The organism is Aurantimonas sp. NFXS3 (assembly GCF_049132005.1).
GTDB classification, from domain to species: Bacteria; Pseudomonadota; Alphaproteobacteria; order Rhizobiales; family Rhizobiaceae; genus Aurantimonas; species Aurantimonas coralicida.
Genome location: NZ_JAGDDZ010000004.1, coordinates 1 through 57671, shown reverse-complemented (window position 1 = coordinate 57671; position 57671 = coordinate 1). Strand labels below are relative to the sequence as shown.

The following is a 57671-nucleotide window of genomic DNA, read 5'->3' as shown; positions in this document are numbered from 1 at the left end:
GCGCACCGGCGCGGGGCAGGCCGAGCGTCGCGGCGAGGCCGGTGGCGGCGGCGCCGGTCAAGATGGTCCGGCGGTCGAACAAGTGCGGCATGGGATCCTCCGGTCTGGGCATGTCGAGGTGCAACCCGAGGAGAGCACGGAGGTTGCGACGACGCGACCCAGTGCCGCTCACGATTGTCTCAGATGACCGTCAACGGCCCGGCCAGACGGTCAGAAAGCACTCGCGGCGAATTTTTGAGGTGCGTACTTCAAAACGCGGCGAGCCTGCGCGATACTGGGCGGGAAGACGCGGCGTGGGGCTCGCTCAACTACTCCGCGCCGATCCGGGAGGATGCCATGATGACGGAAGAAGCCGCGCGCGCGGCGCGCGATGCGCTCGGCGAAAGCCGGGCGTTCGGGCGGTTGTCGCCGCGTTCTCCCGGGCCGTCGCCATCCCTTCGCACCTGACACCACCGCCATTTCCGTGGGCGCAAAGCCCGACCTTCAGGAAGCTGTCCCATGTCCAACACCTCCTTCTTCGATCTCTCGACGCCGGTCGCCTTTGCCGGCGAACAATCGACCGACCCGCTCGCCTTCCGCTTCTACGACAAGGACCGGCAGGTGATGGGCAAGCGGATGGAAGACCATCTGCGCTTTGCCGCCTGCTACTGGCATTCCTTCACCTGGCCGGGCGGCGATCCCTTCGGTGGTGAGACCTTCCTGCGGCCCTGGATGCATGGCGACGATCCGCTGGCGCTGGCCCGCCAGAAGGCCGATGTCGCCTTCGAGATGTTCCGGCTGCTCGACGTGCCGTTCTTCACCTTCCACGACGTGGATGTGGCGCCGGAAGGCACGTCGCTGCAGGAATCCAACGACAATCTGAAGGCGATCACCGACATCTTCGCCCAGAAGATGGAGAGCCAGAAGGTGCGCCTCCTCTGGGGCACCGCCAATCTCTTCTCCAACCGGCGCTACATGGCCGGCGCGGCCACCAATCCCGATCCCGACGTCTTCGCCTATGCGGCGGGGCAGGTGAAGGCGGCGCTCGACGCCACCCATCGCCTCGGCGGGGCGAACTATGTCTGCTGGGGCGGGCGCGAGGGCTACGAGACCCTGCTCAATACCGACATGAAGCGCGAACTCGACCAGCTCGGCCGGTTCTTCGCCATGCTCGTCGACTACAAGCACAAGATCGGTTTCGAGGGGCCGATCCTGATCGAGCCGAAGCCCAAGGAGCCGACCAAGCACCAGTATGATTTCGATGCGGCGGCGGTCTTCGCCTTCCTGCAGAAATACGATCTCCTCGGCGAGGTGAAGCTCAATATCGAGCAGAACCACGCCATCCTCGCCGGTCATTCCTTCGACCACGAGGTCCGCTACGCCTATGCCAACGACCTGTTCGGCTCGCTCGACGTCAATCGCGGCGACGACCTCCTGGGCTGGGACACCGACCAGTTCGCCATGGATGTGAAGGAACTGGCGCTGGTCTTCCACGAGATGCTGCAGCATGGCGGCTTCACCACGGGCGGGCTCAATTTCGACGCCAAGATCCGGCGCCAATCGATCGATCCAGACGACCTGCTGATCGCCCATGTCGCCTCGATGGACGCCTGCGCCCGCGGCCTTCTGGCCGCCGAGAAGATGCTGGCCGACGGCGCGCTGACCAGGCATGTCGACGACCGCTATGCTGGCTGGGACGGCGGCGAGGGCAAGGCGGTGCTTGCCGGCGAGCGCAGCCTGGAACAGGTCGCGGCACGGGCGCTCGACCTCGACCCGCAGCCCCGCTCGGGCCGGCAGGAATATCTCGAGGGCGTGGTCAACCGCTACGTCTGACGGCTTGAGGATGTCGGGCAATGATGTGTATTCATACACATGGATAGTCGCGACATCCTCGCTGCCCTGCTTTCCGATGGATGGCGCGAGGTTCGTCGGCGGGGCAGCCACATGCAGTTGAAGCATCCGACAAAGCCCGGCCTTGTCACGCTGCCTCACCCCAAGCGGGACCTGCCGAGCGGCACCCTGCGAAGCATCGAGAAGCAGGCCGGACTTGTGCTGAGGAAAACCAGATGACCGATTACATCGCGATCATCCACAAGGAGGGCGACAGCGATTTCGGCGTGTCGTTCCCCGACTTTCCCGGCTGCGTGACGGCGGGGCGGACGCTCGACGACGCCCGCACGATGGCGCAGGACGCCCTGGCGCTGCATATCGAAGGGTTGCTGGAGGACGGAGGCGCGCTGCCCGTTCCCTCGTCGCTGGAAACCGTCATGTCGGATTGCGGCTACCGCGAGGGCGTCGCGATCCTCGTGTCGGCGCCGCGTCGCGCCCCGCGTTCGGTGCGGGTCAATGTGACCATCGCTGCCGACGAACTGGCGGAAATCGATGCCTATGCCGCGCGGCACGGTCTGACCCGGTCGGGCTTCCTCGCCGCGGCGGCCCGGCGCAAGCTCGACGAATCCGCATGAACCTGCGGCCAGTGAAGGACGTGACATGAGCAATTATCTCGGCCTCGATCTCGGCACCTCCTCGCTGAAGGCGCTGCTGATCGGCGACGACCAGCGCGTCATCGCGTCCGCTTCGGTGCCGCTCAGCGTCGAGCGGCCGCAATTCGGCTGGTCGGAGCAGGACCCCGAAAGCTGGATCGCGGCCTGCGAGACCGCGCTGGGCGAGTTGTCCGATACCCATGGCGCCGATCTCGCGTCGGTGGCCGGCATCGGCCTGTCCGGACACATGCACGGCGCGACGCTGCTGGGCGCGGACGACGCGATCCTGCGGCCCTGCATCCTGTGGAACGACACCCGCAGCCACGAAGAGGCCGCCGAACTCGAAGACGAGGAATCGCGGGCGATCACCGGCAACATCGTGTTTCCGGGCTTCACCGCGCCGAAGATCGTCTGGGTCGCGCGCAACGAGCCGGAGGTCTTCGCCCGGCTGCGCCGGGTGCTGTTGCCGAAGGACTATCTGCGGCTGTGGCTGACCGGCGAGGCGGTGTCGGAAATGTCGGATGCCGCCGGCACGGCCTGGCTCGACACCGGTGCGCGCGACTGGTCGGCGCGGATGCTGGAAAAGACCGGGCTGACGCTGGACCACATGCCGCGGCTGGTCGAGGGCACGGCGGTTTCCGGCGGCCTGCGCCCCGAACTCGCGGCGCGCTTCGGCATGCAGGAGGGCACGGTGGTGGCCGGTGGCGGCGGCGACAATGCCGCCTCGGCCTGCGGCGTCGGCGTTGCCGAGCCCGGCACCGGCTTTTTGTCACTGGGCACCTCGGGCGTGCTGTTCACCGCCTCTGCCGGCTACGAGCCCGCGCCGGAGACGGCGCTGCACACCTTCTGCCACGCCATTCCCGGCCTCTGGCACCAGATGGGCGTGACGTTGTCGGCGGCCGGTTCGGTGGAGTGGCTGTCGAAGCTCCTGAAGGAGGAGCCGGCGGCGCTGACCGGCGCCTTGGGCGAGACGGTGCAGGCCCCCGGCCGGCTGACCTTCCTGCCGTATCTGTCGGGCGAGCGCACGCCGCACAATGATTCCGAAATCCGCGGCGTCTTCGCCGGGCTGGAGGCCGATACCGGCCGCGAGGCGATGACCCGCGCCGTGCTGGAGGGCGTCGCCTTTTCCATGCGCGATTGCCTGGAGGCCGGCGGCGAGGCGGCGCGTCCGCAGCGGCTGATCGCCGTGGGCGCCGGTTCGCGCTCGGCCTACTGGCTGCAATTGCTGTCGAATGTGCTGGACACGGAGATCGCACTGCCCGAGGCGGGCGATTTCGGCGCCGCCTTCGGGGCGGCCCGGCTCGGCCTCTGTGCGGCGACCGGCGACGATCCGACGACGGTGATGACCGAGCCGCCGATCGCTAGGCGGTTTCGCCCGGACAACGCCCACGGCCGGGCCTTCGACGACGCCTATCTGTTCTATCGCCGGCTCTACCCGGCGCTGCGCGCCGCCATGGCGGACTGACCCGGAAGGCATTCGGGCGCGAGAACCTCCCGCGCCCGATCAAACGATCTGCTATTCGCGCATTGCCCCTGGGCCGGGCGTTGCGCCGGGCGGGCACTTGCCGAGGATGATCATGCCGAGGACCTCGTCCTTGGTGACGTCCTCGGTCCGTGCGCCGCCGACGATCTGGCCATTCTTCATCACCACCACCCGGTCGGCGAGGTCGAAGACGTCGTGGATGTCGTGGCTGATTAGGAAGATGCCGATCCCGTCCTTCTTCAGTTCCTTGATCAGTTCGCCGACCTGCGCGGTCTCCTGCGGCCCGAGCGCCGCGGTGGGCTCGTCCATGATCAGGATCTTGGCGTTGAAGAGGATTGCCCGGGCGATGGCGACGGACTGGCGCTGGCCGCCGGAGAGCGCCTTCACCGGCTCCTTGAAGCGCTGGAAGTTCGGGTTCAGCCGGCCCATCACCTTGCGGGCCTCGGCCTCCATGGCGCCGTCGTCGAGCGTGCCCCAGGGGGTCAGCATCTCGCGCCCGAGGAAGAGGTTGGCGGCGGCGTCGACATTGTCGGCCAGCGCCAGCGTCTGGTAGATCGTCTCGATGCCATAGGCCTTGGCGTCGCGCGGATTGGCGATTGCCGCCGGCTCGCCGCGCACATGGATCTCGCCGGAATCGCGCTTGTAGGCGCCGGACAGAATCTTGATCAGCGTCGACTTGCCGGCACCGTTATGGCCGAGCACCGCGACCACTTCGCCGGGATAGAGATCGATGGTCGCGCCGTCGACGGCATGGATGCCACCGAAGGCGATCGAGATGTCGCGCATGTCGACCAGCGGCGGACCGCTGCGGTCGACGGGGTCGCTGTGACCGGCGCCGTGGTCGTGGATGGACTGCTCGGTGGCGCTCATGCGGCCCTCCTGCGATAGACGGTGTCGATCCACACGGCGATGATCAGGACCACGCCGACGACGATCGACTGCAGCGGCGAATCCACGCCCAGAAGCACCATGCCCGACTGCAGCGACTGCATGACCAGCGCGCCGAGCATGGCGCCAATGATGGTGCCGGCACCGCCGGCGAGCGACGTGCCGCCGATGACCGCGGCGGCGATGACGTAGAGCTCGTCCAGCGTGCCCAGCGCGTTGGTGGCGGCGTTGAGGCGGGCCGTGGAGATCGCGGCACCGAGGGCGGCGAGGCCGCCCATCAGCATGAACACCTTCATCACCACCCAGCGGGTGTTGATGCCGGCAAGCTCGGCGGCCTCGGGATTGCCGCCGATGGCGAAGACGTAGCGGCCGAAGCGGGTGCGCTGGGTCACGAAGGTCATGACGATGCCGACGACGATGGCGATCAGCACGGGCACGGCGACGCCGTAGCCGATATGCAGGCCACCTTCCGGCACCTCGATACCGGCGGCCTCGGCGTAGCGCCGGGCGATGGCGGACGGCCATTCATAGGCGTTGAGGACCAGAGCGGCGCCCAGGATGATGATGGTGGTGACGGCGGCGATGGTCACCTCCGCCCAGACCGGTCGCTGCGGGAAGCCGAAGCGCACCCGGCGCTTGCGTGCAAAGACCAGCGAGGCGACGACGGCGATACAGGCGAGGATGGCGAGGATCCATGTCCAGGTCTCGCCGAGCGAGCCCGTGGCGCCGCCGCCCATCAGCCGGAAGGTGTCGTCGAGCGGGGCGACGGTACGGCCCGAGGTGAGCCACCAGGCGCCGCCGCGCCAGATCAGCAGGCCGCCCAGCGTGACGATGAAGGCCGGCACGCCCATGAAGGCGATTATGTAGCCCTGCAGACCGCCGATCGCGACGCCGACGAGGATGCCGGCGGCGAGGGTGAGAAGCCAGGTGAAGGGGCTGTCGAAGCCGAGCATGCCGGGCAGGATGTTGGCCTGCAGCGCGGCCATGGCCATGCCGGTGAAGCCGAGGATCGAGCCGACCGACAGGTCGATGTTGCGGGTGACGATGACCAGCACCATGCCGGTCGCCATGACCGCGATGGACGAGGTCTGGACAGTCAGGTTCCACAGGTTGCGCGGGGTGAGAAAGATGCCGCCGGACAGGACGTGGAAGACCAGCCAGATCACCAGGAGCGCGCCGACCATGCCCAGCATGCGGGTGTCGACCTCGGTGGCCCGGACAAATCGGGACAGACCGCCTCCCGTCGACGCGCGGGCGCCGACGCTGGGTTCGGATGCCGACTGGCTCATGCTCGCCTCCCTGGCGCAATCACGCTGGTGCGGTGCCGGGCGAAAGGGCCCGGGGCAAGGCGTTCAGCGCTGTCCTGTTGGAATGTTGCACCCGATCCGGCCGTGGGGGAAGCGCCGGGCCGAGGACCGGGCGTTCGAGCAGGCCGTGAGGGTGAAAGGCCGCCCCCTGTTCGGGAGCGGCCGTCCTGTCGTCTGGCTTAGTCGCAGGCCGGAACCGAACCGGCGTCGACGCCCTGGCAGACCACGTCCTTCGACACCCAGCCGGCGTCGATGATGGTGTCCAGATTGTCCTTGGTGATCGCCACCGGCTTCAGGAAGATCGCCTGCATCTCGGTGCCGTTCGGGCCGCCGGACCAGGATTCGACGCCCTCGACCTCGTTCATGGCGGTGCCGTCGGCGAGATCGATGGCGATCTCGGCGGCGCGTTTGCCCAGCTCGCGGGAATCCTTCCAGACCGAGACGGTCTGCGTGCCGCGGGCGATGCGGTTGAGCGCGGCGAAGTCGGCATCCTGGCCGGAGACCGGTACGGAGCCGGCCAGACCCTGGGACTCCAGAGCCGCCACGGCGCCGCCGGCGGTGCCGTCATTCGAGGCGACGACCGCGTCGACCTCGTTGTTGTTGGCAGTCAGGATCTGTTCCATGTTCTGCTGGGCGTTGGCGGGCAGCCAGCCGTCCGTATAGGCCTCGCCGACATTCTTGATCTTGCCGGAATCGATGGCTTCCTGGAGCACTTCCATCTGGCCCGAGAACAGGAAGTCGGCGTTCGGATCGGCCGAGGAGCCCTTGATGAAGGCGTAATTGCCTTCCGGCTGGGCCTTCTGGACTTCGCGCGCCTGGATGCGGCCGACTTCCTTGTTGTCGAAGGTCAGGTAGAAGGCGTCCGGGTTCTCGATCAGACGGTCGTAGCCGACCACCGGGATGCCGTTGTTGACGGCGGCCTGCACGGCCGGGCCGATGGCGGCGGAATCCTGCGCCAGGATGATCAGCGCGTCGGCGCCCTGCGAGATCAGCGACTCCACGTCGGTGAGCTGCTTGGAGGCCGACGACTGGGCGTCCGCCGAAATGTAGGTGGCGCCGGCGGCCTCGAGGGCCTTCTTGATGGCCGCCTCGTCGGTCTTCCAGCGCTCTTCCTGGAAGTTGGACCAGGACACGCCGACGGTCTTGCCGTCCTGCGCGGCGGCCGATCCGGCGGCAGCCATCGAGAACACCGCGCCAGCCAGCGCGAGCTTCAGAAACTTCATGATTTTCCTCCCGGCGCCATGGCGCCCGCTTTCCGGTCCCCGGCCCACATCCCGGCCGTCGAGACTTTTTCCAAGCCTCGGAAAAAATCGTGACAGCAATTTTCAGGCGTGTCAACATGACAATAGGGCTATGGCTATCCGCCGAGGAGGGCGGCCGTCCTAGGCCGGGGGAGGAACCAGGGATCATGCTCGCCAAGACCGATGCGGATGCCGTGCGCGTACACAATCGCCGCGCGGTCATCGACCATCTCAGACGCACCGGGATCGCCACCCGCAAGGCGATCAGTGCGGCCACCGGCCTGTCGGTGTCGGCGGCGTCCGCGATCACCACCGGCATGCTGCGCGCCGACCTCATCGTTGAGGTCGACGAGGACGAACGCGCCTCGCGCCGTGGTCGGCCCGGCAAGAGCCTCGGCCTGCAGGGGACGGCCGCCACCGTCGCCACCGCGAAGATCGCCGTCGGCGAATTGTCGGTGCGGCTGTGCGACTATCGCGGTGTGACCCTCGGTGCGGCCTCCTGCGAACGCGACATCGCCGATCTTGATCAGGACGGGCTGGTGAGGCTGCTGGTGGAGCTCCTGCGCGAGGCGGAGACGGCGAGCCCCGGTGCGCCGTCACCCCGGCAGATCGTTCTGGCGGTGCAGGGCAAGACCGACAGCAATGCCCGGCGCATCCTGTGGTCGCCGACGCTGAAGGCGCGCAATCTGGAAATCGCGGGCCCGCTGTCGACGCTGACCGGCGCCGAGGTCGGCGTCTTCAACGACTGCTCGCTGATGCCCGAGGCGTTCCGCTGGAAGCCCGATTTCGTCGGGCGCGACTTTGCCACCCTGTTCATCGGCTTCGGTGTCGGCATGGGGCTGCGGCTCGGGGGCAGCACCTTTCAGGGCCAACGCTCCTCGGCGGTGGAGTTCGGCCATATCAACCACATTCCCGGCGGCGCGCTCTGCCGCTGCGGCAATCGCGGCTGCGTGGAAGCCTATGCCGGCGACTATGCGATCTGGCGCCGCGCCTACGGGCGGACCGACGAAATCCCGACACGGCGGATTTCCGACGAGGACATGCACCGGCTGGCGGCGCTCGCCCGCTCCGGCGATGCCGCTGCGCTGGCAGCCTTCGAGGAGGCGGGCACGGCGATCGGCTACAGTCTCGGGCGCATGTTCACGCTGATCGACCCGCTGCCGATCGTGGTCACCGGCGCCGGGGCCCACGCCATGGACCTTCTGGAGCCGACGATCCGTGCCGGCATCGGCGACAGCGCCATCGACGGCGTCGGTGTCGACACGCCCTTCTCGCGGGTCGAGGATGTGGACGAGCTGGTGTTCGAGGCCGCCGCGGCCAAGGCACTGGCGGCCGTGGACGGCGAGTTCGCTGGCGCCGGCGGCGCCGAGACGAGGGAGGCGGCCTGATGCGACATCGTCCTGCGATCCTCGCGATGATCCTGCTCGGCTCGCTGGGCGGACCGCTCGCACCGGCGATGGCGGAGGAGCCCGCCTGGAGCGAGCGCACGATCCGCCAGAGGATCGATCCCGCGATGCTGGCCGGGCCCCTGTCCGCCGAGGCCCTCGCGGAGCTGACCGAACAGGGCCGCGCACTGTTTGCAGCGCGCTTCACCATTCTCGACGGGGCAGGGCGGCCGAATGCGACCCAGGCGATCGTGCCGACCCGCAGCCGGCGCCCGGCCGAGCACGCCTTCCAGCGCCTCGCCGGACCCGACGCCAATGCCTGCTCGTCCTGCCACAACGAACCGGTCGCCGGCGGCGCCGGTGGCTTCGTCGCCAATGCCTTCGTGTCGGAAGGCTTCGAGAGCGCCGAGTTCGACACGCTCGATCCGCAATTTTCCAACGAGCGCGGCACCAACCATCTGTTCGGCGCCGGGCTGATCGAGCTTCTGGCGCGCGAAATGACCGTCGATCTGACGGCGGCGCGGGCCGAGGCGCTGAAGGAGGCCCGCGCGAGCGGCATGGAAGTTCGTCGGACGTTGACGTCGAAGGGCGTCGATTTCGGACGGATCACCGCGCTGCCCGACGGATCGGTGGATCTCGGCGAACTCGACGGCGTCGACGACGATCTGGTGGTACGCCCCTTCACCCAGAAGGGGGTGATGACCTCGCTGCGCCAGTTCACCGTCAATGCGCTCAACCAGCATCACGGCATGCAGCCCGACGAGCGCTGGGGCACGCGCTGGACCGGCACGGCGGATTTCGATGGGGACGGGCACGATGACGAGCTCGGCGCCGGCGAGGTTTCGGCGCTGGTCGCCTGGCAGGCGACATTGCCGGCGCCGCGCGAGATCGCGCCAGAGGATCCTGCATGGCGCAAGGCCGCCGCACGGGGGCGCGACGTCTTTTCGGAACTCGGCTGCATGAGCTGCCATCGCCCGTCGCTGCCGCTGGACAGCCTTGCCTTCGCCGATCCCGGTCCGGTCGACACCGCCGGGACCCTGCGCACCGGCGATGTCGAGACGCCGGCCGTCTACGACCTTGCCCTGACCGAGTGGGCCCGGCACCTGCCGCGCGACGCCGAAGGGCGGGTGCTGGTGCCGCTGTTCGGCGATCTGAAGCGCCACCGCATTGCCGACACCCGCACCGCTGATCTCGGCAATGAGACGCTGGCCCAGCGCTTCGTCGAGCGCGACGTCTTCATGACCGCCGAGCTCTGGGGGCTGGCCGACACGGCGCCCTACGGCCATCGCGGCGACATGACCACGCTGGACGAGGTGATCCGCGCCCATGGCGGTGCGGCCAGCGAAAGTGCAGCGGGCTATGGCGATCTGACCGAAGCCGACCGCTCGGCCCTGATCGCCTGGCTGAAGACCTTGAGGATCACGCCATGACCGGCCACCAGACCCCGGCCCGCGGCGGCGGCTTCTGCATCATGGGGGCCGCCTTCGTGCTGCTGGCCTCGGCGGGCCTTGCCCATGCCGCGGGGCCCGCGGACACGCCTTTGCCATTTGCCGGCGACACGCCGCTCTTCCAGGAGGAGGCCAAGGCGGCCGGCATCGCACACAGCTATGGCGGGCCGTGGGAGTTCTTCGTCGGCGGCGGCGGTGCGGCTTTCGACTGCAATGGCGACCGCTTTCCCGACCTGTTTCTGGCGGGCGGCAAGGGCGAGGCCGGTTTCTACGCCAACCGATCGCAGGCGGGCGGGCGGCTGGCCTTCGAGAAGCTGGCGCAGGACATCGACCCGAGGGATCTCGCCAATGTGACCGGCGCCTATCCGCTGGATATCGATCAGGACGGCCACGAGGATCTGGTGCTGTTGCGGGTCGGTGCGAACCTGCTTCTGAAAGGCGGGCCGGAATGCCGCTTCGAGAAGGCGAATTTCGACTGGAAGTTCGATGGCGGACGGGCCTGGACCACCGCCTTCTCGGCCATCGTCGAGCCGGGGGCGACCTATCCGACACTGGCCTTCGGCAATTACGTCGATCGCGCCGCGCCAGGCTCGCCCTGGGGCACCTGCGCCGACAATGTGCTGCTGCGTCCCCGCGAAGGGGGCGACGGGCAGCCGGACTATTCCGAGCCGACGGCGCTCAGTCCCGGTTTCTGCGCCCTGTCGATGCTGTTCACCGACTGGAACCGCTCCGGCCAGCCATCGCTGCGGATCACCAATGACCGGCAATATTACCGCGGCGGCGAGGAGCAGCTCTGGCGGGTCGAGCCGGGCCGGGCACCGCGTCCCTATCGCAAGGCCGATGGCTGGCAGCATCTGACCATCTGGGGCATGGGCATCGCCGAGGGCGACGTGGATGGCGACGGCTATCCCGAATATGCCCTGACCTCGATGGGCGACACCAAACTGCAATTCCTCGACCGGGAGTTCGAGGACGCGCCGACCTATCGCGACGAGGCCTTCGAGCGGCGGGCGACGGCGCACCGCCCCTACACCGGTGATCAGGGCCGGCCCTCGACAGGCTGGCATGCGGGCTTTGCCGATTTCAACAACGACACGGCGCTCGATCTCTTCATCGCCAAGGGCAATGTCGAGGCGATGCCGGATTTTGCCGCCTACGATCCGGACAATCTCCTGATGGGCGGTTTCGACGGCCGCTTCACCGAGCGCGGCGAGGCGGCGGGACTGGCCCTGCCGACCAAGGGGCGCGGCGCCTTGCTCACCGACTTCAACCTCGACGGCGCCGAGGACATTCTGGTGGTCAATCGCGGCGGGCCGGCCAGCCTGTTCCGCAATCTCGGCGGCCGGAGCGATTTCGGCACGCGGCCTTTGGGCAATTTCCTGCAAGTCGCGCTCAGCCAGAAAGGCGGCAACCGCGCGGCGCTCGGGGCCAAGCTGTCGGTGAAGATCGGCACGGTCTCGCTCAACCGGACGATCCAGGTTGGCGGGGGCCACGCCTCGGGCACCTCCGGCTTCGTCCATCTGGGGCTCGGCACGGCCGAACGGGCGGAGATCCGCGTGCAATGGCCGGATGGCGAATGGAGCCATCCCTACCGGGTCTTCGCCAACAATTTCGTTTTGATCGAGCGCGACAAGCCAGCGGCGCGATACTGGTATCCCGATGCCGACCGGCCCGCCTTCTCGCCCGCGACCACCGCGGCAGCGCAGCGTTAGCTGCCTGTAAATCGCTGCGCCTGAGGCGATCGGACGCGGTTTCGTGATGCAACGGTCATCGAACGGTCGCGTTTTCCGCCCTTCATGCGGACGCCTTTGTGCGGCGCATGGCCCGCAAGGCTCTGGCCAAGACATTCATCGTCATTCGAGGTGCGAGACGTGCTGCGCGAACCCCAAGGCGGTGGCGACATCCGCAAGATGGTCGAGACCGACCGCGTGCCGGCGCCGGAAGCCGCGCTGCCGGTTATCGAGACAGTCGGCTGGCCGATTGCCCTGCGTCGCTGGTTTGTCGCCGCGCTGAATCTGGCGACGATCGTCGGGCTCGCCGCGGGCGTGACGCTGATCCTGTCGGGCGACGGGATCGATGCCCTCGAGGCCGTTATCTTGGCTGGTTTCGCGCTGGCGACGCCGTGGACGGTGCTGGGCTTCTGGAATGCGGTGATCGGTCTCGTCCTGCTGCATGGACCCGCCGACCCTTCGGCCAGCGTCTATCCGTTCTTCGAGGCCGGACCCGCGGGGCGTCCGGCGCGGCTGACCAGCCGCACCGCCATCGTCATGACCTTGCGCAACGAGGCGCCGGAGCCGAGCTTCGAGCGGCTGGAGGCCATGCGCCGCAGCCTCGCCAAGACCGGCCTTGCCGACCATTTCCGCTTCTTCATCCTCAGCGACACCGACGACGCCGAGATCGGGCAGCGTGAAGAGGTGGCTTTCGAGGGTTTCACGGCCATCTTCGCGCCGGGAAGCGAGCCGGTCTATCGCCGCCGCCGCGACAATGCCGGCTACAAGGCGGGCAACATCGCCGCGTTCCTCGCCGACGAGGGAGCGGAGTACGATTATTTCCTGCCGCTCGATTCCGACAGCGTCATGGCCGGCGACGTCATGGTGCGCATGGTGGCGGCGATGGAGCGGCATCCGCGGCTCGGCATCCTTCAGAGCCTCGTCGTCGGCATGCCGGCGAACAGCGGTTTTGCGCGGATTTTCCAGTTCGGCATGCGTCACGGCATGCGCTCCTTCACCATGGGCGCCGCCTGGTGGAACGCCGATTGCGGGCCCTATTGGGGGCACAATGCCGTCGTCCGCACGGCGGCGTTCCGGGCCCATTGCAAGTTGCCGGACCTGCCGGGGCGCCCGCCGCTCGGCGGTCCGGTGCTCAGCCACGACCAGCTCGAGGCGGCGTTCATGCGCCGCGCCGGCTACGAGGTCCGGGTGATCCCGGTCGAGACCCGCAGCTACGAGACCAATCCGCCGACCCTGCCGGACTTCGCCAAGCGCGACCTGCGCTGGTGCCAAGGCAATATGCAGTACTGGCGGTTCCTGTTCACGCCCGGCCTTGCGCCGCTCAGCCGCTTCCAGATCCTGCAGGCGATCCTGATGTACATGGCGCCGCCGGCCTGGCTGGCGATGACCATCGCGGCCTGTGCCAAGGCCGTGACCGGGACCTTCGACGCCCGCTACGTGGAACTGGGTCTGGCCTTGTTCGCGGTGATCTTCTTCCTGAGCATCTCGCCCAAACTGGCCGGGGCGCTCGACGTGGTTCTGACCCGCGGCGCCGTGCGCTCCTATGGCGGGCCGCTGCGCTTCGCCGTCTCGACCCTTGTCGAGATCCTGATGTCCATGCTGATGGCGCCGGTCGTCGCGGTCTATGTGACGATCTTCTTGGCTGGACTGCCCTTCGGGCGCTCGGTGACCTGGAGTGGCCAGAACCGCGACGTGCTGGGCGTCGGATGGGGGTCGGCGACCCGGGCGATGTGGCCGCAGACCCTGTTCGGCGGTGTGATGGCGGTCACGCTGTTCGCCGCCGCACCGCTGGCGCTGGTCTGGTCGCTGCCCTTCGTTGCCGGCCTCCTCGTGGCGATCCCCTTCACCGTCGTCACCGCCATGCCGGTCCTCGGCCGCGTCCTGTCGCGCGCGGGCCTGTTTGCCGTGCCGGAGGAATCCGCCCTGCCGATGGTCCTGAAGGATCTGGTGCCGGCGACCGCGCGGCGCTGGCGGCGTCCCGTCGCCGGCGAAGCTGTCCGCAACGCCTATGCCGCGCCGGTGCCGATCCGGATCGATGCGGACATCGGCCGCCGCTGATGGGCGCACGGAGCGTCGGCAGCTTCCGGGGCTGGTCGGGCATCCTGCGCAGCCTCGCCATCTATCACGGCGACCGCCGGCATCTGCGCAGCCTTGCAGCCTTCTATGGCGGTCTGGTCCGGCCGGGCGATCTGGTCTTCGACATCGGTGCCCATGTCGGCGACAGGACCCGTGTCCTGCACGGTCTCAGCGCGCGGGTGGTGGCGGTCGAGCCCCAGCCCCGTCTTGCCGCGCTGCTGCGGCTGGTCTTCGGTTGGCGCCGCCGCATCGACATCGTGCAGGCGGCCGTTTCCGATGCGCCGGGCGAGATCCGGCTGCATGTGAACAGCGCCAATCCGACCGTCACCACGGGGTCTGACGCGCTGGTCGCGGCCGCCGCAAGCGGGACCGGCTGGCGCGATCAGGTGTGGGACGGGGCGGTCACCGTGCCGGCGGTGACGCTCGACGATCTGATCGCCGCCCATGGCCGGCCGGCCTTCATCAAGATCGACGTGGAGGGGCTGGAGGACCGGGTGCTTGCCGGGCTGAGCGCCCCGGTGCCGATCCTCTCCTTCGAGTTCACGACCTTGCAGCGGGACGTCGCGCTGGCCGCGCTGTCCCGGGCGCGCGCGCTGGGCTATCACCGGTTTCGTCTCTCGCTGGGCGAAAGCCATGCCTGGGAAACGTCGGCGGGCGACACCGCCGAGGCGATGGCTGAGCATCTGTCACGCCTGCCGGAGGCCGCGAATTCCGGCGACGTCTACTGCTTCCTCGATCCCGCCTGACGCGGCGCAATCGACCCTGCGGTCAGCCGCCGAACAGGCGATCGACGGCCAGGAGATGGCCGCCGCGTTCGGCCTTGGTGCGCAGATAGCGGCGGTTCTCGACCGTCACCGTCCCCGTGACCGGGGTGCGATCCACCACGTCGATGCCGCAGGCCTTCAGATAGGCCACCTTGAGCGGGTTGTTGGTCAGAAGGTCGATGCGCTTGATGTCGAGACCGTCGAGCATGGCGGCGGCGGTCTCGTAGCGGCGTTCGTCGGCCCCGAAGCCCAGCTCCGCATCGGCGTCGATCGTGTCGAGGCCTTCGGCCTGCAGGCCATAGGCGCGCATCTTGGACGCGATGCCGGTGCCGCGCCCTTCCTGGTCGAGATACAGCAGCACGCCGCCGCCGCGCGCTTCCAGCGTCTTCAGGCCGTTGCGCAGCTGGTCGCCGCAATCGCATTTCAGCGACCCGAAGAGATCGCCTGTGATGCAGGAGGAGTGGACCCGCACCGGCACAGGAAAGGCGCGGTCCGGCTGGCCGACCACGATGGCGATCTGGTCGCGCTGGGCAAAGCCGCCGCGGAACACGACGAAGCGTGCCTCCTTGATTCCCGCCAGCGGTACGGCCGTCTCGGCCACCACCTCGAAACGGCGGGACGTCGCGGCCAGCGCCACGGCGATGTCGCCGACCCCGATGGTCGCGCAGTCGGCGAAGATCGGATCGTCGGCGGCGATCGACGCGCAGACGATGGCCGGCAGCAGCAGCGCCAGACGGGCGACGCCGGCAGCCTCGCCGGCCAGGGGGCTGGCCGGTTGCCAGCCTTCGGGCGGAACAGCGCCGCGCAGATAGCCCAGGTGACAGGCGGTGTCGAAGTCCATGCCATCGATGCCGATCATGGCGCCATCCGGGGCGTCGATGGCAAGGACGCTGGCGCGCTGCGGGGTCAGATAGAGCTGCAGACGGCCGCTTAGCATGTCGGAGAGGTCGCGGAAGCCGGTGGGGGTCGCGGTGTCCAGCGTCAGCGCGACCAGTGCCGCCCCGTCTTCGCCGACGATCCGGATCGGTCGCCCGAAGCGCAATTCCGCGGCGGCGCGCTCGCAGCGGATTGCCGCATCGGGACCGAAGGACGCCAGCGACACCTGTGCCGGGTCGGCTGCTGACGCGTTGGTGTGGATGGTCATCCTACCCGCCCGTTCTGGCCCCTTCGCGGACCGTTCGCGTTGCTTCGACCGGAACCCGATCGCTGGCACCCTATGTCGGGTCGATGGGGAAAATCCCCAGCGCCCGATATGGGATAGATCGTCACCCCTTGCGAAACGGCCGAGCCGTCGCAGTCCTGTTGACCCGATCACATGGGGATTTAGTTCCTCTCTCCAGATTCACCAGTCCCGCTGACGCCGCGCGGCCTCGGCTGCGAATTCAGCCACTTGCGCGACAACCCGGCCCGTCGAGGCCGGTGTGCGCAGCGCGGGGACGCCGACATCGCTGCTGCCGGCGAGCCACGATCGATCGAAAGGCGACTGTGCCCATGACGACCATATGTCGCGCTCTCTGGCTCGAAGGGCCGGATCGACCGGATTTGCGCGTGGAAGAACTCGGCGGGCTCGCCGTGGGATCGGTGGAGATCGCCAGCCGGTTCGGGGCGATCAGCCGCGGCACCGAGGCGCTGGTGGCGGCGGGACACGTGCCGGAGAGCGAGCATGAGCGGATGCGCGCGCCGCTTCAGGCGGGGGATTTCCCGTTTCCGGTGAAATACGGCTATTCGACCGTCGGCGAGATCGTTGCCGGCCCGCCCGAACGGCTCGGCCAGACGGTCTTCTGCCTGCATCCGCATCAGGACCGCTTTCAGGCGCCCGCCGCGATGGCCGTTCCGGTTCCGGACGACGTGCCGGCGGAACGGGCGGTGCTCGCCGCCAACATGGAAACCGCGCTCAACGTGGTCTGGGACGCAGAGATCGCGCCCGGTGACCGGGTCGCCATCGTCGGCGGCGGCCTCATCGGCCTGCTGGTCGCCTGGCTGGCCGCCCGCATTCCCGGCACCGACACCTGCCTCGTCGATCTGAACCCCGAGCGGGCCGCCATCGCGCAGATGCTTGGCTGCGGCTTCGCCTCTCCGGCAGAGGCGCCGGCCGATTGCGACGTGGTCGTCCATGCCTCCGCCAGCACGGCAGGGCTTGCGACCGCCATCGAAGCGGCGGGCTTCGAGGCGCGCATCGTCGAATTGAGCTGGTATGGCGACCGCCCGGTCAGCGTGCCTCTGGGCGGAGCGTTCCACAGTCGCCGCCTGCAGATCGTCGCCTCGCAGGTCGGCCATGTACCGCCCGAGCGCCGGGCCCGGTGGAGCCTCGGCCGCCGGATGGCCACGGCCCTGGCCCTGCTCGCCGATCCGCGCCTCGACGGTCTCGTCTCCGGCGAAACCCGCTTCACTGAGCTGCCCGAGCGCTATGGCGGCATTCTCGCCGACCCGGCGACACTGTGCCACCGCATCCGCTACGACTGACCTTCCATCTAACCGCTTCCCGAAAGGACCTGCCCATGTTCGCCGTCGAAGTCCGCGACCACATGATGATCGCCCACAGCCTGCTGCGTCCGGTCTTCGGGCCGGCGCAGGGCATGCACGGCGCGACCTTCGTCGTCGACGCGGCATTCTTCACCGACAGCCTCGACGCGGATGGCCTCGCCATCGATATCGGCCTGGCGACCGAGATCCTCGCCGGCGTGGTCAAGCCGCTGAACTACCAGAACCTCGACGAACTCGAGATCTTCGCCGGCAAGGTGACGACGACGGAATTCCTGGCCAAGCATCTCTTCGACGCGATCGCTGAGAAGATCGCCGCCGGGGAACTCGGCGACGGCGGGGCCCGGGTGAAGCGCCTGAAGATCCAGCTGCACGAATCCCACGTGGCGCGCGCCTGGTACGAGGCCGATCTTTGATCGGAACGCTGTATTTCGCGATTCCGGGCAATCTGGCGACGCGCAGCGGCGGCTATGGCTATGACCGGCGGATGATCGCCGAACTCGGCGCCCTCGGCTGGCAGATCGAACATCTGCGGCTGCCGGACGGGTTTCCGCAGCCGGACGCCGCGGTCCTCGCCGGGACGGCGCGCCTCCTGGCCGGACTGCCGGACGGGGCGCTGGTGTTGGTCGACGGGCTGGCCTTCGGGGCGATGCCGGAGATCGCCGCAGCCGAGGCTGGACGCCTGCGTCTCGTGGCGCTGATCCATCATCCGCTGGCGCTGGAAACCGGGCTCGATCCCGCAACGGCCGCTAGATTGGCGGCGAGCGAGCGGCGCGCCCTCGGTTTCGCGCGGGAGGTGGTGACGACCAGCCCGACCACGGCGCGGGAGCTCGTCGCCAACTTTGCCGTCGCCGACGACCGGCTCTCCGTCGTGGTGCCCGGCACCGAGGCGGCCGCGCGGGCGCAAGGCAGCGGCGACAATCCGACGATCCTGTCGGTTGGCAGCCTGATTGCCCGCAAGGACCATGCGACCCTGGTGGATGCGCTGGCCGGCATCCGCGATCTCGACTGGCACTGCCGGATCGTCGGCGACGAGACTGCCGATCCGGCGACGGCCGAGGCCTTGATGGCACAGATCGCCGAGCTGGTGCTTGGCGACCGCATCACCCTGTGCGGCGCAAGCGACGCGATCGACCGTGAGTATGCCGCGGCCGACATCTTCGCTTTGGCCAGCCGCTACGAGGGCTATGGCATGGTGTTCGCCGAGGCGCTGGCGCACGGCTTGCCGATCGTCGGCTGTGCGGGCGGGGCGGTGCCCGAGGTCGTGCCGGAGACGGCCGGCGTGCTGGTGCCGCCGGGCGATGTCGCCGGCATCGCCGACGCGCTGCGCCTGCTCTTGAGCGGGCCGGAGCGGCGGCGCGCGATGGGCGACGCGGCCTATGCGGCGGGACAGAAGCTGCCGTCATGGCGCGAGAGCGCCGGGACACTTTCACACGTTCTGACAAAGGCCATGGCATGAGCGGCTTCGACACCAACTGGCTCGATCTTCGCGAGCCCGCCGACGGGGCGGCGCGGGACACGGGCCTGCTGCAGGGCGCCGTCGCCTGGCTGGAGGGTGCCGGCGACGCCCCGCTCGCCGTCGATCTCGGCTGTGGCACCGGATCGACCTTGCGCGCCGTGTCGCCCCACGCGCCACGCCTGCGCTGGCGGCTGGTGGACATCGATGCGGCGCTCCTGGCCGAGGCCGGGCGGCGGCTTGCGGCGACGCAGAATGTCGAGACCGTGCAGGCCGATCTGACCGATCTCGATGCCCTCGACCTGTCCGGCGTCCGGCTGGTCACGGCGTCCGCTTTGTTCGATCTTGCCTCGCGCGATTTCGTCGAGCGGCTGGCCGACCGGCTCGTTGCCGAAGGGGCCGGCCTCTATGCCGCGCTCAGCTATGACGGTAGCGTCGCCTGGAGCGAGGAACATCGCCTCGATGCGGCGGTGGTGGCGGCGTTCAACCGCCATCAGCGCGGCGACAAGGGGCTGGGCACGGCGCTCGGACCGGATGCGGGACCGGCCCTTGCCGATGCCTTCGCGGCGCGTGGATACGCCGTGCGCACGGCGTCCTCGCCATGGCGTCTCGGCGCGGATGAGGCGCCGCTGCGGCGGCTCTTCGATGCCGGCATGGCGAATGCGGTGGCGGAAACCGGCACGATCGCGACGCCCGATCTTGCCGACTGGCGGCAGATGCGGATGGAGAATGCCGGGCGCGGCACCTGCCGCGTCGGCCATCTCGACGTGCTGGCCCTGCCGCGCTAGCGCAGGCCTCGCCAGTCAGATCATCCGGTGCAAGGTCGCGTCGCGGCGCAGGATGTGGTGGTGCAGGACGCCGCCCATATGCAGCACGAACAAAGCGAGGATCGACCAGGCCAGGATTTCGTGCACCTGCATCAGGATCGGGGCGAGATCGTCTGATTTGCCGACCGGGCTCCAGACCGTGCCGAGGCCGAACCAGTCGAGCGGGAAGCCGAAGGCATTGGTGGCAAGGAAGCCGACGATCGGCTGGACGATCAGGACGACATAGAGAAGGCCGTGGACGAGATTGGCGATGCGCGCCTGCCAGACCGGCATCGGCGGATGCGGCGGCGGCGGGTAGAGCAGCCGCAGGGCCATGCGCGCCAGCATCAGCCAGAGGATCAGGAAGCCGAGCGACTCGTGGAAGAAGTAGAAGCCGGTCTTGGCGTCGTCCTTGACCACGCTGATCACCGCGCCGAGCGGCCAGACCGCCAGGACGAGAACCGCGACGGCCCAGTGCATCAGCCGCGAGGCGACCGGATAGGCGAGGGGGTGAGATGCGATCCTGTCCTGCATAGTCATTCTGGCTCGACCTCCGGCTCGGGACCCTACCCTAGGTCAGGTCGGTGACTTTCAGAAGTCCGACAGGCCGGCGCGCCGTCAGCCGCCGATTGCCCGGGCGGTGGCGAGAGAGACCGACTTGATCTGCGCGAAGACGCTGTCGCCGGGCGTCAGCGACAGGCGGCGCGCCGAGCGGCGGGTCACCTTGGCGACGAAGCTCAACTGTTCGGCCCCCTCCAGCGCCAGGAAGACCGCATAATCGGCGGCATTGGCCGGTTCGATCGCAAGGATGCGCACCTTCAGCGTATTGGAGATGGTCGACAGGGTCGGGATCTCCCGCGACAGGCTGACGTCGCGGGCCTCGATGCGCAGGCGCCGCGCCGCGCCGACATCGTGCGGGCCGCTGCCGTCGACGAAGACCGGCTGGCCGCCGAGGTCGAGTTCGGTGAGGGCGTCTTCGGCGTGGTGGGCGACGACGCGGGCCGGCAGCACTGCCGCCGCATGGGGATCGCGCACGAAGCCGAGGCCGGAATCGGTGAGCGCCGCATTGAGCGCGCCGGCGGCCCGGACCCGGCCCTTCTCGATCACGACGATCCGGTCGGCCAGCCGTTCCACCTCGGCGATGTCGTGGCTGACATAGAGGACGGGGATGGCGAGTTCGGACTGCAGCGCCTCGAAATAGGGGAGAATCTCGTCCTTGGCGAAGCGGTCGAGGGCCGAGAGTGGCTCGTCCATCAACAGCAGCTTCGGGCGGGACAGGATGGCGCGGCCAAGCGCGACCCGCTGGCGTTCGCCGCCCGACAGGCCGGCCGGCGCGCGGGCAAGCAACGGTGCCAGCCCGAGAAGCTCGACGATCTCGGCGTGGTGGGTGGCATCGACGCCGCCGGGGCTGCGGCGGGCGCCATAGACGAGGTTCTTCGCCACGGTGAGATGCGGAAACAGGCTGGCTTCCTGGAAGACATAGCCGACGGCCCGCCGGTGGGGCGGGCGAAAGCTCGCGGCGTCCTGCCAGATCTCGTCGCCGACGGTTACGCGGCCGTCGAAGGCGGCGAGCCCGGCGACGCCGCGCAGCACCGAGGTCTTGCCGGAGCCGGAGGGGCCGAACAGTGCCGTCACGCCACTCGCCGGCGCCGCGAAGGCGATGTCGAGCGCGAAGGCGCCGAGACGTCCCGCCAGGGCGACGGAGAGGCCGGCCGGCCCGGTTTCGGCCTCGGCGCTCATGGCTGGGGCTGGCCGATGCGGCGGCCGAACAGGGTCATCGCCAGGATGACGAGGAAGGAGAAGACCAGCATGCCGCCGGCGAGGATATGAGCCTCGGCCCAGCGCAGGGTCTCGACATAGTCGTAGATCGCCACCGACAGCACCTTGGTCTCGCCGGGGATGCTCCCGCCGATCATCAGGACGACGCCGAACTCGCCGACCGTGTGGGCAAAGCCCAGCACTGCGCCGGTGAGAAAGCCGGGCAGCGCCAGGGGCAGGGCGATGGTCCTGAAACGATCAAGCGGCGAGGCCCGGAGAGTGGCTGCGACCTCCAGCGGCCGGTCGCCGATCGCCTCGAAGGCGTTGCGGATCGGCTGGACGACGAAGGGCATGGAATAGATCACCGATCCGATCACCAGCCCCTCGAAGCTGAAGGCGAGGGTGCGCAGCCCGAGGAGGCCGCCGAGCCCCTCCGGCCCCAGCGCGATCAGCAGATAGAAGCCGAGGACGGTCGGCGGCAGCACAAGCGGCAGGGCGACCAGGGTGCCGACGATTTCCTTCCACCGCGCTGTCGAGCGCGCCAGCCACCAGGCCAGCGGCGTGCCGAGGAAAAGCAGGATCACAGTCGTTGCCGCGGCGAGCTGGATGGTCAGGAGGATCGGGGTCCAGATGTCGCCGCCATCGAACATCAGCCGTCAGGCTCCGGTCTCGTAGCCGTAGCGGCGGATGATGGCGCCCGCTTCCGGGCTCTTCAGGAAGTCCAGAAATGCGCTGGCCGCGGCGCTGTCGCGCCCGGTCTGAAGGAGTACGGCATCCTGGTCGATCGGGGCATGCAGGTCTGCCGGAACCTGCCAGTGCGAACCGTCTGGCTTGCCGGCGACCTGCGCCAGCGCGACAAGCCCGAGCTCGGCATTGCCGGTCGCGACGAACTGGTAGGCCTGGGCGATGCTGGTGCCCTGCACGAGCTTTGGCCGAACCGCCTCGTAAACCCCGAGCGCCTGCAGCACCGCCACGGCCGCCGCGCCATAGGGAGCGGTGGCGGGGTTGGCGATGGCCAGCCGGTCGAAGGCGCCCTTGGTCAGCGTGGTCTCGCCCGTCACGCGGGACGGCTCGGTGCTGTAGAGGACGAGGCGGCCGGTGGCGTAGGTGAAGCGGCTGCCGGCGACGGCGAGTCCCACGGCGATCGCTTTTTCCGGTCGCTCGGCATCGGCCGCCAGGAACACCTCATAGGGCGCACCCTGGGAGATCTGGGTATAGAGCGTGCCGGTCGAGCCGAAGCTGAGTTCGGCGGTATCGCCGGTCGCGGCCGTGAAGGCGGCGGCGATCTCCTGCGCGGCCTCGGTGAAATTCGCGGCCACGGCCACCCGCGTCGAGGCCGCAAAAGCTGGCGACAGCATGGCGGACATCGCGACGAGGATCGCCGAGATGCCGATGATGCGGCGCCTTGCCGTCGGGGTCTGGCGGATAGGGCCGTTTGCCGGGCAGGTCGGCGGCCGCCCGTGGCTGTGCGGTTCTATGGCTTGAGCTCCGCCAGTGCGCGCTCGACCTCCGCCGCGGTCGGCATGGCCGACTGGGCGCCGAGCTTGCGGCAGGCGAGGGAGGCGGCGATTGCGGCGCGTTCGGCGGCGTCGTCCGGCGCGCGCCCTTCGGACAGGCCCACGGCGAAGACGCCGACAAAGGTGTCGCCGGCGCCGGTGGTGTCGACGATCTCGACGCTCATTGCCGGGATGGAGCGCACCGGCCGGTTCCGGTCGGCGATGATCAGGCCACGCGACCCACGTGTGGCGATGACGGCGAGGTCCAGGCGTTCGGACAGGGTGCGCGCCCGCTCGGAGGCGTTGCCGCTCTCGACCGCGCAGATCGTGGCGGCCGCGCGCAATTCGCTCTCGTTGACGACCAGCACGTCGGCCAGTTCCATGAGCTGCAGCATGCCTGCCTCGTCGAGATCCGGCGGCACGGGGGCAAGATTGACCACCGTGCGGGCGCCGGCATCCCGCGCGGCCCTTGCCGCCGCAACGCATTCAGCCAGCGGGATCTCCATCTGCAGGACGAGGATGCTCTGCGGGCCCAGCCGGCCGGGCGCCAGCGCCCCGGCGGTCACGCAGCCATTGGCGCCGCTGGCGACGGTGATGGCGTTCTCGCCCGCCGCGTCGATCGAGATGAAGGCGCAGCCGGTGCGCTCGGGTGCGGTCTGCAGCCCGCCGACATCGATGCCCTCGCCGCGCAGATTGTCGGCCACCGCCTGGCCGAGAACGTCGTCGCCCACCGCGCCGACCATGGCGACCCTGTTGCCGCCGCCGATCATGCGCGATGCCGCGACCGCCTGGTTGGCGCCCTTGCCGCCGAACAGCTGCTCGTAACGCGGCGCCAGCACGGTCTCACCGGGCCGGGCGATGCTCGCTACCCGGCAGACGAGATCGACATTCAGCGAGCCGAAGACCAGGACGTCGGCCGGCGTCGTCTCGTCAGTGTCGGCCATCAATGGGTCTCCTCTGCGGGGGCTTGGGCTGCCGGTCTGCGGCAATGCCAGCCGTCATCTGATCGCGCTTGTCGCCGATCCGCGGCACCGGCTCAAGACGCGTTACTGTCGGCGTCGGGATGGCTGTGGATCGGATCGACCCAATAGACTTCCTCGGGACGCTCGACCGGCTCGACATCGGTGATGTTGACCACCACCGCCTCGTTGTCGGAGCGCACCAGGACGCATTCGAGCGGCGCGTCGGGATCGGCGTTGATCTCCTGATGCGGCACATAGGGCGGCACGAAGATGAAGTCGCCGGCCTCGGCCTCGGCGACATATTCCAGCCGCTCGCCCCAGCGCATCCGGGCCTTGCCGCGCAGGACGAAGATGACGCTTTCCAGCGCGCCGTGGTGATGGACGCCGGTCTTGGCGTCCGGCTCGATGGTCACCGTGCCGGCCCAGATCTTCTGTGCCCCGACGCGGGCATGGTTGATCGCCGCCTGGCGGAACATGCCGGGCGTCTGCGCCGTGTTGGAATCCAGCCGGTCGCCCTTGATGACGCGCACGCCGTCGTGCTTCCAGCGCGGCTCGTCGGTCGGTGCGTCACTCATACGGCGGTCTCCTCATCCCTGTCCGCGCGACGTTATCGCCAGTTCGGCCAGGGCTGCAATCGCCATTGCGTGAACGCGAGCGCGCGGATCAGGCGGAGACCGGCGCACCGCCGACGCGGATCTGCGGGCGGCGCCATTCGGCCGGGCCCGTTGTGTGGACCGAGGTGCCGGTCGCGTCGACCGCGACGGTGACCGGCATGTCCTCGACGGTGAATTCGCGGATCGCCTCCATGCCGAGATCCTCGAAGGCGACGAGCCGGGACGAGCGGATGGCCTTGGACACCAGATAGGCCGCGCCGCCGACGGCGATGAGATAGGCGGCGCCGTGCCGGCGGATGGCGTCGATGGCGGCGGGACCGCGCTCGGCCTTGCCGATCATCACCAGAAGCCCCGTCGCGGCGAGGATCTGGTCCGTGAACGGGTCCATACGGGTGGAAGTGGTGGGGCCGGCCGGGCCCACCACCTCGTCGCCGATCGGATCGACCGGGCCGACATAGTAGATGGCCCGACCCCTCAGATCGACCGGCAGCGGCTCGCCGCGGTCCAGCATCGCCGCCATGCGCTTGTGGGCGGCGTCGCGGCCGGTCAGGAGCCGGCCCGACAGGAGCAGCGTCTCTCCCGCCTTCCAGCCTGCCACTTCTTGCGGGGTAATCCGGTCGAGATCGACGCGGCGGGTCTCGGCGGCACCGGCCAGCGCGATCTGCGGCCACAGATCGATGGACGGCGGGACAAAGGTCGCCGGCCCGGACCCGTCGAGGACGAAGCTCATATGCCGGTCGGCGACGCATTGCGGGATCAGCCCGACCGGCTTGGAGGCGGCATGGGTCGGATGGGTGGCGATCTTGACGTCGAGCACCGTGGTCAGGCCGCCGAGGCCCTGGGCGCCGATGCCGAGGGCGTTCACCGCCTCGTAGATCTCGATCCGCAACTCCTCGAGCATCGAGGCGGGCCCGCGGGCCAGAAGATCGGTCATGTCGATCGGGGCGAGCAGCGATTCCTTGGCGAGGATCATCGCTTTTTCGGCCGTGCCGCCGACGCCGATGCCGAGTAGGCCCGGCGGGCACCAGCCGGCCCCGAGCCCTTCGACCGTTTCCAGCACCCAGTCGACGATCGAGGCGCCGGGATTGAGCGCGGCGAAGCGCGCCTTGTTCTCCGAACCGCCGCCCTTGGCCGCGACGGTGACCTTCACGCTGTCCCCGCAGACCATCTCGACATGAGTGACGGCCGGCGCATTGTTGCCGGTGTTGCGGCGCTCGAAGATCGGATCGGCGACGATCGAGGCGCGCAGCGGATTGGCGGGGTCGGTGTAGGCGCGGGCGACGGCCTCGTTGACGAGCTCGGCCAGCGGACGGCGACTGTCGATCCGCGCCTGCATGCCGATCTTGACGAAGACGTTGACGGTGCCGGTGTCCTGGCACATCGGCCGCTTGCCGAGCGCCGACATGCGGGAATTGACCAGGATCTGCGCCATGGCGTTGCGCGCGGTCGGGCTTTCTTCGCGCTCATGGGCCCGGGCGAGATGGGCGACGAAGTCCGGCGGATGATAGACCGAGATGTATTGCAGCGCGTCGGCGACGGAGCGGATGAAGTCGGCTTCGGCAATCGGCGCTGCGTGCATGTCGGTTCTCTCCCGGCCGGTCCCCGCCCATACCCGGCGCTTATGGCCGCGTCGCGTCGCATCGATGACGGAGCGGCCGGTTATTGCATTTCCTGCCTTACGATGTCACCGCCGTGGGAACGGTCGCTCAGGGCGGTCACGGTCCTTGTGCGAGCGCATCCTGTCTGTCGCTCGAAACCTGCGGAGAGCCCCATGAACGATGATCTTGCCGGCATCCTGGTCGTCTCCGTCGAACAGGCGGTTGCCGCCCCCTACGTCTCGGGGCGGCTGGCCGATGCCGGGGCGCGGGTCCTGAAGATCGAGCGGCCGGAGGGCGATTTCGCCCGCGGCTACGACAGTCTCGTCCATGGCGAGAGCGCCTATTTCGTCTGGCTGAACCGCGGCAAGGAATCGGTCCGGCTGGACCTGAAGGATCCGGCCGACCGGGAGCGCCTGGCGGTGCTGATCGGCGAGGCCGACGTGTTCATCCAGAACCTCGCCCCCGGCGTCATTTCGCGGCTGGGCTTCGACATGGCGGAACTGCGTGAACGCTTCCCCCGGCTGATCACCTGCGCGATCTCCGGCTATGGCGACGACGGCCCCTTCGCGCATCTGAAGGCCTACGACCTCCTGGTGCAGGCCGAGACCGGCCTGTCCTCGGTGACCGGCAATGCGGAAGGTCCGGCCCGCGTCGGCGTCTCGGTCTGCGACATCGCCGCCGGCATGACGGCGCTGTCGTCGATCATGCAGGCGCTGTTCGTGCGCGAGCGCACCGGCAAGGGCCGGCACATCTCGCTGTCGCTGTTCCACGCTTTGTCGGACTGGATGAACGTGCCGTATCTGCAATATGTCTATGGCGGCAAGACACCGCCGCGCAACGGCCTCTCGCATCCGACCATCGCGCCATACGGCGTCTTCGAATGCGCCGACGGACGGGCGATCCTGTTCTCGATCCAGAACGAGCGGGAATGGGCCAATCTCTGCGCCAGGGCGCTCGAGCTGCCGGATCTGGCCACCGACGAACGTTTCGCCTCGAACAATGCGCGGGTCGCCAACCGTCCGGCGCTGGAGGCGATCATCCAGGAGGTGTTCTCGCGCTTCGACCGCGACGCCATGGCCGAGAAGCTGGAAGCGGCGAAGATCGCCTATGGGCGCCTGTCGACCATGGAGGACGTCAAGCACCACGCCCAGAACCGCACGGTGACGGTGGAGACGCCGACCGGGCCGGTGACGATGCTGGCGCCGGGCTTTCTCGTCGACGGAAAGCTGCCGGAGTTCGGCCGCGTGCCGGCACTCGGCGAGGACACCGACGCGGTCTTCGCCGAATTCGGCCTGACCGGTTCGGACGGCAAGGCCGGCTGATACCGATCGCCGCCGCCGCCGGGACTATTCGGCGGCGGGCTGCATCTTGGGCGCCGGCAGTTCGTCCTTGGCGCGCTGGGGGAATTCCGTCACCCGGCGCCAGGACGGCGCGTCCGGCTCATCTTGCGTCGCGTCCGCCGCGGCGGCACGGGCGGGGGCGGCCGGGACTTCGCCGGTCGCGTCACCGTCGTCGCTGGCATTCGGCCGCACCAGCCAGCGGAACAGCCGGCCGACCGTGTGGCTGAGATCGTCCATCAGCGTATAGAGCGACGGGATGAAGATCAGCGACAGGACGGTGGAGACCAGCAGGCCGCCGATCACCGCGATCGCCATGGGCGCGCGGAACTCGCCACCTTCGCCGGTCGCCATGGCCGCCGGCACCATGCCCGCCGCCATGGCCAGCGTGGTCATGATGATCGGACGGGCCCGCTTGCGGCCGGCGTCGATGATCGCCTCGGTCTGGGGCATGCCGTGCTTTTCCTGCTCGACGGCGAAATCCACCAGCATGATCGAGTTCTTGGTGACGATGCCCATCAGCATCAGGATGCCGATGACCACCGGCATGGAGATCGCCGTGTGGGTGAGGAGCAGGGCGCCGACGACGCCGCCGACCGACAACGGCAGCGAGGCGAGGATGGTCAGCGGCAGGAAGACGCTGCCGAACAGCAGGATCAGCACGACCAGCACCATCATGATGCCGGCGCTCATGGCCGAGGCGAAGCCGGCGAAGACCTCGCCCTGGATCTCGGCGTCGCCGACTTCCTGGATGCGCACGCCGGGCGGCAGGTTCTTCACCGCCGGCAGCGACATGATCCGCTCGCTGCCCTGGCCGATCTCGTAGCCGGGCGCCATCGAGGTGCCGACCTTCACCAGCCGCTCGCGGTCGTAGCGGTCGATGGTCGAGGGGCCCTGGCCGAAGCCGATATCGGCGACGCTGTCGAGCGGCACCGAGGCGCCGGTGCCGGTCGTCACCCGCAAATTGCGGATGGTCGACAGGTCCTGGCGGGCGCTTTCGCGCAGTTCCACCCGGATCGGCACCTGCCGCGTGCCGACATTGAACTTGGCGAGATTTGCCCCGACGTCGCCGATGGTGGCGACGCGCACCGTCTCGGAGATCGCGTCGGGTGCGATGGCGAGATCGGCGGCCTTGTCGAGCCGCGGCACGATGCGGATCTCGGGCCGGGCGAAGGACGCCATGGCCGACGGGTTGGCGAAGATCGGATCGCGCCGCATCTGGGCTTCGAGGTCGGCCGCGGCGGCGGACACCTTCGCGCCGTCGTCGCCCAGGATGCCGACGGAGAGTTCGCGCTCGCCGCGATCGTTGACGTAATAGGAGCGGATGTCGGGGATCGCCGCCAGCTTGGCGTCGATGATCGGCTCGAGCTGGGCCTGGCTGCGGGTGCGCTCGAACTTGCGCGTCAGGTTGATGGTCAGCGCGGCGCGGCGCACCTCCAGCGTGCCGGTCGGACTGGAGCCGCCGATCACCAGGACGCTGCGCACCTCCGGCAGTTCGCGGATCGAGGCGACGGCGTCGTCGGTGACGGCGCGGGTGGTTTCCAGCGTCGAGCCGGGCGGCAGTTCCAGTGACACGACGATGCGCGAGGCGTCTTCCTTGGGAATGAAGCCGGTGGGCAGATATTTCACCGCATCGATCGACAGGGCGAAGAGGCCGATGCCGACCGCCAGCGTGATCCAGCGCCAGCGCACGGTCACGCGCAGGAAGCGCGTATAGGCCCGCATCAACAGGCCGTCGCTCTGCTCGGTCGGGTGCGGCATGCCCAGATAGGCGAGGAGGATCGCCAGCCCCACGGCCCCGGCCATGACGAAGAGCGACAGTTCCGTCGCCTGATCGAAGCTCAGCGCCGGCACCATGGCGGCATAGGGGCCGAGTGCTCCGGTCACCGGATTGTCCGGTCCGGCCGAGGGCAGGAAGGCGATGGCGAAGAGCACGCCGATGGCAAGACCTGCCAGCGGTGCCAGCAGCATCAGCCGGCGGCGCAGCAGCCGCCCGAAGCTCGGCCCGCCGACAGCATGGGCGTGGAAGAAATAGGCCGCCAGCATCGGGGTGATAAGCCGGGCGACAAGCAGCGAGAAGAACACCGCCACCGCGACCGTCAGGCCGAACTGCTTGAAGTACTGGCCGGCAATGCCGCCCATGAAGCTCACCGGCGAGAACACGGCGATGATCGTCATGGTGATGGCGATGACGGCCAGGCCGATCTCGTCGGCCGCTTCCATGGCCGCGCGGTAGGGCTTCTTGCCCATGCCGATATGGCGCTCGATATTCTCGATCTCGACGATGGCGTCGTCGACGAGAATGCCGGTGACCAGCGTGATGGCGAGCAGGCTGACCAGATTGAGCGAGAAGCCCATCAGGTCCATCGCCCAGAAGGTGGGGATGGCGGCGAGCGGCAGGGTGATCGCCGCGACGGCCGTGGCGCGCCAGTCGCGCAGGAAGAGCAGCACCACGATGACCGCCAGGAGCGCGCCCTCGGCGAGGGTCTCCATGGCGGATTCGAAATTGCCGTAGGTGTAGGTGACGCTGTCGTCGATCTTGGAGAAGGTGACGTCCGGATTGGCCGCGGCGAGCTTGGCCACGACCTCGGCGGCGCGGTCGGCGACGGTCGTGTCGCTGGCGCCCTTGGAGCGGTAGATCGAGAAGGCGACGACCGGCCGGCCGTCGAGCCGGGCGAAGGAGCGCGGCTTTTCCCAATTGTCGACGACCTCGCCGAGTTCGGCGAGGCGCACCTGCCGGCCGCCGCGCAGATAGATGCGCGTCTCGGCGAGCCCCTGCACCGTGTCGGCAGAAGAGAGGGTGCGGATCGCCTGTTCCTGGCCGCCGAATTCGCCGCGACCGCCCGACAGGTCGACATTGGTCGAGCGCAGCTGCCGGTTGACCTCGCCGGCGGTCACGCCGAGGGCGGCCAGCCGGTCGGGATCGAGCCGCACCTGGATCTCGCGCTCCACGCCGCCCATGCGCTCGACCCGGCCGACGCCGTTGAGGCCCTGCAAGGCGCGGATGACCACGTCGTCGACGAACCAGGACAATTGCTCCGGCGTCTTGCCGGGCGAGGCCGCCGCATAGGTGACGATCGACTGGTTCTCGACCTCGATGCGCTGGATGACCGGTTCGTCGATCGTCAGCGGCAGATCGGAGCGGATCTTCGCGACCGCGTCCTTGACGTCGTTGGTGGCGCGGTCGGTGTCGATCTCCAGCCGGAATTCGGCGGCCGTCACCGAGGAGCCGTCGGTAATGGTGGAGGTGACGTGCTTGACGCCGGAAATGCCGGCGATGGCATCCTCGACCTTCTTGGTGACCTGCGTCTCCAGTTCCGATGGCGCGGCGCCGGATTCGGTGATGGTGACGGCGACGACGGGCACGTCGATATTCGGAAAGCGCGTGATCGGCAGGCTGATGAAGCTGGAGATGCCCAGCGCCACCAGCACGAAGAACAGGAGGATCGGCGGGACCGGGTTGCGGATCGCCCAGGCGGAGAAGTTCCAGTTCATCCTTCGCCCTCCGCACTCTTCAGGGCGACGGCCGTCACCGCGTCGCCGTCGCGCACGAAGGTGCCGGCCAGCGCCACGACCTGGTCGCCGGCCTCGAGCCCTTCGAGGATCTCGGCGTCGCTGCCGGTGGTGATGCCCAGCGTGACCTCGCGGGTCTCGATGGTGCCGTCGCGCACCACCTGCACCACGGCCGTGTCGGCATCGGCGATGATCGCGGTGCGCGGAACGACGACGCCGGTGGAGCGGTCCGTCTCGACCACGCCGCGGGCAAAGCTGCCGGTGCGAAGCTCGGACGAGGCGGGCAAAGCGACCCGGATGCGGCCGAGCCGCGTCGTCGCGTCCACCATGGGCGAGACGAGGCGGATCTTGCCGGTGACCGGTTCGCCGCCGCCGGCCAGGGTGACCGTCACGGCCTGCCCTTCAGCCAGCCGGCGCAGCACGGTCTCGCCGACCTCGGCATCCAGCTCGATCTGACCGTCACGGGCGATCTCGAACAGGCTGCCGCTGGCCCCCGAGACGACGCTGCCGAGGCGGGCGGCCCGCGACAGGATCAGCCCGTCCGTGGGTGCCTTGATCTCGGCCTTCGCCTTGCGCAGTTCCAGTTCGCGCCGCTCGGCAAGGGTCAGCGCCCGGTCGGCCTCGGCGACGGCGACGCCCTGGCGGGCGCTGGCGAGCGCGGCGTCGGCGGATGCGGCGGCCGAGACGCGCTGGTCGAGGACGTCCTGGCCGACAATGCCCTTCTCTGCGAGCGGCCTCGTGCGGGCGAGGGCGGACTGGGCCTCGGTCGCGACGGACTCGGCTTCGGCGATGCGGCTCTTGGCCTGGGCGATCGCGGCATCGGCGCGGGCGGTCTGGGACTGGCTGCGGGCGAGGCCGATCTCGATCATGTCGGTGTCGAGCCGGGCGAGGACATCGCCGGCTGAAACGATATCGCCCTCGTCGGCCAGCAGCGCCTCGATCCGCAGGCCTTCGACGTCGCTGCCGACGACGACGGTCTCGCGCGGCCGCAACGTGCCGGTGACGGTGACGGTGGAGACGATCTCGCGGCGCTTCGCCTCGACGACGGAGACGCTGGGCGCCTGCAGCGCGGCGGTCGCGGCCGGCGCATCCTGGGCCATGGCGCTGGCCGGCATGGCTGCGACGGCGGCTGCCAGAAGAAGGGCGAGGGGACGCAGGGACATGGCAGGCCTCGATCTCTTGCGGGCCGGGCCCGCCTGATGGAACGTCCGTCGCCGACCATGTCGGGTCAGGTGACCGCCGCAGGGCGGCGCGGAATTCAAGCGGTGGCGGGTGGCCGGGGGGCCAGAAGGCCCTCCACGATGCGCCGCAGATACGGCTCGATGGTTTCGATGTCGAAGTCCTGTTCGATCTGCAGCCGCATCACCAGACCGTCGCCGACCGACAGGAGCACGGTGAGGACGACGCCCAGATCGATGTCGGCGGCGATCTCCCCGCGATCATGGGCCTGCTGCAGGGCTTCGCGAAAGGCCCGGCGCACCTCCAGCTCGATCTCGTGGAAACGCTTGCCGATGGTGGTGTTGCGGATGCTTTCCGAGCAGATCTCGACCATCAGCCCGCCGGTGTCGGGATCCAGCGTCTGGCGCAGATATTCCATCGCCACGGCGACGATGCGGTCGAAGATGCTGCCGGGGCCGCCGAGCAGCGCCATGCAATTGGCGGCGTTGCCCCGCTCTTCCTCGGCGATCGCCTCGATGATCGCGTCCTTGGACGGAAAATACCGGTAGAGCGCCCCGGGGCTCATCTTCGCCTCGGCGCAGATCTGCTGCATCGACGCGCCATGAAAGCCGGCCCGGGCGAAACAGGCCCGCGCGGCGGCCAGCACCTGAACGCGGCGCTGGTCCTGGGCCGTCATTGCGGAGCCGTCGGGCAGGGGGGTGGTCGCGGGCAAGGGCAGCATCCGGATCTGAGAGCGAACGATCGTTCTCATAGCTTCTGCTGCACTGCACGTAAAGTCGTTTGCCGGCGATGAATCGTCTGAATTCATCGCCGGCGTTCGTTACGCAAGCCTTATGATGGAGGGGCTCCGCGCCGCCGGCCTGCGCCGGAGGCGGTCAGTCGCCGGCCGCCGGTTCCGGCCGGGCGGATCCCTTTTTGCGTCGCATGAGCATCATCATGATCAGCGGCAGGCACCAGATCGCGATGGTGAACAGGCCGAGCCCGGCGGCGATGGGCCGCTCGAAGAAGGCCAGGAAACTGCCATCGGCCTTGATCATCGAGGTGATGAAGTTCTGCTCGAGCATCGGCCCGAGGACGAGGCCGAGGATCGCCGGGGCGATCGGGATGTCGTTCTCGTCCATCAGGAAGCCGAGGATGCCGAAGATCAGCATCAGGATGACGCCGAAGATCGAGTTGTTGATGGCGAAGGAGCCGACGATGCAGAACATCAGGATGATCGGCATCAGGACGCGTTCGGGGATCGACAGGATGGTGCCGGCCGACTTGATCGCCACCCAGCCCAGCGGCAGCATGATGATGTTGGCCAGGAAGAAGACGATGAACACCGCGTAGATTAGCTGCGGGTCGTTGATGAACACCGTCGGGCCCGGGTTGATGCCCTTGATGTAGAGGACGCCGATGACGATCGCGGTGATGGAATCGCCGGGAATGCCGAAGACGAGCGCCGGAATCCAGGCGCCGCTGACGGCACCGTTGTTGGAGGCGCCGGATTCCACGAGGCCTTCCACATGGCCGGTGCCGAATTTCTCCGGCGTCTTGGAGAAGCGCTTGCTGACGGCGTAGGAAATCCAGGCGGCGATGTCGGCGCCGGCGCCCGGAAGCGCGCCGATGGCCGTGCCGAACGCGCTGCCGCGAAACACCTGGACCGGGTAGCGCTTGAAGTTCTTCCACTGGCTGAGGAAGACGCCGTCGCCGCTGGACCGGGCGATGGCCGGCCGGGCGACCCGCGCCACGACCGAGCGCAGCACCTCGGATACGGCGAAGAGGCCGATCATGGCGGGAATGAACTGGACGCCGGCCAGAAGCTCGACATTGCCGAAGGTGTAGCGCGGCTCGCCGGCCGGATTGTCGATGCCGACGGTGGCGGCGAACAGGCCGATCAGCAGCGAGATGATGCCGCGGGTCACCGAGCCCGGCGACACGAAGATCGCGCAGGACAGGCCGAGCACGACCAGCCAGAAATACTCGAAGGAAGAGAATTTCAGCGCGACTTCCGCCAGCGCCGGCGAGGCGGTGACGAGGACGATGGTGCCGAAGATGCCGCCGATCGAGGAGAACACCAGGGCCGCGCCGAGGGCTTCCTCGGACCGGCCGGACCGCGTCATGCGGTAGGCGTCCTCCACATAGGCGGCGCTGGCAGGCGTGCCGGGCATGCGCAGCATGGCGCCGGGAATGTCACCGGCGAAGATCGCCATGGCCGTGGCGGTGACGATCGCCGCGATGGCGGGCACCGGATCCATGAAGAAGGTGATCGGCACCAGGAGCGCCGTCGCCATGGTCGCGGTCAGGCCGGGAATGGCGCCGACGAACATGCCGAAGCAGGCGGACCCCAGGATGACCAGGAGGACATAGGGCTGGAAGACGAGCCCGAGGGCTTCCACGATAACGGACATGATCGACTACCAGAGAAATCCGAGGGCGCTGCGCGGAAGCGGAACGAGCAGCAGGCGGCCGAAGGCCTGCTGAATGACAATGGTCGCCAGGAGCGACACGACGATCGCGGTCACCGGCCGGGTGCGCAGGGTGAGCATCAAGGTGAGGATCACCACGAAGGCGGTGGGCACGAAGCCGAGCGCCTTGGAAAACAGGATGTAGAAGAGGATGAGGCCCACCGCGACCGACAGGCCGATCAGCGACACCGGCGAACGGGCCCATTCGGCCAGCGCGAAGGCCGGCTGGTCGGTCCCGGCGATCACCGCCTTGCCGATCATGAACAGGCCGAGGCCCATCGCGACGAGGGCGATGGTGGTGGGCATGGTCTCGGCCCCGTAGGCCTGCCCCGGAATAGGCGAGAACTGCAGCGCGGAGAGGTAGATCCCGCCGCCGCACAGAAGCGCGAGAATGCCGAGGGAAAGATCGTTCAGTTTCATGGACGCGGTGACATCCTCGCCTCAGGGCCGTTCGGGAAATCGGACGGCGCCTGGCGCCGGTTCGAAGAGCGTCTCCCGCCGCGAAGGGCAGGGCAGAGGGCAGCATGTGGAGCGGTGCGGCGGGACGGCCGCGGTGGATGGCAGCCCGGCGGGCGCCGACGCGTCTGCCGGTCGCGGGTGCCCGAAAAGCAACGGCGACGCCCGAAGGCGCCGCCGCTGTCGTCCCGTTACTTGGCCAGACCGGCTTTCTTCATGACTTCGCCGAGGCTGGCGTCGTCGTCGGCGACGATCTTCGTCGCTTCCTCGCCGGCGGCCCAGCGCATGCCGAAGCCGCGGTCGTTCATGAAGGTCTGGTACTCGTCGCTGTTGTAGGCCTTCTCGATGGCCGCCGTCAGCTTGGACTTGACGTCGTCCGGCAGGCCGTCGGGGCCGACGACCGTGCGCCAGACCGCGAGGGTCCAGTCCGAGCCGGTGGCTTCCTTCAGGGTCGGCACGTCCGGGAAGGCTTCCTGGCGCTCGGCCGCCATGGTGGCCAGCGGACGCACGCGCTCGGCGTCGATCATCGAGCGGCCTTCGGCCAGCGACGACGGCACGATGTCCACGCCGCCGGCGACCATGTCGGTGATGCCCGGTGCCGCGCCCTGGCTCGGAACCCAGGTCACCTGATCGGGTGCGAGGTCTTCCGACAGGAGCCAGCCAGCGAGGCCGAGATGCCAAATGCCGCCCTGGCCGGTGCCGGAGCCCTTGAAGGTGCCCTTCGGCTCCGACTTGAGCGCCTCGAGCAGCTTCTCGAGGGAATCATATTCGGAATCGGCCGAGACCATGACGCCGCCCGGATCGGCATTGACCATGGCGAGGATGTCGAAATCCTCATAGGTCAGCTCGGTCAGGCCCTGCCAGTGCATCATGTCGATCTCGATCGTCATGATGCCCAGCGTATAGCCATCGGGCTCGGCATTGGCGATGGCGCTGTGGCCGACGACGCCCGAACCGCCGGTGCGGTTCACGACATTGACCGGAACGCCCAGCTCTTCCTGCAGCAGCGAGGCGAAGATGCGGCCCACGGCATCGGTGCCGCCGCCGGCGCCCCAGGGCACGATCATCTGGATCGGCCGGTCCGGATATTCCTGCGCGGTCGCAGCGCCGGCGCCGAGCAGCGTCGTGCCCATCAGGGCCGCGGCGAGGGTCATCAAGGTGCGTCTGTACATGGATCCTCCCAGATCAGTTGCGCGGCAGTACCGGATGGCTGCCCGCCAGAGGCAGGATGTCTGCCCCGTCTCCCCTTCTCGAAGCGCCGCCTTGCGGCGACGCCTCAACTCCGGCTGCGACTATCGGTGCCGCAACGCGCCATGTCAATGTATACGTTACGCCCTCGATGCCGGCCGCTCCTCCACTATTCGGCGGCTTCCTGGTAGGCCTCCATGGGCGGGCAGGAGCAGACGAGGTTGCGGTCGCCATAGACGTTGTCGACCCGGTTGACCGGCGCCCAGTACTTGTCGACCCGGAAGGCTCCGGGCGGGAAGCAGGCCTGCTCGCGGCTGTAGGGACGGTCCCAGTCGCCGACCAGATCCTCCACCGTGTGCGGGGCGTTCTTCAGCGGGTTGTTGTCGCGGTCGATCCGGCCTTCCTCGATGGCCCGCGCCTCCTCGCGGATCGCCAGCATGGCGTCGCAGAAGCGGTCGAGCTCGGCCTTGGGCTCGGATTCGGTCGGCTCGATCATCAGCGTGCCGGACACCGGCCAGCTCATGGTCGGGGCATGGAAACCGCAATCGACCAGCCGCTTGGCGACGTCGTCGACGGTGACCCCGGCGCTGTCCTGCAGGATCCGGGTGTCGATGATGCATTCATGCGCGACCCGGCCGTTCTTCGCCTTGTAGAGCACCGGATAGGCGTCCTGCAGGCGGCGGGCGATGTAGTTGGCGTTGAGGATCGCCACCTTGGTCGCCTGGGTCAGGCCGGCACCGCCCATCATCAGGCAGTAGCTCCAGGAGATCGGCAGTATCGAGGGCGAGCCGAAGGGCGCTGCCGAGACCGGGCCGGCCTCGCCGCCGGTCTGCGGGTGGCCCGGCAGATGCGGCGCCAGATGCGACTTGACCGCGATCGGCCCCATGCCTGGACCGCCGCCGCCATGGGGGATGCAGAAGGTCTTGTGCAGGTTGAGGTGGCAGACGTCGGCGCCGATGTCGCCGGGCCGGGCGAGGCCGACCAGCGCGTTCATGTTGGCGCCATCGAGATAGACCTGGCCGCCATGGGCGTGGACGATGTCGCACAGCTCGGCGACGCTCGCCTCGAACACGCCGTGGGTCGAGGGATAGGTGATCATGCAGGCGGCGAGATTGTCCGCATGCTTCTCCGCCTTGGCGCGGAAATCCTCGACGTCGATGTCGCCGTTCTCGGCCGAGCGTACCGGCACGACCTTCATGCCGGCCATCTGCGCCGAGGCCGGATTGGTGCCATGGGCCGAGGTCGGGATCAGGCAGATGTCGCGGTGTGTGTCGCCGCGCCCGTGGTGATAGGCGCGGATGGTCAGGAGCCCGGCATATTCGCCCTGCGCGCCGGAATTGGGCTGCATCGACACGGCGTCGAAGCCGGTGATGACGCAGAGCTTGGCCGACAGGTCGTCGATCAGCGCCTTGTAGCCGAGCGCCTGGTCCTGCGGCACGAAGGGATGCAGCTCGGCGAATTCCGGCCAGGTGATGGGCAGCATCTCCGCCGTGGCGTTGAGCTTCATCGTGCAGGAGCCGAGCGGGATCATCGAGCGGTCCAGCGCCAGATCCCGGTCGGAGAGCCGGCGCATGTAGCGGGTCATCTCGCTCTCGGCCCGGTTCATGTGGAAGACCGGATGGGTCATGTAGTCGCTGGTGCGCAGCATGCCGTCGGGCAGCCGGTAGCCCATCTCGAAATCCTCGGCTGCGAAATCGCCGCCGAAGGCCCGCCAGACCGCCTCGATATTGCCCGGACGGGTGCGCTCGTCGATGCTGATGCCGATGCGGTCGTCGCCGATCTTGCGCAGGTTCACGCCGCCGGCCACCGCCGCGTCGAGGATCACCCGCTGCAGCCGGCCGACCTCGACGGTGATCGTGTCGAAGAAGGCATCCGGCTCGATGGTGTAGCCGAGTTTCTCCAGGCCGGTGGCGAGCAGCGCGGCGCGCTGATGCACGCGCTGCGCGATCGCCTTGATGCCGGTCGGGCCGTGGAAGACGCCGTACATGGAGGCCATGACGGCGAGCAGCACCTGGGCGGTGCAGATGTTCGACGTCGCCTTCTCGCGGCGGATGTGCTGCTCGCGGGTCTGCAGGGCCAGACGGTAGGCGCGGTTGCCGCGCGAATCCACCGACACGCCGACGATGCGGCCGGGCATGGCGCGCTTGTGGGCGTCCTTGACCGCCATGTAGGCGGCATGCGGGCCGCCGTAGCCCATCGGCACGCCGAAGCGCTGCATGGAGCCGACGGCGATGTCGGCGCCCATGTCGCCTGGCGTCTTGAGGAGGGCCAGCGCCAGCGGATCGGCGGCGACGATGGCGAGCGCATTCTCGGCGTGGAGCGCGGAGAAGGTCGCGGTGAAGTCGTGGACGTGGCCGTAGGTGCCCGGATACTGGACGATGGCGCCGAAGACGTCCGAGGCGACCAGATCTGTCATCGGGTCGCCGACCACCACCGACAGGCCGAGCGGCTCGGCGCGGGTGCGGATGACGCCGATGGTCTGGGGATGGCAGTCGGCATCGACGAAGAAGACGTCGCGCTTCGACTTGGAGACCCGATGGGCCATGGCCATCGCCTCGGCCGCGGCCGTTGCCTCGTCGAGGAGCGAGCTGCTGGCGATGTCGAGGCCGGTGAGGTCGCAGATCATCGTCTGGAAGTTCAGCAGCGCCTCGAGCCGGCCCTGGCTGATCTCCGGCTGGTAGGGCGTATAGGCCGTGTACCAGGCCGGGTTCTCCAGGATGTTGCGCTGGATGACCGGCGGCGTGATCGTGCCGTAATAGCCCTGGCCGATCAGCGAGACGAGCTTGACGTTCATGTCGGCGGTCTCGCGCAGCGCGTCGAGGGCCTGGCGCTCGGTCATCGGCGTGCCCCAGTCCAGGGGCTCGGCCTGCCGGATCGAGGCCGGGACGGTCTGGTCGATCAGCGCATCTAGGCTGTCGACGCCGAGCAGGGCGAGCATTTCGTCCATCTCGGCGGGAGACGGGCCGATATGGCGCCGATTGGCGAAATCATACGGATCGTAGTCGGTGAATTCGGTGCCCATGCTGTTCAGTCCTTACCCGACCATCGCCTTGTAGGCGGCCTCGTCCATGAGCGCCTCGGCGGCGGAGGGATCGGACAGCTTCATCTTGAAGAACCAGCCGGCCTCCTGCGGGTCGTTGTTGACGATGGAGGGGTCGTCGGCGATCGCCTGGTTGACCTCGGTGATCTCGCCGTCGAGGGGCGCGTAGATCTCGGAGGCCGCCTTGACCGATTCCACCACGGCGGCGTCGTCACCCTTGGCGAAGCTGGCGCCGACCGCCGGCAGTTCGACGAAGACGAGGTCGCCGAGCTGGGTGGTGGCGTGTTCGGTGATGCCGACCGTCGCGGTGTCGCCGTCGATCTGCAGCCACTCGTGTTCCTCGGTGAACTTCAACATGTAAACGTCCTCTCGCTTCAGCGGCGCTTGTAGCCGGGTGTGACGAAGGGCAGGGGGGTGACGGTCACGGCCAGCCGCTTGCCACGGACTTCCGCAAAAAGCCGGGTGCCCGATCCGGCCAGTTCGGCCGGAACGTAACCCATGGCGACCGGCGCCTCCAGTGTCGGACCGAAACCACCGGAGGTGACGGTGCCGACCGGTGCGCCGCCCTCGGCCTCGGCGAACAGGCTGGTGCCGCCGCGTACGGGGGCCCGGCCTTCCGGCAACAGGCCGACGCGGCGCCGGGTCGCACCCTCGGCAAGCTGTTTCAGGACGATGTCGGCACCGGGAAAACCGCCCTCGCGGTCGCCGCCGGCCTTGCGGACCTTCTGCATCGACCATTCCAGCGCGCCCTCTACCGGGGTCGTCGTCGTGTCGATGTCGTTGCCATAGAGGCAGAGCCCGGCTTCCAGGCGCAGCGAGTCGCGGGCGCCAAGGCCGATCGGCTCCACCGTCTCCAGCGCCAGCAGGCCTTTCGCCAGCTTCTCGGCGGCGTCGGCGGGAACCGAGATCTCGTAGCCGTCCTCGCCGGTATAGCCGGAGCGCGAGACGATGCAGGCGGCGCCGAGAAGGTCGAGCGCCCGCACGTCCATGAAGCGCATCTCGGCGACGGCCGGGTTCAGCGTGGCAAGGGCGGCCTCGGCGGCCGGCCCCTGCAGGGCCAGAAGCGCGCGGTCGGTCAGGGGCTCGACCTCGCACGTATCGTCGAGCCCGGCGCGCAGATGGGCGATGTCCTGCTCCTTGCAGGCGGCGTTGACCACCAGGAAGAGATGGTCGCCGCGATTGGCGATCATCAGATCGTCGAGAATGCCGCCGTCGGAACCGGTGAAGACGGCATAGCGCTGGCGGCCCTCCTTCAATCCGGCGACATCGACGGGCACCAGCGTTTCCAATGCCAGCGCGGCGTCGGCGAGATCGCCCGATTTCGGCCGGATCGCCACCTGGCCCATATGCGAGACGTCGAACAGGCCGGCGGCGGCGCGGGTATGGAGATGCTCCTTCATGACGCCGGCGGAATATTGCACCGGCATGGAATAGCCGGCGAAGGGCACCATCCGGGCGCCGAGCGCCACATGCAGGGCGTCGAGCGGCGTCGTGTGCAGGGCGTTGGTCTCGGCCAAGGGTAAGCTCCTCTTCAGGGCGCCGGCTGGGAGGCGGGCGCCGTCGCGCGCGACGATAGCGATCTTCGCTGCGCCCGTCATCGGCAGCCGCACCGTTCCCACGTTGCCCGGCGCTCAGCCCATGAAGGCCGTGAGAATCCGCGACAGGCCGGGGAAGGCGGCGACGAGGGCAAGGCCGACGAGGCTGGTCAACAGGAAGGGGATCGCCCCCAACGCGATCTTTTCCAGCGACAGGCGGGTGATGTTGGCGGCGACGAAGAGGTTGATGCCGACGGGCGGCGTGAACAGGCCGATGGCCAGATTGACCATCAGGAGAACGCCGAACCACACCGGGTCCCAGCCGAGTTCGCGCACCACCGGCAGGAAGATCGGCAGGGTGATGAACATGATGGTGATGGCATCCATGAACATGCCGGCGACCAGCACCACCGCCATGATGACGAAGAGGATCACCCACTGGTTGTCGCTGAGGCCCAGCAGCACCGAGGAATACTTGCCGACGAGGTCGTCGACGGTGACCACCCAGCCGAACAGGCTGGCGAAGGCGACGACCAGCATGACCACGGCCGAGGAGGAACTGGCTTCGACGAGCGCCGCGTAGAGGGTGCGCCAGGTCAGGGTGCGATAGACGAACAGGCCGACGAGAAGCGCATAGACCGTGGCGACGATCGCCGCCTCGGTCGGGGTGAAGACGCCGGCATAGATGCCGCCGAGAATGACCACCGGGGTCAGCAGGCCCCAGAAGGCATCGACGAAGGAGCGTGCCAGCCGCTCGCCATAGGGGCGGTCGGCATAGGGCGGCGGGACCAGCGAGGCGAGGCCGGCGCCGGACCGGGCGGCCGTGCGGGCGCGGTCGGCGAAGGGCAGGGTCAGCAGCATCAGCGCGCCCATGACCATGCCCGGGACGATCGCTGCGATGAAGAGTTCGGCGATTGAGGTTTCGGCGATGACGCCGTAGATCACGAGGCCGATCGAGGGCGGAATGACGATCGACAGGGCCGCGCCGGTGCACACCAGCGCCGCCGCGAAGGGCCGCGGATAGCCGTCCTCGGCCATGCCCTTGATGATCAGCGGACCGATGGCGGCGACGGAGGCGGGGCCGGAGCCGCTGACGGCGCCCCAGAACAGGCAGACCACCGTGCCGACGATGCCCATGCCCCCCGGCAGCGAACCGACCAGCACGCGGAAGAAGCGGATCATCCGTTCGGCGATGCCGACCGTGCCCATCAGCGTGCCGGCGAGGATGAAGAAGGGGATCGCCAGCAGCGAGAATTTCGAGATGCCGCTGGCCAGGAGATCGCCGACGAGATCGAGGCCGAAGCCGATCGCCCACATGGCGTAGAGCGAGGACAGGCCGAGCGCGAAGGCGACCGGCACGCGCAGGAACAGAAGGACGAAGAACAGGAGCACCATCTGGGTGCCCGGATCGAGATCAGGCATGCCGCTCGTCCCCGGCGCGCAAGGCGCGGTCGAAGCCCAGCGTGTGCTGGACGAGGCGCAGGGCGATCAGCAGGAAACCCAGCGGCAGGCCGAGCGTGTAGTACCAGGCCGGGACCTGCAGGCCGGGCGAGGTGACGCCGCTGGCATATTGATGCGCGACGAGGCCGTAGCAGTACCAGGCCGACAGGCAGAGCAGGAAGACCGAGAGGCTGGTGGAAAGCCACAGGCCGACGCGGCGCCCGGCCGGCGGCAAAAGGTCTGCAAACAGGGTGACGGCCAGATGCTCGCCGCGGCGGGCGGCGATGGCGGCCCCGAAGATGGTCAGCAGGAGAAATCCGTTGAGGAGGATCTCCTGGGTAGCGGCGAAGGAATAGCTGGTCAGATAGCGCACGACCACGTTGAGAAAGCCGATCCCGGTCATCACCAGGAAGATCACCGCGCAGACGATCTTCTCCGCATCCTCCAGAACTGCGCGCATCGACATATCCAACTGGCCGGCAGGGTGGGACGGGCGGCGTTCCAAAGAACGCCGCCCTTCAGGCGATCAGTTCGCGGGCTTGGCGGCGTCGCCGCCGGAGTTCGCAACGGTGTCTTCGAACAGCGCCACCAGCTCCGGGCCGACCTTGGCGGCCCAGGTGTCGTAGGCCGACTTGGTCGCCTGGCGGAAGGCGTCGATCTCCTCGGCGTTCGCCTCGTAGACCTCCATGCCCTTTTCCTTCAGGAACTCGATACCCGAGGCGGTATCCTCGCGGGTGATATTCTTCTGGTAGGCCATCGCCTCCTCGGCGGCGGCGCGGACCATCTCCTGGCGCTCGGCGTCCCAGCTGTCCCAGAGCTTCTGGCTGACGCCGACGAAGATCGGATCGTAGGAATAGTGCCAGGGGGTGATGTACTTCTGTACCTCGTAGACGCGCTGCGGGATGATCACCGCGCCGATCGGGTTCTCCTGGCCGTCGACGACGCCCTGCTGCAGGGCCGAGAAGGTCTCGGTCCACTGCATCTGCTGCGGGTTGGCGCCCAGCGCGTTCATCACGTCGATATACATCGGGCCGGCGACGCGCATCTTCAGGCCCTTGAGGTCGTCCGGCGTCTTGATCGGATGGACGTTGTTGGTCACCTCGCGGAAGCCGTTCTCGCCCCAGGCGAGGACCACGATGCCGTGGCCGGCCATGATCTCTTCCATGCGGTCGCCGGGCGCGCCCGACGTGGTGGCGTCGACGTCGTCATAGTCGGTGTAGAGATAGGGCAGCGAGAACACCGCCATCTCGGGCACCAGCGGGGTGACGTTGATCGCCGAGGTGACGACGAAGTCGAGGGCGCCGCGGCCGACCATCTCGGCCTGCTTCATCTGGTCGCCGCCGGTCAGCTGGGCGTTCGGGAAGATGCGGATGTCGAGTTCGCCGCCGCTCTTTTCCTGGAGCAGCTCGTTGAACTTCTCGGCGCCCTTCTGCCAGGTCGTGGTGTCGTTGGTGTTGTGCGACAGGCGCAGCGTCTCGGCCAAGGCCGGCGTCAACTGCAGGGCGGCAAGCGTGGTGGCGATGGCCGTTGCGGCCAGGAGTCTGGCGAATTTCAAGGTCGGTCCTCCCCGATCGAATGAAGTCAAAGGCCGGCTCAACCTCCCGAGCATCCACATGGTGGACCATCGACCTTGTAAGCGGGGCAAACATTGCCAGCATGCCGGACCGCTTGCAACCGGATATCCTTTGCTCGACAATGTGCCGTGAGAAACAGCATCCATAATGTGGACATCGGGGAGGCGCGATTGGGTGGAGATCAACCCGTCGCACGCGAGATCGGCGGAGCCCAGAGCGTCGACCGGGCGCTGGCGCTCCTGTCGCTGATCAGCCGGCACGCCGGCGGCGTGTCGCTCTCCACCGTGGTCGAGGAAAGCGGTCTCAACCGCGCCACGGCGCGGCGGCTCCTCCTTGCGCTGATGCGCTCGCGTCTCGTCGAGCAGGAACCGGTCAGCCGGCGCTACCATCTCGGCGAGGAGGCGTTCGTTCTCGGCGTTCTGGCCTCGCGCCGCTACGGCCTTCTCGATGTCGCGATGGAAAGCCTCATCGCCCTGTCGGCACGCAGCGGCGACACGAGTTTCCTGTCGGTGCGGCGCGACGCCTTCGCGGTCTGCCTGCACCGCGAGGAGGGCGCCTATCCGATCCGCACGCATGCGCTGGAGGTCGGCGACCGCCATCCGCTCGGCGTCGGCGGCGGATCGCTGGCGATCCTGGCAACGCTGCCGGACGCCGAGATCGAGCGGGTGCTGGCGGCCAATCGCGAGATCATGGCGGCGGGCTATCCGCTCTATTCGCCGGAGATCATCCGCGAGCATGTGGCGCTGACCCGAGCGCGCGGTTTCGCGGTCAATCCGGGGCTGGTGCTGCCGAACTCCTGGGCCATCGCGAAGGTGGTGCATTATCCCGACGGTCGGGTCGCCGGCGCGCTCAGCCTCTCGGCGATCGACAGCCGCATGGGCGAGACCCGGCAAGGCGAGCTGGCCTCCCTCATCGAGCACGAGGTCAAGGCCGTCGAAGCCCGGTTGCGCCAGATGTTCGCGCCCGACGGCCCGCGACAGGACAACATGAGACCGCAGACGAGGCCGCCGGCGGACAAGCGCGCCGCACCAACCGGCCCCGCAAGCGGACAGGCCGCTTCACGGTTCGAACTCGAAAGGATCAGGCAATGAGCAAGGCACAGATGGTCGGCTGGTCGCACAGCCATTTCGGCAAGTCCGAGGCGCCGACGACCCAGGCGCTGATGGGCGAGGTCGTCGCCCCGGCGCTGGAGCATGCCGGGATCGGCGCCGAAAGCGTCGACGGCGTCTTCGTCGGTGTCATGAACAACGGCTTCTCCAAGCAGGACTTCCAGGGCGCCCTCGTCGGCATGGCCCATGAGGGGCTCGGCATGGTGCCGGCGGTGCGGATGGAAAACGCCTGCGCCACCGGCTCGGCGGCGCTCTACAGCGCCATCGACTTCATCGAATCCGGCCGCGGGCGGATCGCGCTGGTGGTCGGCGCCGAGAAGATGACGGCGATCCCGACGGTCCAGACCGGCGACATCCTGCTGGGCGCGAGCTACCGCGAGGAGGAGGCCGAGGTGGAAGGGGGCTTTGCCGGCCTTTTCGGGCGGATCGCCCAGCAATATTTCCAGAAATACGGCGACCGCTCCGAGGAACTGGCGATGATCGCCGCCAAGAACCACAAGAACGGCATGGCCAATCCCTACGCCCACATGCGCAAGGATTTCGGCTTCGACTTCTGCAACATCATCTCCGACAAGAACCCCTATGTCGCCGCACCGCTGCGGCGCACCGACTGTTCGCTGATCTCCGACGGCGCGGCGGCGATCGTTCTGGCCGACGAGGAGACGGCGGCCGGCCTCGAGCGGGCGATCGCCTTCCGCTCGCGCCGCCACATGAACGACGTCCTGGCGCTCAGCCGCCGCGACGTGACCGAGTTCGCCGGGGCGCGCCGGGCCTGGTCCCGGGCACTGGAGGATGGCGGCGTGTCGCTGGACGATCTCGACTTCGTCGAGACCCATGACTGCTTCACCATCGCCGAGATGATCGAATACGAGGCCATGGGCCTCGCCCAGCCGGGCCAGGGCTACCGGGTGATCCGCGACGGCGTGTCGGCCAAGGACGGCCGGCTGCCGGTGAACCCGTCGGGCGGTCTGAAATCGAAGGGCCATCCGATCGGCGCCACCGGCGTCTCGATGCATGTGATGGCGGCGATGCAGCTGATGGGCGAGGCCGGCGACATGCAGGTGCCGGAAGCGACGATGGCCGGCGTCTTCAACATGGGCGGTGCCGCGGTCGCCAATTACGTCTCCATCCTGGAGCGTGCCAAGTGACGACAGGCGTCCTGACGGGCGACCCGAAGGGCGGCGTCGCGCCGCAATCGACGCGGGTCGCCAATCTCGCGCATTTCCTGACGCGGGCCGCCCGCCGCCTCGGCGGCGAGGTCGGCCTCGTCTGGGGCGAGACGGAATGGAACTGGGCGGAGATCGACGCGCGGGCCTCGGCCATGGCGGCGGCGCTGCGCGATCGCTACGGCGTATCGAAGGGCGACCGGATCCTGGTGCAGTCGCAGAACTGCAACCAGATGTTCGAATCCATGTTCGCCTGCTTTCGCCTCGGCGCGGTCTGGGTGCCGACGAATTTCCGCCAGACGCCGGACGAGGTCGCCTATCTCGCCAGGGCCAGCGGCGCGACGGGGATGATCTGCAACGCCGCCTTTCCCGATCATGCCGAAGCCTGCCGGGCGGCCTGTCCCGATCTCGGCTTCGTGGTGGCGATCGGTGCGGCCGCATTCGGCGAGGATTACGACACGCTCGTCGCCGCCCATCGCGGGGTCGTGGTGGCGAATGCTTCGGTCGATCGCGACGATCCCTGCTGGTTCTTCTTCACCTCGGGCACGACGGGCCGGCCGAAGGCGGCGGTGCTGACCCACGGCCAGATGTCCTTCGTGGCGACCAACCATCTCTGCGATCTGATGCCCGGGACCGGGCCGCGCGATGCCTCGCTGGTGGTCGCGCCGCTGTCGCACGGCGCGGGTGTCCATCAGCTGACGCAGGTCGCGGCGGGGGCGAAGACGATCCTGATGCCCACCGAGCGCTTCGACATCGCCGCCGCCTGGCGCCTCGTCCAGGAATGGCGTGTGACGAACATGTTCACCGTGCCGACCATTCTGAAGATGCTGGTCGAGCATCCGGCGGCCGCCGAATACGACCATTCCTCGCTGCGCCACGTGATCTATGCCGGTGCGCCCATGTACCGCGCCGACCAGAAGCGGGCGCTGGAGACGCTCGGCCCGGTGATCGTGCAGTATTTCGGGCTGGGCGAGGTGACCGGCAACATCACCGTCCTGCCGGCCCATGAGCATTCGGCCGACGACGCGGCAGCGCGCATCGGCAGCTGCGGCTACGAGCGCACCGGCATGGCGATCTCGATCCAGGACGAGGCGGGCACCGAACTCGGACCGAACGAGACCGGCGAGATCTGCGTCACCGGCCCTGCTGTCTTTGCGGGCTATTACGACAATCCGGACGCCAATGCGAAGGCGTTTCGCAATGGCTGGTTCCGCACCGGCGATCTCGGCCATCTCGATGCCGAGGGCTATCTGTCGATCACCGGCCGCGCCTCGGACATGTATATTTCCGGCGGCTCCAACGTCTATCCGCGCGAGATCGAGGAGAAGATCCTCACCCATCCGAAGATCAGCGAGGTCGCGGTTCTCGGCGTGCCCGACCCGGTCTGGGGCGAGGTCGGCATCGCGGTCTGCGTGACTGTTGCCGGCGAAAGCGTCGGCGAGGCCGAGCTTGGGACATTCCTCGACGGCAAGATGTCGCGCTACAAGCTGCCCAAGCGCTTCGTCTTCGTCGACGAAATGCCGAAATCGGCCTATGGCAAGATCACCAAGAAGCTGGTGCGCCAGGCGCTGGAAGAGCGCGGGCTTCTGGACGGCGAGCGCGCGGTGTGAGCATCGGGCCGGCCATCCTTCCGGCGATGTCCTCGCGAACGGAATTGTCGTGACGGCGCCCCGGCGGATCGTTCATCCGGGCCCGGACGCGGAAGAGCGATCCTGCGTCGCGTCGGCGCGCGCGGTGCCGCTCGACTTCACCGTGCCGGCCGGTGAGATCGTCAATGCCGGGATCGCCGAGGGGCTTGCTGCGGCAGGCTGCGACGGCGCCTGGGTCGATTTGTCCGACGGTCGCTTCGCGCCGTTTCGCTACGTGATGCCCGCAGGCTCGCCCGGCCCGAGCCACGCAGCCTGGTACAGCGAGACCTTCGCGCCGGAGGGCATCGTCACCGTCGAGGCGGCCGGCGCCATCGTCGGCTGGCGCGACGGCGAACCCTTCCTCCACTGCCACGGCATCTGGACCGATCCGGCCGGCGACCGGGCGATGGGGCACATGCTGCCGCTCGACACCCGCACGGCCGAGCCGCTGCATGTCCGCGGCACAGGACTCGTCGGTGCCAGCTTTGTCGCGCGGCACGACGCCGAGACCAATTTCACCCTCTTCGCTGCCGAAACGATGCCGCGCGACGGCGTGTCCGGATCCGCTACCGGCGACGGTACCCGCGCGCTGGCCGTCACGCTGCGGCCCAATCAGGACGTGGGCACCGCCATCGCGGCAATCTGCGCGGAACGCGGGATCACCGACGCGCGTCTCTTCGGCATCGGCAGCCTCAACGGCGGGCGCTTCACGAACGGGCCAGCGATGGATTCCTATGCGTCGGAATTGCTGATCCGCGACGGCCGGATCGAAGTGGGCACGTCCGAGCCGCGGCTCGACGTCAGCGTGGTGGCGATGGACGGCACGATCTTCGAGGGTCGGCTCGTCCATGGCGACAATCCGGTCTGCGTGACCTTCGAACTGGTGATCCTGCCTCTCGCCGTGTGAGACGCATGGCGCATCGCGCCGGGCAGGAAGCTGCGCCGCCGATGGATCGAACGCGCCGCTGGTTCATTTTCCCGGTCGTGACAGCGGCGTTGCCGCGGCCGGATGATCCCGCATCCCGGCGCGTTCCTTGAGGGGCGGTCATTGCGGAGAGCGCGGACAGGGGCAATGATCCCGGCTCCGGCTTGGGAACGAGGTCTCATGTTTCGTGTCGCGTCCTACAATATCCGCAAGAGCGTCGGCACCGACTGGCGCCGGCGGCCGAAGCAGATTCTCGACGTCCTCACCGAACTCGATGCCGATATCGTCGCGTTGCAGGAGGTCGATCGCCGGCTCGGCGACCGGCTGTCGTCCCTGTCGCCCGGCCTGATCGCGGAGATGACGCATTTCCGCCCGATCCGCTTCGGCGTGCGGCCGGGCAGTCTCGGCTGGCACGGCAACACGATCCTGGTGCGCAAGGACGTCGAATTGCTGCGCCGCAAGCGTCTGGTGCTGCCGGCGCTGGAGCCGCGCGGCGCGGCGCTGGCCGACCTGCAGATCGGCGATCTGAAGATCCGCGTCGTCGGCATGCATCTCGGCCTTGTCGGGCTGTGGCGCAAGCGGCAGGCCCGCGCCGTGCTCGACCAGTTGGCGAGCCTCGAAGAACCGCTGCCGACGGTGATGATGGGCGATCTCAACCAGTGGAACACCGAGGGTGGATGTCTCGCCCATTTCGCCGAGGACCATCACGTCATCGCGCCAGGCCTCAGCTTCCACTCGCAGATGCCCTTCGTCTCCTTCGACCGGATCATCACCAGCCTCGACATCCATGTGGATGCGGCCGCGGTGCACAGCTCAGAGCGGGCGCGGCTCGCCTCGGACCATCTGCCGGTCTGGGCCGACCTGTCGCTGATGGGCGCCGACGGCGATCAGAAGCGGCGGGACGTGGCGATGTCGCACGCATACTGATCGGCAAGGACCGCGCGGAAGGCCGGCGACGTCGTGGCGAGGCCGTTCTCGACATTCAGGCCGATGCTCAGCATGTCGAGATTGAAGCTGCTGACCATGCTCCAGTCGTCGATGATCGCCAGCTTGGCGTGCATCATGCCCGGCAGATAGCCGTGAACCTCGACCCCGCGTCGGGCAAGCGCGGCGGCGAAACGCTGCGAGACGAGATCGATGGCCGGATGGTCGCTGACGGCCGGCAGCAGCAGGCGGACGCGCACGCCGCGCTGCCTTGCGCCGGTGAGCGCCGACCAGATCTTCCGGTACGGAAACAGATAGGGCGTCGCGAGATCGATGGACGTTTCGGCGTCGCGCAGCCGGCTCAGCAATGCCTGGTAGATCTGCTGGCGGGCCGGCCGCACCGGATCGCTGGTCAAATAGTTCCAGTGGCCGGCGCCGCAGGTCGCTTCCGCCGACTGGCTGCGGCTCCGGCGGGCCGAGATGCCGTTGGCATAGGCCCAGGCGGTCTCGAAGGCGGCGAGGGCCGCCGGCACGATCGGCCCTTCGATGCGCACCATCGTGTCGCGCCAGTCCGCCATGCGGTCGGAATAGCAGGCGCCGCCGGCCATCATCCGGCGCCCGTCGGCGATGACCGACTTGCGGTGCAGGCGGTGCATGCCGCTGATCGGATTGCGCAGAAGCCGGCTCAGCGGATTGTAGCGGACGAGTTCACCGCCGGCCTGCCGGAACGCGGCGCCCGCCGGGCTCCGGGCCAGCTCGGCGCTGCCGAAGGCATCGACGAGCAGGCGGACATGGACGCCGCGCCGGGCGGCCTTGGTCAGGACATCCATCAGCCGGGTGCCGATGATGTCCGCTGCGAAGATGTACTGCTCGATCGCAAGGCTCGTGCGGGCGCCGTCGCACAGCTCCAGCACCGCCGGCCAGATGGTTTCGTTGTAATGGAAAATCTGCCACTGCGACGGCCCGGCCGGCACGGGCGCGATGGGCGTGGCCTGCGGAATCTCGGGGTTGGTGCAACTCATCTCAACCATTCACGGACCCATGCCCGGTTTCGTCCTTCGCATCCAACTGTCCGCAACAGGATGGCCGGGCGAAGGTTGCGCCACGACGGCAGCTTTTCCGCAATATCCGGCTGCTGGTCAGAGGAGCGGCCCGCCATCGGTTACGGGCCCGTATGCTCATGTCGCCCTATCGATGATTGCGAAAGCGCAGCCGGTCCTCCCAGCGCAGGGCATGCGCGACGATGGTGGGCAGATCGTCGTATTTCGGTATCCAGCCCAGCGTCTCGCGGGCGGTGCTGCCGTCGGCGACGATCATCGCCGGATCGCCGGCCCGGCGCCCGGCGGAGCGGATATCGAAATCTCGGCCATGCACCCCGCGCACGGTCTCCAGCACCTCGCGGACCGAAAAGCCGCGGCCATAGCCGACATTGCTGACCAGGCTCTCGCCGCCCCGGCGCAGATAGGCGATGGCATCGAGATGGGCGGCCGCAAGGTCGGTGACGTGGATGTAGTCGCGCACCGCCGTACCGTCCGGCGTCGGGTAGTCGCTGCCGAAGATGCTGACGTGATCGCGCAGGCCGAAAGCGGTCTCGCAGGCGACCTTCACCAGATGCGTCGACGAATGGGTGGATTCCCCGGCGCGGCCCTCGGGATCGGCGCCGGCGACGTTGAAATAGCGCAGGGCAGCGTAGCGCATCGGATGGGCACGGGCGACGTCCTCCAGCATCATCTCGGTCATCAGCTTGGACCGCCCATAGGGCGAAACGGGCCGCAGTTCGGCGGTCTCGCGCACTGGCTCGCTGCCCGGCATGCCGTAGACGGCGGCGCTGGAGGAGAACACGAAATGCGGGACGCCGTGGCGGACGGCGGTCGCGATGAGGATATGCGAGGCGACCGTGTTGTTGGCGTAGTAGCGCAGCGGATCGGCCACCGATTCCTCGACGAGAAGCGAGCCGGCGAGATGCAGCACCGTCTGCGGCCTGTGCTTCGCAAACACCGCCTCGAGGAAGGCGGCATCGCCGATGTCGCCCTTCGCGAATGTCACGCCTTCGGGGATGGCCCAGTCGAAGCCGGTGCTCAGATCGTCCACGACCACGACCTCTTCGCCGCGGGCAAGGAGCCCGAGGGTCATGTGGCTGCCGATATAGCCGGCGCCGCCGGTCACGAGAACGCTCATCCTGTTCCTCTCGCCGCCTCGGCCCGATAGGGCCCGGCCTTTGCGGCGCACAGTGTCGCGAACCCGCTCTGCGGCGCAAGAGGCGCTATGCGTGGCGAGCCGTGGAGGGCCGCGCGGGATCGACGCGCTTCCCTAACGGATACTGGCGAGTGTGGGCGGCGCCACTAGCTGCGACCGTCAGGCCGGCAGGGGTGCAGCGGCATCGCGCTGGCGATAAATCGAAGGCGACGCTTTATGCCGAGGACCGGGCACTTCCAGAGCCGTCTCCTGCCGTTGCCACGGCGTTGGGTGGCCGCGCCGGCTCTGATCGCAATACTGCTGACGGGCGTTGCCCCGGCGACCGCGCAAGGTTCGGACGGCGCGGAGGCCAGCGCGGCGCTCGAGGCGGCCGACGATCCAGCCAACGCGCCACTGTCCGGCGACGAAGCGGCCGAACGGCCGTTGACTGCGATTCCGTTGCCGGAGCGGCGTCCCGCCGGTCGCAAAGCCGCATCGCCCGCGGCAGACACACCCGCCGATCAGAGCGACCGGGCGACGCCGACGGAACTGCGCGACCGGGACCCGGCCATCACCCCGGAAGCCGCCGTCGCGGCGGCCGCCGCCATCGCCGACGCCAGGATCTGCGAAGACGAACTCACCCGGCGCGGCGTCACCTTCACGGTGGGCGACAGCATCAGCGAAGGCGATTGCGGTGTCCTGCGTCCGGTCGATCTCGATCGGCTGTCCTCCGGCGTGACGATCGCCCAGCCGACGCAGCTTCTTTGCCGCTCGGCGCTGGCGCTGGACATCTGGGTGGCGAGCAGCGTCGTGCCCGCGGCAAAGACGCAGTTTCCCGGCGATGCGGTCACGGCGTTTCGCCACGCCTCCACCTATGTCTGCCGCAGCCGCTCGTCCGGCAGCCGCATTTCCGAACATGCCCGCGGCAGCGCCGTGGACGTCGCCGATTTCGGCTTTGCCAGCGGGCGCCGGCTGGGCGTCGAAAAGCAGGCGGAGGGCTCGCCCGAGCAGGCGTTCCAGCGCCAGATTCGCGTGGGCGCCTGCGGGCCGTTCAAGACGGTGCTGGGACCGGGCACCGACGCCGACCACGCGACGCATTTCCACCTCGACATCGCCGCCCGTCGCAACGGGGCGACCTATTGCAAGTGAGGCCGCGCGGGCCGTGCCGCGGGTTGGAGTTGAAAGCTCTTCGGCAGCCGGAACGCGGTCAGGCGAAGGCCAGCGTCGGGGTCGGCTGCAGGTCGGCGAAACTCGCCACGACATGCTCCGCCAGCGCGTCGGCGACGGCGCTGCAGCCGCGCCGCTTCATCAGCGCCACCTCGTATTGCCGCAGGGGCGGCAAGCCTTCCGCCGCGCCGAGCTTCTGCAGCGGCGCCGTGACATGGCTTTCCGGCAGGGGGGCGATGGCGAGGTCGGCCAGCACCGCGGCGATCTGGCCCTGGGAATGGCCGCTGGAATAGGCGATGCGATAGCGCACATTGGCGGCATCGAGCGCATCGAGTGCGATGGCCCGCCAGGCACAGCCGCGGCTGGCAAGCGCCAGCGGCAGCGGCTCGCGGGCGATGGCGCCGCCATGCTTCAGCCCGGCCCAGACGAGATTTTCCGTGTGCACGATGGTGACCTTGCGCTGGCCGTATTCGCCGCAGGCCAGCACCGCCAGATCGAGCTCGCCGGCATCACAGAGGCGGCGCAGATCGTCGCTCGAGCGCAGCTTCACGTCGACCTCGACCTGCGGGTGGGTCGAGGCGAAACGCTTGAGGATCTGCGGCACGGCGATATAGCCGATGTCGTCGGGGGCGCCGAAGACGACGCGCCCCTCGATGCCCTGCGTCAGGAAGCGCGACACGGTCTCTTCGTTGAGGTCCATCAGGCGGCGGGCGTAGCCCAGGAACGCCTCGCCATCGCTGGTCAGTCGCACGGTGCGGCCCTCGCGCACGAACAATTCGCGGCGCAATATCTCTTCCAGCTTCTTCATCTGCAGGCTGACCGCGGAGGGCGTGCGGGCGACGCGGTCGGCGGCGCGCGAGAAACTGCCCGTGTCGCAGATGGCGACGAAGGTGCGCGCGAGATCGGTTTCGATCAGGGGAAGCTGGCTGTGCCGGGACATGCGCGGGACCGATGAGTGCAACTCACCGATCAGTTTAGATCTTATCGCTGGAATTGCCAGCGCGACTATCGCACATCCCATGGATTGATGATGATCCGCCGAAGGGGTGGCGACATGTTCGGACTGAAGATCGCAAAACGCTCGCAGCGTGCTGGCCAGGCCATGAAATCGGCAGAACGGCTGGACCGGTCGATGTCCCTGCTCGACGCCCATATCCGCGCCGATGTCGGCGATATGGGCCGCCCGAACGAGATCGTCCCGCTGTCCGAAAGCCTGCGCTGGCGGATGGTCGAGGAAAGCCGGTTCGTCCGCTCCCTCAACGCCTTCGAATAATCCGGTACCTCGCCGTCGTCCGGCCTCGGTCGGCGGCCTGTCCGCGGCACGACACTGATCGCGCGAACGCTGCCTAGCGGGCCGCCAGCAATGGCGTTTCCACCCGCTCGCGCAGCAATTCGTCGATCCGGTCGCGCTCGCGCTGGAAGGTCGCGAGTTCCTCGCCCTCCAGCACCCGGCCCGACGGCAGCTTGATGCGCATCGGGTCGACCTTCTGGCCGTTCACCGCGAGCTCGTAATGCAGGTGGTTGCCGGTCGACAGGCCGGTCGAGCCGACATAGCCGATCACCTGTCCCTGGCGCACCCGCGAGCCGACCTTGACGCCCTTGGCGATGCCGCTCTGGTGCGAATAGGAGGTCTCGTAACCATTGGCGTGGCGCACGATGGTCTGCCGCCCGTAGCCACTGACCCAGCCGGCCTTCTTCACCACGCCGTCGCCGGACGCCAGGATCGGCGTGCCGCCCGGGGCGGCCCAGTCGACGCCCCAATGCGGGCGGACATAGCCGAGCACGGGATGCTTGCGACCGGTCGAGAAGGCCGAGCTGAAGCGGCCCCTGGGGACGGGCTTGCGCAACAGGAACTGCTTGGCGCTGCGCCCGTCGGCGTCGAAATAGTCGGCGCTTTCGGCGTCTTTCGGCCGGAAGCGGTAGAAGCGCCGGGAGGTCTCGCCGAAGCGGACGTCGACGAACAGCATCTCGGATTCGTCGGTCGCCTCCTCCTTGCCTTCCTCCATGGAGTAGAAGACGGCGATGCGGTCGGTCGGGCTGAGGCGCGACTGCAGATCGACCTCGGTGGCCAGCATCTGGACGAGCTGCTGGCAAAGGCGGTCGTTGAGGCCATAGGCGAGGGCGGCCTGGTAGAGCCCGTCATAGACGGTCGGCATCTTGGCGCGCAGCGGCGCCTCGCTTTCGCTGCTGTCGAAAGCGGCCGCGACGGAGCCGCCCATTTCAGGCGCCTGCGCCGGCTCGAACGGGCCGTCCTCGGTTTCGGCGACGGTGCCCAGATGGCGGGTGCCGCGATAGGCGGAGAGCCGGACCACCGTCGCGGCCTCGCCGATCGTCTCGACGCCGACGCGCAGGGCGTCGCCGGGCTTCAGCGCATCGGCTTCCAGCCGCGCCGCGAGGGCCTCGACCGCCTTGCCGCTCTTGCTCTCGTCATAGCCATTGGCATCGAGCACGGCGGCGATCTTCGCGGCCTCGCGCAGCGGGATGACCTCTTCGTGGAATTCCGGCCGGTCGCTGCCGGTGTCGGACGGCGCGAGGGAGACGTTCTCCTCGATCACGCGGAAGGCCGAGCCCGGCTCGTATTCGGCGGCGTCGCTGGTCAGGTTGAAGCGCAGCGGATCGACAGTGTTGAGCGAGGCGACCTGCACCGGCGCATAGGCGAGCGACGGCGAGACCTGCCGCACCAGGCGCTCGGCCTCGCTGGTACCGATGTCGTCGACGCGCTCGTAGCTGTCGGAGTCGAAGTCGAAAGGCTCGACCTTCAGCCGGACCTCGGCCTCCACGCGCGCGCCGTAGAGCTGCGCGGCCTGGCCTTCGTCGCCGGATTCCGGTTCGTCGGCGTCGGGGTCGGCGAAGATGTTGAGCGGGTCGAAGGCCGGGTAGTCGATGCTGGTCTGGTGGCGGGCGCCGAGCAGCATGTTGACATAGCCGAAGGGCAGGGTGCGGATGACCTCGCGGTCGCCCTCGCGGGTCATGGTCGACAATTCGACGACCTGCCGGCTGCGGGCGACGGGAAGGGCCGTGGCGACAACGCGCTCGCCCTTCTCGTTCAGATCCTCGCTGGGAGCGAAGGCAGCCGCGAGACCGGCGGGCCGGGCGGCGCCGCGATGGCCGTCGAGGGCGGCCGACAGGGCGATGCCCATCAGCGCCGTCGAGGTCAGGCCGGTGAGAAGCGTGCCGGCCAGCCAGCGCGCCGAGACCTGACGACGGTCAGGCTTGCGCCTTCGGTCGCTGATCAGCGGCGGCTCGTCCCCGAATGCCGGCGTGTGTTGCGGCAAGCGCACCATCCCTCTCGTCGTCGCCTCTGGATATCCCCGCTTCCGCCTTCGGCGCACAAGGTGGCGAAATATCGACCATATCGCCCCGGCGAGCTGCCATGGGTGACACGATCCATAGGGCATACAGGGCCCGCCGGCCTGTCTCAAGTCACCGGCTGTCCTTCGATCGATCTTCCATCCTCACGCGTACGCGCGCGAGTCCATATACCGGAGACCGCGCGATACCGGAGAAGGCGCACGAAGGTCGCGGTGTGGCGCGGCCGGGCTGTCGTCGATTGGATGCACGTCGGCGGGATGGCAGAACGCCGGTTCGCGAGGCACGGCGGCACCTAGCGGGCGCGTGATGCTGGGGGTAATCGGCGGCGAAGGCCGAATGATGTCGGGGTTTCGCGCACGGGCGGTTCGCTACCCTGCCTTCTGCAACGGGAAAGATATCGGCGCGGTCGAGGCATGGGGCCTCGGGTCAAGCCCGAGGATGACGCGCGGTGGGGTAGGAGCGTTTCCCCGGAGCACGAAGCCACGCCTGCGTTTCGACCGATCACGCTCGGCGCGCCGATAGATGGGGAACCGCATCACCCAACACAGGTGTCATCCTCGGGCTCGGCCCGAGGACCCATGCCAAACCGCCGCCGCTGCACAGTCGGTCGCGGCACGAGCCATCGTTTCCGCAGCCCAGCCCGCCACCGCGTGAGCCTTGCCACCCCGCGCCATCGCGGCTCGCGCAACGCCCCCGGAGCTACCGCGCCATGGCGTGACAGTCGTCGTTGGGGCGCATGTCGGTGGCCGAGGCGACGCGGTCGCTCATGGCGAAGAAGGCGGCGACCGACGCAATGTCGAAGACGCCCCGGTTCGTATAGCCCGTGTCGCGCAGCGCCTGCCGGTCCGCCTCGACGATGGTGTCCGGGCGCTCGGTCAGCTGCACCACGAAATCCAGCATCGCGGCGCGCGGGTCATCGAGCCCGGCGGCGCGCCAGTTCTGGGCGATCGCCTCGCCGGAGCCGGGTCGCCGGAGAGCTGGCGCACGGCAGCACCATGGGCGGTCAGGCAGTAATGGCAGTGATCGATCGAGGAGACGACGACGGCGATGATCTCGCGGTCGAGCTTCGCTCCGGCGCAACGCAGGCGAGGATATTAGGAGGCGAAAGGCCGTGAAGGATGAGCGTTGAATGGGGGAGTGTCAGGGCCTCCCCAATCCGCTCGTCCGGCATTCTGGGAGGCGCATTCCAGAGCGACGCAGTCCGGATTCCATTCGAACCTCTGCAATGACGCACCCATCAGCACGCCAAACCCGGTCGTCGAACTTTCATCGAAGCTCACGGGGCGCCCATATACTGCGGGGAACGTTGTTCACCCCTTTTGGCCAGGGACTCGATCCGACGGCCAGCGCCCGATTTGCAGGATCGCCCGCCGTCGGCATCGGCTATGCAAGATTTCCGTCTTCACAAATCTCCAGTCCGAACAGCAGTTTACCTCAGTCGTCTCGGAGCCCGCGGCCGATCCGATCCAACTTTGCGAAGTTTTTGCGACTGAGGTCGTTGACAGGTCCGGATGGGGTGGCCTATATCGCGTTCATCGACGACGGCGGTGGCGCCGGGGCGGGCCGGACGGTCCGCTGAGAACTGGTTCGGGGCAAAT

At 68.5% G+C, this 57671-nt stretch carries 50 protein-coding genes and 1 pseudogene (1 of these 51 running past the window's edge); 22 read left to right on the top strand and 29 right to left on the bottom strand.

Going from position 1 to position 57671, the window contains the following annotated elements; translation table 11 throughout:
- On the bottom strand, positions 1-91 hold the beginning of the coding sequence (locus tag J3367_RS12600) for an aldo/keto reductase (protein ID WP_421461265.1). It extends 854 nt beyond the left edge of the window; only the first 91 of its 945 coding nucleotides appear in the window; its start codon is at positions 89-91; its stop codon lies beyond the left edge, outside the window.
- A 92-nt stretch (positions 92-183) separates the two neighbouring features.
- Here J3367_RS12600 and J3367_RS12595 point away from each other — a divergent pair, with 92 nt between their 5' ends.
- The 5 genes from J3367_RS12595 to xylB are packed head-to-tail and all read left to right on the top strand — an operon-like array spanning position 184 to position 3927.
- On the top strand, positions 184-447 hold the full coding sequence (locus J3367_RS12595) for a hypothetical protein (RefSeq protein WP_155898533.1): 264 nt from the start codon (positions 184-186) through the stop codon (positions 445-447).
- 51 nt (positions 448-498) lie between these two features.
- Positions 499-1812, top strand: coding sequence for a xylose isomerase (xylA, locus tag J3367_RS12590; protein WP_024351645.1), 1314 nt, complete (start codon positions 499-501; stop codon positions 1810-1812).
- Between the two features lie 39 nt (positions 1813-1851).
- Positions 1852-2049 carry a type II toxin-antitoxin system HicA family toxin gene (locus J3367_RS12585; protein ID WP_024351646.1) on the top strand — a complete coding sequence of 66 codons (198 nt, stop codon included), beginning with the start codon at positions 1852-1854 and terminating at the stop codon, positions 2047-2049.
- The gene (locus J3367_RS12580) at positions 2046-2444 is read left to right on the top strand and encodes a type II toxin-antitoxin system HicB family antitoxin (RefSeq protein ID WP_024351647.1); all 399 of its coding nucleotides are present in this window, start codon (positions 2046-2048) and stop codon (positions 2442-2444) included. The genes J3367_RS12585 and J3367_RS12580 overlap by 4 nt, the downstream gene beginning before the upstream one ends.
- Before the next feature lie 25 nt (positions 2445-2469).
- The gene (gene xylB, locus J3367_RS12575) at positions 2470-3927 is read left to right on the top strand and encodes a xylulokinase (RefSeq protein WP_421461262.1); all 1458 of its coding nucleotides are present in this window, start codon (positions 2470-2472) and stop codon (positions 3925-3927) included.
- A 51-nt stretch (positions 3928-3978) separates the two neighbouring features.
- Here xylB and J3367_RS12570 read toward each other — a convergent pair whose 3' ends face one another.
- The 3 genes from J3367_RS12570 to xylF form a co-directional block, all read right to left on the bottom strand.
- Positions 3979-4731, bottom strand: coding sequence for an ATP-binding cassette domain-containing protein (locus tag J3367_RS12570; RefSeq protein ID WP_029703515.1), 753 nt, complete (start codon positions 4729-4731; stop codon positions 3979-3981).
- Positions 4732-4811: 80 nt separating this feature from the next.
- The gene (locus tag J3367_RS12565) at positions 4812-6122 is read right to left on the bottom strand and encodes a sugar ABC transporter permease (protein ID WP_024351650.1); all 1311 of its coding nucleotides are present in this window, start codon (positions 6120-6122) and stop codon (positions 4812-4814) included.
- Between the two features lie 197 nt (positions 6123-6319).
- Positions 6320-7363: a D-xylose ABC transporter substrate-binding protein gene (xylF, locus tag J3367_RS12560; RefSeq protein WP_024351651.1), complete on the bottom strand. Its 1044-nt coding sequence runs from the start codon at positions 7361-7363 to the stop codon at positions 6320-6322.
- A 185-nt stretch (positions 7364-7548) separates the two neighbouring features.
- On the opposite strand from xylF, the gene J3367_RS12555 reads away from it, so the two are divergent.
- The 5 genes from J3367_RS12555 (at position 7549) to J3367_RS12535 (ending at position 14766) form a co-directional block, all read left to right on the top strand.
- Positions 7549-8769, top strand: coding sequence for an ROK family protein (locus J3367_RS12555; protein ID WP_024351652.1), 1221 nt, complete (start codon positions 7549-7551; stop codon positions 8767-8769).
- Complete coding sequence (locus tag J3367_RS12550; protein WP_029703519.1) at positions 8769-10196, top strand: di-heme oxidoredictase family protein; 1428 nt, start codon at positions 8769-8771, stop codon at positions 10194-10196. The genes J3367_RS12555 and J3367_RS12550 overlap by 1 nt, the downstream gene beginning before the upstream one ends.
- A complete protein-coding gene (locus J3367_RS12545) occupies positions 10193-11926 on the top strand; it encodes an FG-GAP-like repeat-containing protein (protein WP_024351654.1) in 1734 nt (577 codons plus the stop codon). Before J3367_RS12550 ends, J3367_RS12545 begins: the two co-directional genes overlap by 4 nt.
- A gap of 159 nt (positions 11927-12085) precedes the next feature.
- Positions 12086-14002, top strand: coding sequence for a glucans biosynthesis glucosyltransferase MdoH (mdoH, locus tag J3367_RS12540; RefSeq protein ID WP_024351655.1), 1917 nt, complete (start codon positions 12086-12088; stop codon positions 14000-14002).
- Positions 14002-14766, top strand: a complete 765-nt coding sequence (locus tag J3367_RS12535) for an FkbM family methyltransferase (RefSeq protein ID WP_024351656.1) — start codon at positions 14002-14004, stop codon at positions 14764-14766. The genes mdoH and J3367_RS12535 overlap by 1 nt, the downstream gene beginning before the upstream one ends.
- A gap of 22 nt (positions 14767-14788) precedes the next feature.
- On the opposite strand, the gene ribA is transcribed toward J3367_RS12535, so the two are convergent.
- Positions 14789-15928 carry a GTP cyclohydrolase II RibA gene (ribA, locus tag J3367_RS12530; RefSeq protein ID WP_024351657.1) on the bottom strand — a complete coding sequence of 380 codons (1140 nt, stop codon included), beginning with the start codon at positions 15926-15928 and terminating at the stop codon, positions 14789-14791.
- Between the two features lie 404 nt (positions 15929-16332).
- On the opposite strand from ribA, the gene J3367_RS12525 reads away from it, so the two are divergent.
- Genes J3367_RS12525 through J3367_RS12510 form a run of 4 tightly spaced genes read left to right on the top strand, consistent with a single transcriptional unit; the run spans position 16333 to position 19509 of the window.
- Positions 16333-17247, top strand: a complete 915-nt coding sequence (locus tag J3367_RS12525; protein WP_244495458.1) for a zinc-dependent alcohol dehydrogenase — start codon at positions 16333-16335, stop codon at positions 17245-17247.
- Between the two features lie 35 nt (positions 17248-17282).
- On the top strand, positions 17283-17681 hold the full coding sequence (locus J3367_RS12520; RefSeq protein WP_024351659.1) for a 6-pyruvoyl trahydropterin synthase family protein: 399 nt from the start codon (positions 17283-17285) through the stop codon (positions 17679-17681).
- The gene (locus J3367_RS12515; protein ID WP_024351660.1) at positions 17678-18724 is read left to right on the top strand and encodes a glycosyltransferase family 4 protein; all 1047 of its coding nucleotides are present in this window, start codon (positions 17678-17680) and stop codon (positions 18722-18724) included. The genes J3367_RS12520 and J3367_RS12515 overlap by 4 nt, the downstream gene beginning before the upstream one ends.
- Entirely contained in the window at positions 18721-19509 is a 789-nt protein-coding gene (locus J3367_RS12510; protein WP_024351661.1) for a class I SAM-dependent methyltransferase, read from the top strand. The genes J3367_RS12515 and J3367_RS12510 overlap by 4 nt, the downstream gene beginning before the upstream one ends.
- A 15-nt stretch (positions 19510-19524) precedes the next feature.
- Here J3367_RS12510 and J3367_RS12505 read toward each other — a convergent pair whose 3' ends face one another.
- From J3367_RS12505 to J3367_RS12475, 7 genes are all read right to left on the bottom strand, one after another.
- Positions 19525-20067, bottom strand: a complete 543-nt coding sequence (locus J3367_RS12505; RefSeq protein WP_009208151.1) for a cytochrome b — start codon at positions 20065-20067, stop codon at positions 19525-19527.
- 78 nt (positions 20068-20145) lie between these two features.
- A complete protein-coding gene (modC, locus tag J3367_RS12500) occupies positions 20146-21267 on the bottom strand; it encodes a molybdenum ABC transporter ATP-binding protein (RefSeq protein ID WP_024351662.1) in 1122 nt (373 codons plus the stop codon).
- A complete protein-coding gene (gene modB / locus J3367_RS12495) occupies positions 21264-21935 on the bottom strand; it encodes a molybdate ABC transporter permease subunit (protein ID WP_024351663.1) in 672 nt (223 codons plus the stop codon). Before modB ends, modC begins: the two co-directional genes overlap by 4 nt.
- Positions 21936-21941: 6 nt before the next feature.
- The gene (gene modA, locus J3367_RS12490) at positions 21942-22643 is read right to left on the bottom strand and encodes a molybdate ABC transporter substrate-binding protein (RefSeq protein ID WP_306302721.1); all 702 of its coding nucleotides are present in this window, start codon (positions 22641-22643) and stop codon (positions 21942-21944) included.
- A gap of 116 nt (positions 22644-22759) precedes the next feature.
- Positions 22760-23725, bottom strand: coding sequence for a ribokinase (locus J3367_RS12485; RefSeq protein ID WP_024351665.1), 966 nt, complete (start codon positions 23723-23725; stop codon positions 22760-22762).
- 92 nt (positions 23726-23817) lie between these two features.
- Positions 23818-24318: a cupin domain-containing protein gene (locus J3367_RS12480; protein ID WP_024351666.1), complete on the bottom strand. Its 501-nt coding sequence runs from the start codon at positions 24316-24318 to the stop codon at positions 23818-23820.
- A gap of 88 nt (positions 24319-24406) precedes the next feature.
- Positions 24407-25936, bottom strand: a complete 1530-nt coding sequence (locus J3367_RS12475; protein WP_024351667.1) for a fumarate hydratase — start codon at positions 25934-25936, stop codon at positions 24407-24409.
- A 192-nt stretch (positions 25937-26128) separates the two neighbouring features.
- Between J3367_RS12475 and J3367_RS12470 the strand changes: the two genes are divergently transcribed.
- Positions 26129-27277 (top strand): CaiB/BaiF CoA transferase family protein, encoded by a 1149-nt coding sequence (locus J3367_RS12470; protein ID WP_024351668.1) that lies wholly within the window; start codon positions 26129-26131, stop codon positions 27275-27277.
- 24 nt (positions 27278-27301) lie between these two features.
- Here the strand turns inward: J3367_RS12470 and J3367_RS12465 are convergent, their stop codons facing one another.
- From J3367_RS12465 to J3367_RS12410, 12 genes are all read right to left on the bottom strand, one after another.
- The gene (locus tag J3367_RS12465) at positions 27302-30787 is read right to left on the bottom strand and encodes an efflux RND transporter permease subunit (RefSeq protein ID WP_421461250.1); all 3486 of its coding nucleotides are present in this window, start codon (positions 30785-30787) and stop codon (positions 27302-27304) included.
- Complete coding sequence (locus J3367_RS12460) at positions 30784-31968, bottom strand: efflux RND transporter periplasmic adaptor subunit (protein ID WP_024351670.1); 1185 nt, start codon at positions 31966-31968, stop codon at positions 30784-30786. The genes J3367_RS12465 and J3367_RS12460 overlap by 4 nt, the downstream gene beginning before the upstream one ends.
- A 95-nt stretch (positions 31969-32063) precedes the next feature.
- Positions 32064-32705, bottom strand: a complete 642-nt coding sequence (locus J3367_RS12455) for a TetR/AcrR family transcriptional regulator (protein WP_244877518.1) — start codon at positions 32703-32705, stop codon at positions 32064-32066.
- Between the two features lie 154 nt (positions 32706-32859).
- On the bottom strand, positions 32860-34377 hold the full coding sequence (locus J3367_RS12450) for a tripartite tricarboxylate transporter permease (protein WP_024351672.1): 1518 nt from the start codon (positions 34375-34377) through the stop codon (positions 32860-32862).
- Between the two features lie 6 nt (positions 34378-34383).
- Positions 34384-34854, bottom strand: a complete 471-nt coding sequence (locus J3367_RS12445) for a tripartite tricarboxylate transporter TctB family protein (RefSeq protein WP_024351673.1) — start codon at positions 34852-34854, stop codon at positions 34384-34386.
- A 227-nt stretch (positions 34855-35081) separates the two neighbouring features.
- A complete protein-coding gene (locus tag J3367_RS12440; RefSeq protein ID WP_024351674.1) occupies positions 35082-36062 on the bottom strand; it encodes a Bug family tripartite tricarboxylate transporter substrate binding protein in 981 nt (326 codons plus the stop codon).
- Between the two features lie 185 nt (positions 36063-36247).
- Positions 36248-39100 (bottom strand): aminomethyl-transferring glycine dehydrogenase, encoded by a 2853-nt coding sequence (gcvP, locus tag J3367_RS12435; protein ID WP_024351675.1) that lies wholly within the window; start codon positions 39098-39100, stop codon positions 36248-36250.
- Positions 39101-39112: 12 nt separating this feature from the next.
- Entirely contained in the window at positions 39113-39475 is a 363-nt protein-coding gene (gcvH, locus tag J3367_RS12430) for a glycine cleavage system protein GcvH (protein ID WP_024351676.1), read from the bottom strand.
- Between the two features lie 17 nt (positions 39476-39492).
- Positions 39493-40635 (bottom strand): glycine cleavage system aminomethyltransferase GcvT, encoded by a 1143-nt coding sequence (gene gcvT, locus J3367_RS12425; RefSeq protein ID WP_024351677.1) that lies wholly within the window; start codon positions 40633-40635, stop codon positions 39493-39495.
- Between the two features lie 114 nt (positions 40636-40749).
- Positions 40750-42075, bottom strand: a complete 1326-nt coding sequence (locus J3367_RS12420; protein ID WP_024351678.1) for a TRAP transporter large permease — start codon at positions 42073-42075, stop codon at positions 40750-40752.
- Positions 42068-42553, bottom strand: coding sequence for a TRAP transporter small permease (locus J3367_RS12415; protein ID WP_024351679.1), 486 nt, complete (start codon positions 42551-42553; stop codon positions 42068-42070). The genes J3367_RS12420 and J3367_RS12415 overlap by 8 nt, the downstream gene beginning before the upstream one ends.
- 66 nt (positions 42554-42619) lie before the next feature.
- Complete coding sequence (locus J3367_RS12410; protein WP_024351680.1) at positions 42620-43648, bottom strand: DctP family TRAP transporter solute-binding subunit; 1029 nt, start codon at positions 43646-43648, stop codon at positions 42620-42622.
- A gap of 189 nt (positions 43649-43837) precedes the next feature.
- Here J3367_RS12410 and J3367_RS12405 point away from each other — a divergent pair, with 189 nt between their 5' ends.
- The 5 genes from J3367_RS12405 to J3367_RS12385 all read left to right on the top strand — a co-directional run bounded on the left by J3367_RS12405 (position 43838) and on the right by J3367_RS12385 (position 49422).
- Positions 43838-44758 carry an IclR family transcriptional regulator gene (locus J3367_RS12405; RefSeq protein ID WP_024351681.1) on the top strand — a complete coding sequence of 307 codons (921 nt, stop codon included), beginning with the start codon at positions 43838-43840 and terminating at the stop codon, positions 44756-44758.
- Positions 44755-45924: an acetyl-CoA acetyltransferase gene (locus J3367_RS12400; RefSeq protein ID WP_024351682.1), complete on the top strand. Its 1170-nt coding sequence runs from the start codon at positions 44755-44757 to the stop codon at positions 45922-45924. The genes J3367_RS12405 and J3367_RS12400 overlap by 4 nt, the downstream gene beginning before the upstream one ends.
- Positions 45921-47552, top strand: a complete 1632-nt coding sequence (locus J3367_RS12395; protein WP_024351683.1) for an acyl-CoA synthetase — start codon at positions 45921-45923, stop codon at positions 47550-47552. The genes J3367_RS12400 and J3367_RS12395 overlap by 4 nt, the downstream gene beginning before the upstream one ends.
- 49 nt (positions 47553-47601) lie before the next feature.
- Positions 47602-48477 carry a PCC domain-containing protein gene (locus J3367_RS12390; RefSeq protein ID WP_024351684.1) on the top strand — a complete coding sequence of 292 codons (876 nt, stop codon included), beginning with the start codon at positions 47602-47604 and terminating at the stop codon, positions 48475-48477.
- A gap of 198 nt (positions 48478-48675) precedes the next feature.
- Entirely contained in the window at positions 48676-49422 is a 747-nt protein-coding gene (locus tag J3367_RS12385; RefSeq protein ID WP_024351685.1) for an endonuclease/exonuclease/phosphatase family protein, read from the top strand.
- Here the strand turns inward: J3367_RS12385 and J3367_RS12380 are convergent.
- Together J3367_RS12380 and galE are read right to left on the bottom strand one after the other, a co-directional pair.
- Complete coding sequence (locus tag J3367_RS12380) at positions 49383-50450, bottom strand: phospholipase D-like domain-containing protein (RefSeq protein ID WP_024351686.1); 1068 nt, start codon at positions 50448-50450, stop codon at positions 49383-49385. The genes J3367_RS12385 and J3367_RS12380 overlap by 40 nt on opposite strands.
- Positions 50451-50607: 157 nt before the next feature.
- The gene (galE, locus tag J3367_RS12375; protein ID WP_024351687.1) at positions 50608-51597 is read right to left on the bottom strand and encodes a UDP-glucose 4-epimerase GalE; all 990 of its coding nucleotides are present in this window, start codon (positions 51595-51597) and stop codon (positions 50608-50610) included.
- Positions 51598-51831: 234 nt separating this feature from the next.
- Here galE and J3367_RS12370 point away from each other — a divergent pair, with 234 nt between their 5' ends.
- Positions 51832-52743 (top strand): extensin family protein, encoded by a 912-nt coding sequence (locus J3367_RS12370; RefSeq protein WP_081651969.1) that lies wholly within the window; start codon positions 51832-51834, stop codon positions 52741-52743.
- A 58-nt stretch (positions 52744-52801) separates the two neighbouring features.
- Here the strand turns inward: J3367_RS12370 and J3367_RS12365 are convergent, their stop codons facing one another.
- Positions 52802-53701 carry a LysR substrate-binding domain-containing protein gene (locus J3367_RS12365; RefSeq protein WP_029703537.1) on the bottom strand — a complete coding sequence of 300 codons (900 nt, stop codon included), beginning with the start codon at positions 53699-53701 and terminating at the stop codon, positions 52802-52804.
- A gap of 114 nt (positions 53702-53815) precedes the next feature.
- Between J3367_RS12365 and J3367_RS12360 the strand changes: the two genes are divergently transcribed.
- Positions 53816-54034 (top strand): hypothetical protein, encoded by a 219-nt coding sequence (locus J3367_RS12360; RefSeq protein WP_024351690.1) that lies wholly within the window; start codon positions 53816-53818, stop codon positions 54032-54034.
- 73 nt (positions 54035-54107) lie between these two features.
- Here the strand turns inward: J3367_RS12360 and J3367_RS12355 are convergent, their stop codons facing one another.
- Both J3367_RS12355 and J3367_RS12350 read right to left on the bottom strand, forming a co-directional pair.
- A complete protein-coding gene (locus J3367_RS12355; protein WP_024351691.1) occupies positions 54108-56045 on the bottom strand; it encodes a M23 family metallopeptidase in 1938 nt (645 codons plus the stop codon).
- Positions 56046-56772: 727 nt separating this feature from the next.
- A pseudogene (locus J3367_RS12350) lies at positions 56773-57143 on the bottom strand (peroxidase-related enzyme); the annotation flags it as partial.
- Between the last annotated feature and the right edge of the window lie 528 nt (positions 57144-57671).

Coding starts and splice junctions, on each gene's coding strand:
- J3367_RS12595 (WP_155898533.1), top strand. CDS start 184: ATGACCGTCAACGGCCCGGCCAGACGGTCAGAAAGCACTCGCGGCGAA.
- xylA (WP_024351645.1), top strand. CDS start 499: ATGTCCAACACCTCCTTCTTCGATCTCTCGACGCCGGTCGCCTTTGCC.
- J3367_RS12585 (WP_024351646.1), top strand. CDS start 1,852: ATGGATAGTCGCGACATCCTCGCTGCCCTGCTTTCCGATGGATGGCGC.
- J3367_RS12580 (WP_024351647.1), top strand. CDS start 2,046: ATGACCGATTACATCGCGATCATCCACAAGGAGGGCGACAGCGATTTC.
- xylB (WP_421461262.1), top strand. CDS start 2,470: ATGAGCAATTATCTCGGCCTCGATCTCGGCACCTCCTCGCTGAAGGCG.
- J3367_RS12570 (WP_029703515.1), bottom strand. CDS start 4,731: ATGCGCGACATCTCGATCGCCTTCGGTGGCATCCATGCCGTCGACGGC.
- J3367_RS12565 (WP_024351650.1), bottom strand. CDS start 6,122: ATGAGCCAGTCGGCATCCGAACCCAGCGTCGGCGCCCGCGCGTCGACG.
- xylF (WP_024351651.1), bottom strand. CDS start 7,363: ATGAAGTTTCTGAAGCTCGCGCTGGCTGGCGCGGTGTTCTCGATGGCT.
- J3367_RS12555 (WP_024351652.1), top strand. CDS start 7,549: ATGCTCGCCAAGACCGATGCGGATGCCGTGCGCGTACACAATCGCCGC.
- J3367_RS12550 (WP_029703519.1), top strand. CDS start 8,769: ATGCGACATCGTCCTGCGATCCTCGCGATGATCCTGCTCGGCTCGCTG.
- J3367_RS12545 (WP_024351654.1), top strand. CDS start 10,193: ATGACCGGCCACCAGACCCCGGCCCGCGGCGGCGGCTTCTGCATCATG.
- J3367_RS12535 (WP_024351656.1), top strand. CDS start 14,002: ATGGGCGCACGGAGCGTCGGCAGCTTCCGGGGCTGGTCGGGCATCCTG.
- ribA (WP_024351657.1), bottom strand. CDS start 15,928: ATGACCATCCACACCAACGCGTCAGCAGCCGACCCGGCACAGGTGTCG.
- J3367_RS12520 (WP_024351659.1), top strand. CDS start 17,283: ATGTTCGCCGTCGAAGTCCGCGACCACATGATGATCGCCCACAGCCTG.
- J3367_RS12510 (WP_024351661.1), top strand. CDS start 18,721: ATGAGCGGCTTCGACACCAACTGGCTCGATCTTCGCGAGCCCGCCGAC.
- J3367_RS12505 (WP_009208151.1), bottom strand. CDS start 20,067: ATGACTATGCAGGACAGGATCGCATCTCACCCCCTCGCCTATCCGGTC.
- modC (WP_024351662.1), bottom strand. CDS start 21,267: ATGAGCGCCGAGGCCGAAACCGGGCCGGCCGGCCTCTCCGTCGCCCTG.
- modB (WP_024351663.1), bottom strand. CDS start 21,935: ATGTTCGATGGCGGCGACATCTGGACCCCGATCCTCCTGACCATCCAG.
- modA (WP_306302721.1), bottom strand. CDS start 22,643: ATGCTGTCGCCAGCTTTTGCGGCCTCGACGCGGGTGGCCGTGGCCGCG.
- J3367_RS12485 (WP_024351665.1), bottom strand. CDS start 23,725: ATGGCCGACACTGACGAGACGACGCCGGCCGACGTCCTGGTCTTCGGC.
- J3367_RS12480 (WP_024351666.1), bottom strand. CDS start 24,318: ATGAGTGACGCACCGACCGACGAGCCGCGCTGGAAGCACGACGGCGTG.
- J3367_RS12475 (WP_024351667.1), bottom strand. CDS start 25,936: ATGCACGCAGCGCCGATTGCCGAAGCCGACTTCATCCGCTCCGTCGCC.
- J3367_RS12470 (WP_024351668.1), top strand. CDS start 26,129: ATGAACGATGATCTTGCCGGCATCCTGGTCGTCTCCGTCGAACAGGCG.
- J3367_RS12465 (WP_421461250.1), bottom strand. CDS start 30,787: ATGAACTGGAACTTCTCCGCCTGGGCGATCCGCAACCCGGTCCCGCCG.
- J3367_RS12460 (WP_024351670.1), bottom strand. CDS start 31,968: ATGTCCCTGCGTCCCCTCGCCCTTCTTCTGGCAGCCGCCGTCGCAGCC.
- J3367_RS12455 (WP_244877518.1), bottom strand. CDS start 32,705: ATGCTGCCCTTGCCCGCGACCACCCCCCTGCCCGACGGCTCCGCAATG.
- J3367_RS12450 (WP_024351672.1), bottom strand. CDS start 34,377: ATGTCCGTTATCGTGGAAGCCCTCGGGCTCGTCTTCCAGCCCTATGTC.
- J3367_RS12445 (WP_024351673.1), bottom strand. CDS start 34,854: ATGAAACTGAACGATCTTTCCCTCGGCATTCTCGCGCTTCTGTGCGGC.
- J3367_RS12440 (WP_024351674.1), bottom strand. CDS start 36,062: ATGTACAGACGCACCTTGATGACCCTCGCCGCGGCCCTGATGGGCACG.
- gcvP (WP_024351675.1), bottom strand. CDS start 39,100: ATGGGCACCGAATTCACCGACTACGATCCGTATGATTTCGCCAATCGG.
- gcvH (WP_024351676.1), bottom strand. CDS start 39,475: ATGTTGAAGTTCACCGAGGAACACGAGTGGCTGCAGATCGACGGCGAC.
- J3367_RS12420 (WP_024351678.1), bottom strand. CDS start 42,075: ATGCCTGATCTCGATCCGGGCACCCAGATGGTGCTCCTGTTCTTCGTC.
- J3367_RS12415 (WP_024351679.1), bottom strand. CDS start 42,553: ATGCGCGCAGTTCTGGAGGATGCGGAGAAGATCGTCTGCGCGGTGATC.
- J3367_RS12400 (WP_024351682.1), top strand. CDS start 44,755: ATGAGCAAGGCACAGATGGTCGGCTGGTCGCACAGCCATTTCGGCAAG.
- J3367_RS12385 (WP_024351685.1), top strand. CDS start 48,676: ATGTTTCGTGTCGCGTCCTACAATATCCGCAAGAGCGTCGGCACCGAC.
- J3367_RS12380 (WP_024351686.1), bottom strand. CDS start 50,450: ATGGTTGAGATGAGTTGCACCAACCCCGAGATTCCGCAGGCCACGCCC.
- galE (WP_024351687.1), bottom strand. CDS start 51,597: ATGAGCGTTCTCGTGACCGGCGGCGCCGGCTATATCGGCAGCCACATG.
- J3367_RS12370 (WP_081651969.1), top strand. CDS start 51,832: ATGCCGAGGACCGGGCACTTCCAGAGCCGTCTCCTGCCGTTGCCACGG.
- J3367_RS12365 (WP_029703537.1), bottom strand. CDS start 53,701: ATGTCCCGGCACAGCCAGCTTCCCCTGATCGAAACCGATCTCGCGCGC.
- J3367_RS12360 (WP_024351690.1), top strand. CDS start 53,816: ATGTTCGGACTGAAGATCGCAAAACGCTCGCAGCGTGCTGGCCAGGCC.
- J3367_RS12355 (WP_024351691.1), bottom strand. CDS start 56,045: ATGGTGCGCTTGCCGCAACACACGCCGGCATTCGGGGACGAGCCGCCG.